The organism is Nocardia sp. NPDC051463, assembly GCF_040681975.1.
GTDB lineage: Bacteria > Actinomycetota > Actinomycetes > Mycobacteriales > Mycobacteriaceae > Nocardia.
The window spans coordinates 56,368-112,123 of the sequence record NZ_JBFBAB010000021.1; the positions used below are offsets into that span (position 1 = coordinate 56,368).

Annotated in this window: 58 protein-coding genes (2 of these 58 running past the window's edge); 29 read left to right on the forward strand and 29 right to left on the reverse strand. The window is 66.7% G+C overall.

Translation table 11 applies throughout. The features are described from left to right. A protein-coding gene (locus AB0M74_RS24580; protein WP_366528692.1) for a GTP-binding protein crosses the window boundary here: on the reverse strand, positions 1-598 show its 5' portion. 710 nt of this gene lie to the left of the window's left edge; only the first 598 of its 1,308 coding nucleotides appear in the window; it begins with the start codon at positions 596-598; its stop codon lies off the left edge, out of view. A gap of 104 nt (positions 599-702) precedes the next feature. Between AB0M74_RS24580 and rpmB the strand changes: the two genes are divergently transcribed. From rpmB to rpsR, 4 genes are read left to right on the forward strand one after another with little or no spacing between them, the layout of a single operon-like run. Further along, positions 703-939 (forward strand): 50S ribosomal protein L28, encoded by a 237-nt coding sequence (gene rpmB, locus AB0M74_RS24585; protein WP_227996914.1) that lies wholly within the window; start codon positions 703-705, stop codon positions 937-939. Between the two features lie 11 nt (positions 940-950). Continuing rightward, positions 951-1,121 carry a 50S ribosomal protein L33 gene (gene rpmG, locus AB0M74_RS24590; RefSeq protein WP_366528632.1) on the forward strand — a complete coding sequence of 57 codons (171 nt, stop codon included), beginning with the start codon at positions 951-953 and terminating at the stop codon, positions 1,119-1,121. Continuing rightward, positions 1,121-1,426 carry a 30S ribosomal protein S14 gene (gene rpsN, locus AB0M74_RS24595; protein WP_366528633.1) on the forward strand — a complete coding sequence of 102 codons (306 nt, stop codon included), beginning with the start codon at positions 1,121-1,123 and terminating at the stop codon, positions 1,424-1,426. The genes rpmG and rpsN overlap by 1 nt, the downstream gene beginning before the upstream one ends. A 35-nt stretch (positions 1,427-1,461) precedes the next feature. Continuing rightward, positions 1,462-1,716: a 30S ribosomal protein S18 gene (rpsR, locus tag AB0M74_RS24600; protein ID WP_366528634.1), complete on the forward strand. Its 255-nt coding sequence runs from the start codon at positions 1,462-1,464 to the stop codon at positions 1,714-1,716. A 271-nt stretch (positions 1,717-1,987) separates the two neighbouring features. Here the strand turns inward: rpsR and AB0M74_RS24605 are convergent, their stop codons facing one another. Continuing rightward, a complete protein-coding gene (locus AB0M74_RS24605) occupies positions 1,988-2,554 on the reverse strand; it encodes a LysM peptidoglycan-binding domain-containing protein (protein WP_366528635.1) in 567 nt (188 codons plus the stop codon). Positions 2,555-2,965: 411 nt separating this feature from the next. Between AB0M74_RS24605 and AB0M74_RS24610 the strand changes: the two genes are divergently transcribed. Then, positions 2,966-3,418 (forward strand): hypothetical protein, encoded by a 453-nt coding sequence (locus AB0M74_RS24610; RefSeq protein ID WP_366528693.1) that lies wholly within the window; start codon positions 2,966-2,968, stop codon positions 3,416-3,418. Between the two features lie 140 nt (positions 3,419-3,558). Here AB0M74_RS24610 and AB0M74_RS24615 read toward each other — a convergent pair whose 3' ends face one another. From AB0M74_RS24615 to sucC, 8 genes are all read right to left on the reverse strand, one after another. Next, complete coding sequence (locus AB0M74_RS24615; RefSeq protein ID WP_366528636.1) at positions 3,559-3,897, reverse strand: hypothetical protein; 339 nt, start codon at positions 3,895-3,897, stop codon at positions 3,559-3,561. Between the two features lie 129 nt (positions 3,898-4,026). Then, a complete protein-coding gene (gene purH / locus AB0M74_RS24620) occupies positions 4,027-5,628 on the reverse strand; it encodes a bifunctional phosphoribosylaminoimidazolecarboxamide formyltransferase/IMP cyclohydrolase (protein WP_366528694.1) in 1,602 nt (533 codons plus the stop codon). 20 nt (positions 5,629-5,648) lie between these two features. Then, positions 5,649-6,281 carry a phosphoribosylglycinamide formyltransferase gene (gene purN / locus AB0M74_RS24625; RefSeq protein WP_366528637.1) on the reverse strand — a complete coding sequence of 211 codons (633 nt, stop codon included), beginning with the start codon at positions 6,279-6,281 and terminating at the stop codon, positions 5,649-5,651. A 99-nt stretch (positions 6,282-6,380) separates the two neighbouring features. Continuing rightward, on the reverse strand, positions 6,381-7,961 hold the full coding sequence (locus AB0M74_RS24630; protein ID WP_366528638.1) for a DUF6350 family protein: 1,581 nt from the start codon (positions 7,959-7,961) through the stop codon (positions 6,381-6,383). Positions 7,962-8,052: 91 nt separating this feature from the next. Further along, complete coding sequence (locus tag AB0M74_RS24635) at positions 8,053-9,156, reverse strand: DUF5336 domain-containing protein (RefSeq protein ID WP_366528639.1); 1,104 nt, start codon at positions 9,154-9,156, stop codon at positions 8,053-8,055. A 246-nt stretch (positions 9,157-9,402) separates the two neighbouring features. Next, positions 9,403-9,594 (reverse strand): hypothetical protein, encoded by a 192-nt coding sequence (locus AB0M74_RS24640; protein ID WP_366528640.1) that lies wholly within the window; start codon positions 9,592-9,594, stop codon positions 9,403-9,405. A 207-nt stretch (positions 9,595-9,801) separates the two neighbouring features. Next, positions 9,802-10,716, reverse strand: coding sequence for a succinate--CoA ligase subunit alpha (sucD, locus tag AB0M74_RS24645; protein ID WP_366528641.1), 915 nt, complete (start codon positions 10,714-10,716; stop codon positions 9,802-9,804). A gap of 29 nt (positions 10,717-10,745) precedes the next feature. Next, on the reverse strand, positions 10,746-11,909 hold the full coding sequence (sucC, locus tag AB0M74_RS24650) for an ADP-forming succinate--CoA ligase subunit beta (RefSeq protein ID WP_366528642.1): 1,164 nt from the start codon (positions 11,907-11,909) through the stop codon (positions 10,746-10,748). Between the two features lie 545 nt (positions 11,910-12,454). Between sucC and AB0M74_RS24655 the strand changes: the two genes are divergently transcribed. After that, entirely contained in the window at positions 12,455-13,723 is a 1,269-nt protein-coding gene (locus AB0M74_RS24655) for a M23 family metallopeptidase (protein ID WP_366528643.1), read from the forward strand. A gap of 310 nt (positions 13,724-14,033) precedes the next feature. Here the strand turns inward: AB0M74_RS24655 and AB0M74_RS24660 are convergent, their stop codons facing one another. After that, on the reverse strand, positions 14,034-14,912 hold the full coding sequence (locus AB0M74_RS24660; protein WP_366528644.1) for a hypothetical protein: 879 nt from the start codon (positions 14,910-14,912) through the stop codon (positions 14,034-14,036). A gap of 793 nt (positions 14,913-15,705) precedes the next feature. Further along, on the reverse strand, positions 15,706-18,273 hold the full coding sequence (gene pcrA, locus AB0M74_RS24665; RefSeq protein WP_366528645.1) for a DNA helicase PcrA: 2,568 nt from the start codon (positions 18,271-18,273) through the stop codon (positions 15,706-15,708). A gap of 382 nt (positions 18,274-18,655) precedes the next feature. Here pcrA and AB0M74_RS24670 point away from each other — a divergent pair, with 382 nt between their 5' ends. Then, a complete protein-coding gene (locus tag AB0M74_RS24670) occupies positions 18,656-18,949 on the forward strand; it encodes a chorismate mutase (RefSeq protein WP_328413435.1) in 294 nt (97 codons plus the stop codon). A gap of 140 nt (positions 18,950-19,089) precedes the next feature. On the opposite strand, the gene AB0M74_RS24675 is transcribed toward AB0M74_RS24670, so the two are convergent. Next, positions 19,090-20,544 carry an NAD-dependent succinate-semialdehyde dehydrogenase gene (locus AB0M74_RS24675; RefSeq protein ID WP_366528646.1) on the reverse strand — a complete coding sequence of 485 codons (1,455 nt, stop codon included), beginning with the start codon at positions 20,542-20,544 and terminating at the stop codon, positions 19,090-19,092. 158 nt (positions 20,545-20,702) lie between these two features. Between AB0M74_RS24675 and pgi the strand changes: the two genes are divergently transcribed. Then, positions 20,703-22,352, forward strand: coding sequence for a glucose-6-phosphate isomerase (pgi, locus tag AB0M74_RS24680; RefSeq protein WP_366528647.1), 1,650 nt, complete (start codon positions 20,703-20,705; stop codon positions 22,350-22,352). A gap of 76 nt (positions 22,353-22,428) precedes the next feature. Here pgi and AB0M74_RS24685 read toward each other — a convergent pair whose 3' ends face one another. Both AB0M74_RS24685 and AB0M74_RS24690 read right to left on the reverse strand, forming a co-directional pair. After that, positions 22,429-23,118 (reverse strand): nucleoside/nucleotide kinase family protein, encoded by a 690-nt coding sequence (locus AB0M74_RS24685; RefSeq protein WP_366528648.1) that lies wholly within the window; start codon positions 23,116-23,118, stop codon positions 22,429-22,431. A 65-nt stretch (positions 23,119-23,183) separates the two neighbouring features. Next, positions 23,184-24,098, reverse strand: coding sequence for a LysR family transcriptional regulator (locus tag AB0M74_RS24690; protein ID WP_366528649.1), 915 nt, complete (start codon positions 24,096-24,098; stop codon positions 23,184-23,186). A gap of 38 nt (positions 24,099-24,136) precedes the next feature. Between AB0M74_RS24690 and AB0M74_RS24695 the strand changes: the two genes are divergently transcribed. After that, positions 24,137-24,661, forward strand: coding sequence for a nuclear transport factor 2 family protein (locus AB0M74_RS24695; RefSeq protein WP_366528650.1), 525 nt, complete (start codon positions 24,137-24,139; stop codon positions 24,659-24,661). A 325-nt stretch (positions 24,662-24,986) separates the two neighbouring features. Here AB0M74_RS24695 and AB0M74_RS24700 read toward each other — a convergent pair whose 3' ends face one another. The 4 genes from AB0M74_RS24700 to AB0M74_RS24715 are packed head-to-tail and all read right to left on the reverse strand — an operon-like array spanning position 24,987 to position 26,983. Continuing rightward, the gene (locus AB0M74_RS24700) at positions 24,987-25,358 is read right to left on the reverse strand and encodes a hypothetical protein (RefSeq protein WP_366528651.1); all 372 of its coding nucleotides are present in this window, start codon (positions 25,356-25,358) and stop codon (positions 24,987-24,989) included. 35 nt (positions 25,359-25,393) lie between these two features. Beyond that, positions 25,394-25,837 carry a roadblock/LC7 domain-containing protein gene (locus tag AB0M74_RS24705; RefSeq protein ID WP_366528652.1) on the reverse strand — a complete coding sequence of 148 codons (444 nt, stop codon included), beginning with the start codon at positions 25,835-25,837 and terminating at the stop codon, positions 25,394-25,396. Then, complete coding sequence (locus AB0M74_RS24710; RefSeq protein ID WP_366528653.1) at positions 25,834-26,634, reverse strand: hypothetical protein; 801 nt, start codon at positions 26,632-26,634, stop codon at positions 25,834-25,836. The genes AB0M74_RS24705 and AB0M74_RS24710 overlap by 4 nt, the downstream gene beginning before the upstream one ends. Beyond that, the gene (locus tag AB0M74_RS24715; protein ID WP_366528654.1) at positions 26,624-26,983 is read right to left on the reverse strand and encodes a hypothetical protein; all 360 of its coding nucleotides are present in this window, start codon (positions 26,981-26,983) and stop codon (positions 26,624-26,626) included. Before AB0M74_RS24715 ends, AB0M74_RS24710 begins: the two co-directional genes overlap by 11 nt. Positions 26,984-26,989: 6 nt before the next feature. On the opposite strand from AB0M74_RS24715, the gene AB0M74_RS24720 reads away from it, so the two are divergent. The 3 genes from AB0M74_RS24720 to AB0M74_RS24730 all read left to right on the forward strand — a co-directional run bounded on the left by AB0M74_RS24720 (position 26,990) and on the right by AB0M74_RS24730 (position 29,882). Further along, positions 26,990-27,268, forward strand: coding sequence for a hypothetical protein (locus AB0M74_RS24720; protein WP_366528655.1), 279 nt, complete (start codon positions 26,990-26,992; stop codon positions 27,266-27,268). A 625-nt stretch (positions 27,269-27,893) separates the two neighbouring features. Continuing rightward, a complete protein-coding gene (locus AB0M74_RS24725) occupies positions 27,894-28,757 on the forward strand; it encodes a hypothetical protein (protein ID WP_366528656.1) in 864 nt (287 codons plus the stop codon). 117 nt (positions 28,758-28,874) lie between these two features. Further along, complete coding sequence (locus tag AB0M74_RS24730; protein ID WP_366528657.1) at positions 28,875-29,882, forward strand: hypothetical protein; 1,008 nt, start codon at positions 28,875-28,877, stop codon at positions 29,880-29,882. A 106-nt stretch (positions 29,883-29,988) separates the two neighbouring features. Here AB0M74_RS24730 and AB0M74_RS24735 read toward each other — a convergent pair whose 3' ends face one another. Both AB0M74_RS24735 and AB0M74_RS24740 read right to left on the reverse strand, forming a co-directional pair. Further along, a complete protein-coding gene (locus AB0M74_RS24735; protein ID WP_366528658.1) occupies positions 29,989-31,608 on the reverse strand; it encodes an acyl-CoA dehydrogenase family protein in 1,620 nt (539 codons plus the stop codon). 16 nt (positions 31,609-31,624) lie between these two features. Then, the gene (locus tag AB0M74_RS24740) at positions 31,625-32,269 is read right to left on the reverse strand and encodes a TetR/AcrR family transcriptional regulator (protein ID WP_366528659.1); all 645 of its coding nucleotides are present in this window, start codon (positions 32,267-32,269) and stop codon (positions 31,625-31,627) included. A 76-nt stretch (positions 32,270-32,345) separates the two neighbouring features. Here AB0M74_RS24740 and AB0M74_RS24745 point away from each other — a divergent pair, with 76 nt between their 5' ends. After that, positions 32,346-33,128, forward strand: a complete 783-nt coding sequence (locus AB0M74_RS24745; protein ID WP_366528660.1) for a crotonase/enoyl-CoA hydratase family protein — start codon at positions 32,346-32,348, stop codon at positions 33,126-33,128. Positions 33,129-33,133: 5 nt separating this feature from the next. Further along, positions 33,134-34,807 carry a hypothetical protein gene (locus AB0M74_RS24750; protein ID WP_366528661.1) on the forward strand — a complete coding sequence of 558 codons (1,674 nt, stop codon included), beginning with the start codon at positions 33,134-33,136 and terminating at the stop codon, positions 34,805-34,807. Between the two features lie 155 nt (positions 34,808-34,962). On the opposite strand, the gene AB0M74_RS24755 is transcribed toward AB0M74_RS24750, so the two are convergent. Continuing rightward, positions 34,963-35,850 carry an alpha/beta fold hydrolase gene (locus AB0M74_RS24755; protein ID WP_366528662.1) on the reverse strand — a complete coding sequence of 296 codons (888 nt, stop codon included), beginning with the start codon at positions 35,848-35,850 and terminating at the stop codon, positions 34,963-34,965. A 78-nt stretch (positions 35,851-35,928) separates the two neighbouring features. Between AB0M74_RS24755 and AB0M74_RS24760 the strand changes: the two genes are divergently transcribed. After that, the gene (locus tag AB0M74_RS24760) at positions 35,929-36,564 is read left to right on the forward strand and encodes a TetR/AcrR family transcriptional regulator C-terminal domain-containing protein (protein ID WP_366528663.1); all 636 of its coding nucleotides are present in this window, start codon (positions 35,929-35,931) and stop codon (positions 36,562-36,564) included. Between the two features lie 28 nt (positions 36,565-36,592). Here the strand turns inward: AB0M74_RS24760 and AB0M74_RS24765 are convergent, their stop codons facing one another. Continuing rightward, complete coding sequence (locus tag AB0M74_RS24765) at positions 36,593-37,276, reverse strand: pyridoxamine 5'-phosphate oxidase family protein (protein ID WP_366528664.1); 684 nt, start codon at positions 37,274-37,276, stop codon at positions 36,593-36,595. 81 nt (positions 37,277-37,357) lie between these two features. On the opposite strand from AB0M74_RS24765, the gene AB0M74_RS24770 reads away from it, so the two are divergent. The 4 genes from AB0M74_RS24770 to AB0M74_RS24785 are packed head-to-tail and all read left to right on the forward strand — an operon-like array spanning position 37,358 to position 41,948. After that, on the forward strand, positions 37,358-38,725 hold the full coding sequence (locus AB0M74_RS24770; RefSeq protein WP_366528665.1) for a PLP-dependent aminotransferase family protein: 1,368 nt from the start codon (positions 37,358-37,360) through the stop codon (positions 38,723-38,725). A gap of 10 nt (positions 38,726-38,735) precedes the next feature. After that, positions 38,736-38,981: a DUF2630 family protein gene (locus AB0M74_RS24775; RefSeq protein ID WP_366528666.1), complete on the forward strand. Its 246-nt coding sequence runs from the start codon at positions 38,736-38,738 to the stop codon at positions 38,979-38,981. Next, on the forward strand, positions 38,978-40,432 hold the full coding sequence (locus AB0M74_RS24780; protein ID WP_366528667.1) for an NAD(P)/FAD-dependent oxidoreductase: 1,455 nt from the start codon (positions 38,978-38,980) through the stop codon (positions 40,430-40,432). Before AB0M74_RS24775 ends, AB0M74_RS24780 begins: the two co-directional genes overlap by 4 nt. Positions 40,433-40,445: 13 nt before the next feature. Next, positions 40,446-41,948 carry a carboxylesterase/lipase family protein gene (locus AB0M74_RS24785; RefSeq protein ID WP_366528668.1) on the forward strand — a complete coding sequence of 501 codons (1,503 nt, stop codon included), beginning with the start codon at positions 40,446-40,448 and terminating at the stop codon, positions 41,946-41,948. 165 nt (positions 41,949-42,113) lie between these two features. On the opposite strand, the gene AB0M74_RS24790 is transcribed toward AB0M74_RS24785, so the two are convergent. Together AB0M74_RS24790 and cobF are read right to left on the reverse strand one after the other, a co-directional pair. After that, positions 42,114-42,980: a DNA-formamidopyrimidine glycosylase family protein gene (locus AB0M74_RS24790; protein WP_366528669.1), complete on the reverse strand. Its 867-nt coding sequence runs from the start codon at positions 42,978-42,980 to the stop codon at positions 42,114-42,116. Positions 42,981-43,115: 135 nt separating this feature from the next. Then, a complete protein-coding gene (cobF, locus tag AB0M74_RS24795; protein WP_366528670.1) occupies positions 43,116-43,889 on the reverse strand; it encodes a precorrin-6A synthase (deacetylating) in 774 nt (257 codons plus the stop codon). A 39-nt stretch (positions 43,890-43,928) separates the two neighbouring features. On the opposite strand from cobF, the gene AB0M74_RS24800 reads away from it, so the two are divergent. The 7 genes from AB0M74_RS24800 to AB0M74_RS24830 all read left to right on the forward strand — a co-directional run bounded on the left by AB0M74_RS24800 (position 43,929) and on the right by AB0M74_RS24830 (position 50,139). Further along, positions 43,929-44,738: a thymidylate synthase gene (locus tag AB0M74_RS24800; protein ID WP_366528671.1), complete on the forward strand. Its 810-nt coding sequence runs from the start codon at positions 43,929-43,931 to the stop codon at positions 44,736-44,738. Then, positions 44,735-45,244 (forward strand): dihydrofolate reductase, encoded by a 510-nt coding sequence (locus tag AB0M74_RS24805; protein ID WP_366528672.1) that lies wholly within the window; start codon positions 44,735-44,737, stop codon positions 45,242-45,244. The genes AB0M74_RS24800 and AB0M74_RS24805 overlap by 4 nt, the downstream gene beginning before the upstream one ends. Positions 45,245-45,470: 226 nt before the next feature. Beyond that, positions 45,471-45,797, forward strand: a complete 327-nt coding sequence (locus tag AB0M74_RS24810; protein WP_328406414.1) for a cupin domain-containing protein — start codon at positions 45,471-45,473, stop codon at positions 45,795-45,797. 48 nt (positions 45,798-45,845) lie between these two features. Further along, positions 45,846-46,883: a Dyp-type peroxidase gene (locus AB0M74_RS24815; RefSeq protein ID WP_366528673.1), complete on the forward strand. Its 1,038-nt coding sequence runs from the start codon at positions 45,846-45,848 to the stop codon at positions 46,881-46,883. Continuing rightward, positions 46,880-47,680 carry a family 1 encapsulin nanocompartment shell protein gene (locus AB0M74_RS24820; protein WP_366528674.1) on the forward strand — a complete coding sequence of 267 codons (801 nt, stop codon included), beginning with the start codon at positions 46,880-46,882 and terminating at the stop codon, positions 47,678-47,680. The genes AB0M74_RS24815 and AB0M74_RS24820 overlap by 4 nt, the downstream gene beginning before the upstream one ends. A gap of 464 nt (positions 47,681-48,144) precedes the next feature. Continuing rightward, a complete protein-coding gene (locus AB0M74_RS24825) occupies positions 48,145-48,687 on the forward strand; it encodes a hypothetical protein (protein WP_366528675.1) in 543 nt (180 codons plus the stop codon). A gap of 39 nt (positions 48,688-48,726) precedes the next feature. Further along, on the forward strand, positions 48,727-50,139 hold the full coding sequence (locus tag AB0M74_RS24830; protein ID WP_366528695.1) for a TerD family protein: 1,413 nt from the start codon (positions 48,727-48,729) through the stop codon (positions 50,137-50,139). 13 nt (positions 50,140-50,152) lie between these two features. On the opposite strand, the gene AB0M74_RS24835 is transcribed toward AB0M74_RS24830, so the two are convergent. Next, positions 50,153-50,821: a helix-turn-helix domain-containing protein gene (locus tag AB0M74_RS24835; protein ID WP_366528676.1), complete on the reverse strand. Its 669-nt coding sequence runs from the start codon at positions 50,819-50,821 to the stop codon at positions 50,153-50,155. A 448-nt stretch (positions 50,822-51,269) separates the two neighbouring features. After that, entirely contained in the window at positions 51,270-51,422 is a 153-nt protein-coding gene (locus AB0M74_RS24840) for a hypothetical protein (protein WP_366528677.1), read from the reverse strand. A gap of 244 nt (positions 51,423-51,666) precedes the next feature. Between AB0M74_RS24840 and AB0M74_RS24845 the strand changes: the two genes are divergently transcribed. Next, complete coding sequence (locus AB0M74_RS24845) at positions 51,667-52,632, forward strand: YafY family protein (RefSeq protein ID WP_366528678.1); 966 nt, start codon at positions 51,667-51,669, stop codon at positions 52,630-52,632. A 65-nt stretch (positions 52,633-52,697) separates the two neighbouring features. Here the strand turns inward: AB0M74_RS24845 and AB0M74_RS24850 are convergent, their stop codons facing one another. Then, positions 52,698-53,012: a hypothetical protein gene (locus AB0M74_RS24850; protein WP_366528679.1), complete on the reverse strand. Its 315-nt coding sequence runs from the start codon at positions 53,010-53,012 to the stop codon at positions 52,698-52,700. A 98-nt stretch (positions 53,013-53,110) separates the two neighbouring features. After that, entirely contained in the window at positions 53,111-54,175 is a 1,065-nt protein-coding gene (locus AB0M74_RS24855; RefSeq protein WP_366528680.1) for an NAD(P)-dependent alcohol dehydrogenase, read from the reverse strand. 97 nt (positions 54,176-54,272) lie between these two features. On the opposite strand from AB0M74_RS24855, the gene AB0M74_RS24860 reads away from it, so the two are divergent. Continuing rightward, on the forward strand, positions 54,273-54,941 hold the full coding sequence (locus tag AB0M74_RS24860; protein WP_366528681.1) for a TetR/AcrR family transcriptional regulator C-terminal domain-containing protein: 669 nt from the start codon (positions 54,273-54,275) through the stop codon (positions 54,939-54,941). Positions 54,942-55,381: 440 nt separating this feature from the next. Beyond that, a protein-coding gene (locus AB0M74_RS24865; protein ID WP_366528682.1) for a hypothetical protein crosses the window boundary here: on the forward strand, positions 55,382-55,756 show its 5' portion. The gene runs 237 nt beyond the window's last position; 375 of the gene's 612 nt are visible here — the first part of the coding sequence; the start codon lies at positions 55,382-55,384; its stop codon lies beyond the right edge, outside the window.

Here is a 55,756-nt window from a genome sequence, read left to right on the forward strand (position 1 = left end):
GCAGCCGCTCCAGCGGCTCGCCCGAATCACCGAGCGCCACAACGGCATCGGCGAAATCGACCTGGCCGACCGCGAGCTGCGCGACGGTCCGTTCGTCGTCGGCGGTGGCGAGGCCGCGCTCGGCGAGGGTCTCCTCGCCGGTCGCATCGGTGAGCCACCGATCGGACTCGAGGCACGTCACCACGGCCTCGACGCGCACGTCGCGACCTGCAGGCCCGTCCACCCTGCCGACAATGCCGGTGACGACGACGTTCTCGATCGCCTGGCAGACCCCTTCGGCTTCGAACGCCGGATCGAGCGCGAGCACAATGCGATACACCGAGTCGCGTGCGGCCAACGCGCACAGTAGGGGCAATAGATCCATGCGCAGCGTGCATGAGACGCAGCCGTGCGCGAGCTCGAGCACCGCCGAAGTCTCGTGCTCGCCGGTGCGCACCGTCCGATGCACGATGCCCTCGCGCAATCCACTCAGGTCGTGCCGAATGGTCACAGTGCCTGGCGTCGCGCGCAGCGCATCGGCCGTGCGGTCCACACCCGCCGTCGCGCGTCCGGACGATCCGGCGATCACCACGACGGACGTTCTCCGGTCGGACTCGATCACCAGAACCCCTTTCGATAACGATTTTCATTTGCCGTAGACCGACGGTACATTGTCGAGCAGCCGTTGTCGAAAATGATTTTCATCTACTGGAGGGAGTCCGCATGTCGGCCCACTGCCAGGTCACCGGGCGCAAGCCGGGGTTCGGCAAGTCCGTGTCGCACTCGCACAAGCGGACGAGCCGTCGCTGGAACCCCAATATCCAGCGCAAGACCTACTACCTACCCAGCGAGGATCGGCGCATCACGCTGACCGTCTCCACCAAAGGCATCAAGACCATCGACCGAGACGGAATCGAAGCCGTTGTGGCCCGGATCCGGGCTCGCGGCGACAAGATCTGAGAGGGACACCGATGGCATCCAAGTCGACCGAGATCCGACCGATCGTCAAGCTGAAATCCACTGCGGGAAGCGGATATACGTACGTCACCCGAAAGAATCGACGCAACGATCCGGACCGGATGGTCCTGCGCAAATACGACCCCGTTGTCCGCAAGCACGTCGATTTCCGCGAGGAACGCTGATGGCCAAGAAATCGAAGATCGCACGCAACGAACAGCGCAAGCAGGTCGTCGCGCGCTATGCCACCCGGCGCGCCGAGCTCGGGGAGCTGATCCGAAATCCGGCCACCTCCGACGCCGACCGGGCCGTCGCGCAGTCGGCGCTACAGCGGCTGCCCCGAGATGCGAGTCCGGTACGATTACGCAATCGGGACGCCGCGGACGGACGACCGCGCGGTTATCTCCGGAAGTTCGGACTCTCCCGTGTGCGAGTGCGCGAAATGGCCCATCGGGGCGAACTGCCTGGTGTGCACAAATCGAGCTGGTAGACAACCACTGTTCTCGTGAGAAGGAACCCCGTCATATGGCAGTCAAGCGAGCACCCTCGAAGAAGGTTCGCGCCGAACAGAACCGGCGGCCCAAGAAGAACCCCCTCATCGCCGCGGGCATCGAAATCGTCGACTACAAAGACGTCAATCTGCTGCGCACTTTCATCTCCGATCGCGGCAAGATCCGTAGCCGCCGGGTCACCGGACTCACCCCCCAGCAGCAGCGCCAGGTCGCCGTCGCGGTGAAGAACGCCCGCGAGATGGCACTGTTGCCATTCACCAGTCGGTAAGTCCCGACTCCGACCGACGACCGAGGCCCCCCGGAGCAATGCTGCGGGGGGCCTCGATTCGTTCACAACGCGATTGTTCACCGGCTGATCGGTCAGCACCGCGGTCATTCGGTTGCGCGAATCGCCACCGACACAACCACCACCGAGCGAGTCCGACGAGCGACCCGTTCGCGGCCCGTCTCGGGTCCGAGTCGGCGAAGCACACGCACCGCGGGCGCGAGCCTCGCCGGCCCGGACGCTGGAGCGCGCGGGCCGCGCCCGTGCGGCCGAATTACGGGATGGTCAGCACCTGGCCGACGTTGATCGCATCCGGGTTGTCGATGCCGCTGGCGTTGGCGATCTCCTGGTAACGGTTGCCGTCGCCGTAGAAACGCTCGGCGATCGCCCACAGAGTGTCGCCCGGTTCGACCGTGTAGGTCTGCGCAGCCGGCGGCGGGGGCGGAACCTCCTCGGCAGCCGGAGCGGCCGGGGCCTCGGCGGCCGGTTCGGGAGCCGACAGCGGATTGTCGGTGTGGGTCTGCGACGACCACAGGGCGCTGCCGTCGGTGCCGTACAGCACCACATTGCGGTCGGCCTGCACCGTCAGCCGGTCCGCGCTCCTGCCGTTGGTCTCGGTGGACCAGGCGGCACCCTCGCCCTTGTAGAGCACAAAGTTGCCGTCCTCCTGCAGGACGGCGCGCTCGACACCCTGATCGTGAGTCTGGGTGGCCCACACGACATTTCCATCCGGCTCCGACAACACCAGGTTGCCATCCGGCTGCAGGGTCAGGGTGTACGCACCGCCCACCAGAGACTGGCCGAGCCCGAGTTCTTCACCTACGCGCAGCGTGTCGCCCACGTCGTTCCTTTCGAAGAGTTACTGTGCCAAGCATCCGACATCGACGCACGCCGCGACACCGCTTGCGACTGCCCGCGGGTCACCCGAACCAACACCGCTCACGACTGCTTGCAGGTCACTCGAAACCACACCGCTTGCGACTGCTCCCATGTCACCACAACACCACCGGCGATGTGCTTGCAGATCGCTCGAAACAAGATCATGGCGTACGTCGGAGCTGAATCTACTGCCCTTCCAGGCCGCGTGGAGGATTACGCGCTCGGTTCGCCGAAAGTTCACTGTGTGGCGTTGGTCGCTGTGTTGGATTGTCGCACAGTGCAGCAGGACGGATACAGCGATAGCTGGAACCCGGTGAATGCGATCTTCGCCGGTCACGGAGCGCGGTCAACTAGTGTGGTGTCCATGTCTCGGATGTCGGGCGCGCGCCCCGTTGCTGCTGCCGCAGTTCTGCTCGCCGTCCTCGCTGTCGCAGGCTGCGGCGGCTCCGACGACGAGAGCGCACAACAGAAATCGACGACCGCGACGACCTCGGCGCCGACGACGCCCACCGAGGCGGCGAGCGGCAATTCCGGCAACCCCTTCGTCGCCGATCCGACCATCGTCGGAGCCCATCCGATTCCGTTCACCTCGTGGACCCGGGTCGCCGACGATCGAATAGCGGTGAACTTCCAGACCGGCGCACCCGAATGCTACGGCGTGGACGCGACCGCGACGGAGACCGATTCGACGGTCACCATCGAACTACGGTCCGGCACACGCGCCGATGCGGTCGGGCGGATGTGCACGATGATCGCGGTGTTCGGCACCCTAGAGGTGCCGCTGAAGGCTCCGCTCGGGAACCGCCAGGTCCTCAGCGCGGCCTAACCCACCGGCTAGGTCGCAGCCCTACAGCGGCGGAAACACATTTCGATCACCGATGCCGTAAGTCCGCACCGCACCGCACCGCACCGCACCGCACCGCACCGCACCGCACCGAAAAGCATTACGCACCAGTACAACTCGAATCAGAGCAAGGTGGCGTGCTGATCACCGGCGAGCGCATCGCACCACGAGGTCGCCCGAACCGTCCACCGAACCCGCCTGCGCCACAACGTCATCGCCGATGACGGCACTGGGTCCTTCGGCAAGGTCGGTGGCGCTGTCGCGCACCGCATCCTGCGCGTACAACACCCGTGCGTGTGCACCGAGCGCAAACGAGGACCCCCTGGCACCCAACCCTTCAGCGACGGAACGGCCTGCGGTACGAGCCGCTCCGCACCGGCCTGCCCGTGCGCACCGAACGCCACGGTGACCACCGCGAGCATCATGACCACACCGGAGGCCACTGCCGCACGAGTCGACATGCGCCTAACGGCAGGAAGCCCGGTTCGATATCCGCCGAAGGTTGACAACCTAGGTCGTCCGTGGATGCGAAGAGGGCGGACCCGATGGGTCCGCCCTCTCGCTCGGCTGAGTGCGCGAAGTGGTGTTGCTCAGTGCGCGAAGTGGCGAGAACCCGTGAGGTACAGGGTGACTCCGGCCTCGCGGGCCAGATCCACGGTGTCCTGATCGCGGACCGAGCCGCCCGGCTGCACAATCGCCCGGATGCCCGCCTGGATGAGCTGCTGCGGACCATCCGAGAAGGGGAAGAACGCGTCCGAAGCGGCGACCGAGCCCTTGGCGCGGTCGCCGGCGCGCTGCACAGCGAGGCCGACCGCATCCACCCGGTTCACCTGCCCCATGCCGACGCCGACCGAGGCGCCGTCGTGGGCGAGCAGGATCGCGTTCGACTTCACGGCACGGCATGCGCGCCAAGCGAATTCGAGATCCGCGAGAGTCTCGGGGTCGGCGGCCTCCCCGGCCACCAGTGTCCAGTTCTCCGGGTCATCGCCTGCCGCGTCCAGAATGTCGCGCTGTTGCAACAACGCGCCACCGCTGATCGGACGCAGCTCTCCGCCGGCCCGCTGCGGCGCCGCCGCGACCAGGATGCGCACATTCTTCTTGCGCTGCAACACTTCCACGGCACCGTCGGCGTAGGACGGAGCAACGATCACTTCGGTGAAGATCTCGGCGACCTGCTCGGCCATCTCGACGGTCACCTCACGGTTTGCCGCGATCACACCACCGTAGGCGCTGACCGGATCACACGCGTGCGCCTTGCGGTGCGCCTCGGCGATATCGGCACCGATCGCAATGCCACAGGGGTTGGCGTGCTTGATGATCGCCACCGCGGGAGCGGTGTGGTCATATGCGGCGCGCCACGCGGCATCGGCATCGGTGTAGTTGTTGTACGACATTTCCTTGCCGTGCAACTGCTGTGCCTGCGCGAGCCCGACGCCGCCGCCGTTGTCGACGTAGAGCGCTGCGGCCTGGTGCGGGTTCTCGCCGTAGCGCAGTACCGCGGCCTGCGCCCAGGTGCCGCCCAACCAACCGGGGAATTGCACGCCGGCGGGCTCGGCCGACTCGGCCTTCCCCGGCACCAGCACGTTGGTCATCCAGCTCGCCACTGCGACGTCATAGCTCGCGGTGTGCTGGAAAGCCTTGGCCGCCAACGCGGTCCGCTCGGCCAGCGTGAAACCGCCGACCTGCACCGCGCTGAGCACATCGCCGTAGTCGCCGCTGTCGACGACCACTGCGACCGAAGGGTGGTTCTTGGCGGCGGCGCGCACCATGGACGGCCCGCCGATATCGATCTGCTCGACGCACTCGTCCGGAGTCGCCCCGCTGGCCACGGTCGCGGTGAACGGATACAGATTCACCACCACCAGCTGGAATGCCTCGACACCCAACTCCACCAGCTGGTCGACGTGCTCGGCCTTGCGGGTGTCGGCGAGGATTCCCGCGTGCACCCGCGGGTGCAGCGTCTTGACCCGGCCGTCCAGGGTCTCCGGGAACCCGGTCAGGTCCTCGACCTTGGTCACCGGGATACCCGCGTCGGCGATCTTGCCTGCGGTCGACCCGGTCGACACGAGCTCGATGCCCGCGGCGTGCAGCCCAGTGGCGAGCTCGATGAGCCCGGTCTTGTCGTACACACTGACAAGGGCCCTGCTGATGGACTTCCGCGCCGTTCCTTCGCTGCGCTCAGCCGGGTCCACCGTTCCTTCGCTGCGCTCACTCACCGAAGAACTCGCTCATCTGGGATAACTGCCTTTCGTCCGTCGGAGACAATGCCTCTGGTGGCGACGGCGGCGACAACTTCCGCCAGCAACCGTCGCTCGACAACCTTGATGCGCTCGTGCAGCGTGGCCTCGTCGTCGTCATCGAGCACCGGCACCGCTTCCTGCGCGAGGATCGGTCCGGTGTCGACACCGGAATCGACCAGGTGCACAGTGGAGCCGGTGACGCGGACGCCGTAGGCCAGCGCGTCACGCACCCCGTGCGCGCCAGGGAAGGCGGGCAGCAGCGCGGGGTGGGTATTGATGATCCGGCCGCTGAATCGGGCCATGAACGCCGGACCGAGGAGCTTCATGAAGCCGGCCGAAACGACGAGATCGGGGTGGTACGCGGCGACCGCCTCGGTGAGCGCGGCATCCCACGCGGCGCGGTCGGGGAATTCTTTGAGCGCCACCCGGAAATCCGGGATACCCGCGGCGGCCGCGTGCTCGGTGGCGGCACAGTTCCGGTCGACACCGACGGCGACGATTTTCGCGGGATAGTCGGATGCGGACGCGGCATCGATGAGGGCGCGCAGCAGCGACCCGGTGCCCGAGGCCAACACGACAACGGTGGCCGGGGCCGTGGTGGGCACCCACTGAGCATGCGGGGACGTCAGCGCTCTACTCCTGCGTATCGATCGAAAGGCGGGGCTGTTCCTAGTGCGGGCGATGCGAGACCGCCGCCGTAGAGCCTAACGACCGTCCACCGGGTCACTTTCCGGCAGGTCCGCCTCGACCACTTCGGCGTCGACGATGTCGGGGATGGCGTCGATGCCCGGGGCCGAACCGCGCGCGGCGAGGGCGGGTTGCTCCTCGACGAGCTCGCCGTCGACTTCCACCTCGAGGTCGGGCCCGTCGTAGTGCTGGTATTCGTCGTCGAAATAGTCGTCGTCGGCCGCGTACTCGTCGTAGTCGTCATCGTGATAGTCGGTGTGGTGATCGTCGGCGTACTCGTCGTCCGTGTAATAGGCGCCGTACTCGTCCTCCACGTAATAGTCGTCGTCCTCGTCGTATCGGGTGCTCTGAGCACCGACCGGGACGACGAAGAAGCGCCCGAACACCAGCCCGGCATAACCCGTGACGGCCAGCCAGGCGAAGCTCACCACCACGAAGATCGGCAGATCGAGACCGACTCGGCCGAACGTGCCGAGCGCACCACCCGCGACCACGCCGAGCGATGCCAACACCACGGTCGCCAGACCGGCCGAGGTCAGCGTCGCCCAGGGTGCGGCGATCCGGTCGGTGGAGGTCCGCGCGCTGTCCAGCCCGCCGAGGACACCGACCGCCGCCGGGATGAGCAGCACCACCAGCCACCATCCCGCCGCGGGCCCGGTCGGCACCGCCGCGAGCACCGGCACCGCCGGAATCGGACCGCCGATCACCGAGAACACACCGACCGACGCGTCGCCGAACTGGGCGGATGCGCCCATCAGCACGCTGACCGCAGCGACGACCACATTCGGCAGATAGGCGAGCGAGAGCAGGGTCAGTCCGAGAACCCCGACGGCATTGCCTGCCGATTGGTAGGTGTCACCGATTCTCGACACATGCGCGAAGAATGACACGACGGTGACCGCGGTGGCACAAGCGAGTAGGCGCAGCACGGTCCGGCCCGCACCGAACATGCCCGCGACAGCCCAGTCCGGCAGCTGTAACAGGGTGAAAACCCGGCGCCGATTGCGGGAGGCGATCCCACCCGCCGCCGCGAGCAGATGCACGCCACCGACCCAGCCGAACGCAGCGAGGGTGTTCGGTGGTTGCAGCGCGACGACGCCGGAGGCATCCTCGGCGACCGCCAGACAGACCGCCGTGACAAGCAACGGCCCGCCGAGCGCCGCACCGAGAATCCAACCGAGATCCGCGCGAGTGCTGTTCGGCTCGACCGCGCGGACACATTCACGTCCGGAAAGCCAGACCAGCAGACCGGTCGGCAGCAGCGGCAGCAGGCCGAGCGATGTCTTGCCGATCACCAGCGGAACCTGGTGCGCCGCAAGCCAACCCGCGGCAATCGCGCCGGAGGTTCCGGCCATGCTGCTGCCCGAGGTCAACAACGTGGCCAGCACGAGGACGACGACGGCGGTGAGAGTGAGAGCCGACGGGCGGGCGGCGACGAGCACCAGCACGCGGGCGCGTTCCGGAGTCAGTGAGAGGAACCCGTGTTCGTCGCCGTCGCCGGGCGCCGGAGCGCCGCGACGCGACCTGCGCACCGCGGAATCCGGCGCGCTACGGGACCCGGTGGTCCGGCGAACAAGAGGGGATCTCGGGGAGCTCATAGAAATTCAGCGTGGCAGCTCCCCCGGCGCGAACGGGTCAGGCGCGCCGCGCCCACCCGCGATGAGCGCGGCGCCGGGAGAGCGACCGAAACTACTTGTTGTCGTCCGACGGACGGAACGCCTGGGTGGCGTCGGAGGCCGGGTCCGACCCCTGCTCGCTACCGAAAGGCTGGCCTTGCTGACCCGACTGGCCCTGCTGACCCGACTGGCCCTGCGGTGGCTGGCCCTGGCCGTAGCCGGGCGCACCGTACTGCTGCTGACCTGGCTGCGGTGCGCCGAAATGCTGGGTGGCGCTTTCGTCCGGGCGCGGCCCGGGCGCCGTCGCACCGTAGGGCGAACCCTGCTGTGCCGCACCGTATCCGGGCTGCTGACCGTAGGACGGCTGCTGACCGTAGCTCTGGCCGGGCTGGCTCTGGCCGTACGCGGGCTGGCTCTGGCCATAGGTGGGCTGACTCGGCTGGCTGGGTTGGGCCTGACCGTAGGAGGGTTGGCCCTGCCCGTAGGACGGCTGCTGGCCGTAGGTCTGGCCCGGCTGGCTCTGGCCGTAGCCGGACTGGCTCGGACTCTGACCGAACGCCGACGGCTGACCGAACGCCGAGGGCTGCTGACCGTAGCCGCCCTGACCGAAACCGCTCGGCGGGGCCTGCGGCGTAGCGGGCTTGGGCGCGGGCGGTGTCAGGATGCCCGCCTCGAACAGCACCGCGCCGACTGCGACACCGGCTTGCACGAGAGCGAGGAAGAGCACAACCCATGCGCCCCACTTCAACTCGACACCGTCGGACAGGTTGAACGACTGGAACACCAGCCCGAGGAAGCCGGCGAGCGAAGCGGCGGCCGCCGCACCGGTCCAGTTCTGCTTCGGCAGCAACGACAGTCCGGCGAGCAGGCCGCCGAGCAGCAGCAGCGCGAGCAGTGCCGTCAGCGGGACGTCGAAGGAGTTGGCACTCTCGCTGGCGATCTTGGCGCCGTTCAACGGGTTGACCGCCTCGCGGCCCGCATAGGGCAGGAACCCGAGCAGGAAGTTCAGCACGCCGAGGCCGGCGACACCGGCTGTGAGGAAGAACGGCAGCCCCTTGGCATCGGATCCGGGAGTGCTCGCACTTGTGCCGGTACTACCCGCCGACTGGCCGAGGCTGGAAGGAACGGAGGGCGTCGCGGGTGTGTTGTACCCGGAGCCCCCGGTCGGGTAGGACATGTCGTCGTCTCCTAGGTCGAGTCGTACGTTGCTAGACGGCTGGATTCACCTGACGCTACTGCACCGGCCGGTCCCGGTCATCCTTGACAAACCGGCCGGGCGACCAGATAAAGCCTTCCGTGCCTGGTGCCGCATGACGGTCCCGACTCCATAACAATTCGCGCCCGGGGTGCAGCGCGGCCGAGTCGTCGTGGACACTCCGGGCGCGAAACCCCTCGCGTCGATGCGCGGCACCTCCGAACGACGTCAGTAGCGCGGCACCAGATAGTGGGCGCCATAGCTGCCCGCGCAGTCGTAGTCCTGACATTCGCCGTTCTCCAACCCCCGGCTGCCGCGGGCCTCACCCTGGCGTAGGTACTCGAACGGGCCGAGATTGCCGGGGACAACGGATCCGGATGCCGACCGGCTCGAGGCATATCGCACAGGCGCGTAGGCCACACCTGGTGAAACGCTGGTGAATTCGCGCTGAGACGGCCGCGCTGAAACTCTGGTCTACGCACTCACCGCAACGACGAAGGTCCTACCCATTACGCGGGCACCGGATTCGGGTGCGCGACAGCTACGGCGCGACGCCTGATCAGACCACCCGGAATCCGAAAAGGCCGCCGCCCGACTGCGGGCGGCGGCCTTTTCGACTATCGCGAATCAGGCGGTGATGCTTGCCTTCTCCAGGATTTCGCGTGCGAGCGCGGCGGTCTCGGACGGCGTCTTGCCGACCTTCACGCCCGCGGCCTCGAGTGCGTCCTTCTTGGCCTGGGCGGTGCCCGCCGAGCCGGAGACGATGGCGCCCGCGTGGCCCATGGTCTTGCCCTCGGGGGCGGTGAAGCCCGCGACGTAGCCGACGACCGGCTTGGTGACATTGGCCTTGATGTAGGCCGCGGCCCGCTCCTCGGCGTCGCCGCCGATCTCGCCGATCATCACGATCAGCTTGGTCTCCGGGTCCTTCTCGAACGCCTCGATGGCGTCGATGTGGGTGGTTCCGATGACCGGGTCGCCGCCGATGCCGATGGCGGTCGAGAAGCCGAAGTCACGCAACTCGAACATCATCTGGTAGGTCAGGGTGCCGGACTTCGACACCAGACCGACCGGACCCTTGCCGGTGATGTTGGCCGGGGTGATGCCGACCAGCGACTCGCCAGGGGTGATGATGCCGGGGCAGTTCGGGCCGATGATCCGGGTCTTGTTGCCCTTCTCGACGTTGTAGGCCCACGCGTACGCGGTGTCCTGCACCGGGATGCCCTCGGTGATGACCACGAGCAGCGGGATCTCCGCGTCGATGGCCTCGATGATCGCGTCCTTGGCGAACTTCGGCGGCACGAACGCGATGGAGACATCCGCGCCGGTTTCCTTGATGGCCTCGGCGACGGTGCCGAACACCGGCAGTTCGACCGAGGCGCCATCCTTATCGGTGTGCGCGACGGTGGTGCCCGCCTTGCGCGCGTTGACGCCACCGACGACCTGGGTGCCGGCCTTGAGCATCAGTGCGGTGTGCTTGGTGCCCTCGCCGCCGGTGATGCCCTGGACGATGACCTTCGAGTCCTTGTTCAGGAAGATAGACATTTCAGGTTATTCCTTACTTGGCTCGTCGATTACCGGGAAGCCAGTTCGGCGGCCTTGTCGGCGCCTTCGTCCATTGTCTGCGCAAGTGTGATCAGCGGATGCGCGGCATCGACCAGGATCTTGCGGCCCTCGTCGACCTTGTTGCCGTCGAGACGGACGACCAGCGGCTTGTTCGCCTCGGAGCCGAGGATTTCCAGCGCCTTCACGATGCCGTTGGCGACCGCGTCACACGCGGTGATGCCACCGAAGACGTTCACGAACACGCTCTTGACCTGCGCGTCGTTCAGAATGACATCCAGGCCGGCGGCCATGACCTCGGCCGAGGCGCCACCGCCGATGTCGAGGAAGTTGGCGGGCTTGACGCCGCCGTGGTTCTCGCCCGCGTAGGCGACCACGTCGAGCGTGGACATGACCAGACCGGCACCATTGCCGATGATGCCGACCTCACCGTCGAGCTTGACGTAGTTGAGGTCGTTTTCCTTGGCCTTGAGCTCGAGCGGGTCGGTCGCATCCTTGTCCGCGAACGCCTCGTGGTCCGGGTGCCGGAACGCGGCGTTCTCGTCGAGGGTGACCTTGCCGTCGAGGGCCAGGATCTGGTTGTCGGGGGTGCGAACCAGCGGGTTGACCTCCACCAGGGTGGCGTCTTCGCCGACGAACACCTCCCACAGCTTCTGGATGGTCACGGCCGCCGCGTCCAGCACGTCGGCGGGCAGGTGGCCCTGCTCGGCGATCGAGCGGGCGAACGCGAGATCGACACCCTTGACGGCGTCGACCGGGACCTTGGCCAGCCGCTCCGGCTTGGTGGCGGCGACCTCTTCGATCTCCATGCCGCCTTCGACCGAGCACATGGCCAGGTAGGTGCGGTTGGAACGATCCAGCAGGAAGGAGATGTAGTACTCCTCCGCGATGTCCTTGGCCTCGGCGACCAGGAGCTTCTTCACGATGTGGCCCTTGATATCCAGGCCGAGGATGTTCTGCGCATGAGTAAGCGCGTCGTCCGGGGTGGCGGCGTACTTGACGCCACCCGCCTTGCCGCGGCCGCCCACCTTGACCTGCGCCTTGATCATTACCGGCTTGCCGATTTCCTCCGCGATGGCGCGGGCTTCCTCGACCGTGTCCGTCACGCGGCCCTCGGACGAAGGCACTCCGTGCTTAACGAAGAGCTCCTTCGCCTGGTATTCGAAGAGATCCATGTACTCACCGTCTCGTCTGCGTTGCTATGACAACGTCTTTGTTGGCGGCCCGACGTCGGAAGCGGGTCGGGTCGGACTCTAACCAGTCACATGGACGGCCAAACGGCCACATTCATCGTAAGTGGCGCAGGTCACGGGCCAGTGCCCAGGCCGGAAAAACCGCTGGCCAACACTACTCGTGAGTAGCTTTTTGGCGGTGCGCCAGGTAGACCAGCCGAACACCGAAATGGGAGCCGTCTACTACAGGTTGTCGTCGAATGACCTCACCCGAGTGCCCACCCCCCGGTGCGATATTCCGTAGTGTTACCGTGATCAATCTCACATGTTTGAATTGATCGCTCGCAGCGCTTGCGGACCCCGCAATCGTTTCGTTACCGTCAATGCGGTCGATGTCACAACACGGTCACGACTAGGAGGACGGCAAGCTTGACGCAGCACAGCACTCCGCACACGGAGAGCCGTTCCGCAGATAACCCGTCAACGCCCCATCGGGGTAGGGATCTCGACACCGCGAACATCTCCAGCTTCATGATGTGGCACAGCCGATGAATCATCGCTCGACCCTCCCTTCTTCCCATCGAGTTCGCTCCGGCCATCGTTACCGGCCCGATGACGAACCGTTCGACGGTTACGCCGATCAGAGCAGACGCGACGCCCCGGCAGCCGACGCCAGGTACGCGGCCCCCGCCGCCGGAGCGCATGCTGGATACGAGTTCCAGCCCGCCGGCGACCACCGCGACGACTCCTGGTCCGCGAACGATGCATGGTCGCAACAGGAATGGTCGCAACAGGATTCGTGGTCCGACGGCGGCGCGTGGTCGGCCGAGGAAGCGTGGGCGCCCGCCGCCGACAACTCCTGGACGCCCGAGACCCATAACACTTGGACGCCCGAGACCAACAACACTTGGACGCCCGAAACCGGCGACGCCTGGACACCCCCCGCCGACGACTCGTGGACACCCGATACGGGTGATTCCTGGGCCGCCGATGCGGACGACTCGTGGGAACACGAGCACGAGGCGGAGGCCGTCGAATCTCGCGCCGTTCCCACTGTCATCCCCGGGCGCCGTTCGCAGCGCCGCGGCGGCGCACATCGAGTGCCCGCGCCGCCGACCGCGCTCAAAGGACGTGCCGCGGTCGTCGCTGTCGCGGCCGGCGCGGTCGTCGCCGCAGGCCAGGCCGCGTTCGCCGCACCCGAACAGCCTTCGGCGACTGTCGACTACGAGGCCGCCGGTCAGATTCACGAGATCGCCGCGCAGTCGATGAGCGTGACCGACCCCACTGCCGCACCGGATTCGCCTCAGGTGCTCAACGTCTCGGCCCCGAGCAACCTGGGCCAGTTCAACGACATCCTGCAAAAGGGGCAGAAGTACGCCGAGGACCTCGCCGCTGAAGAAGCCGCCAAACTGCGCCCGCTGTTCACAAAGTTCGCGGCGGGCAATTTCACCTCCGGCTACGGTGCCCGCTGGGGCGTCCAGCACCTCGGCATCGATATCGCGGGTCCGATCGGAACCCCGATCGTCGCGGTCGCCGACGGCACGGTCATCGAGGCGGGCCCGGCCAGCGGATTCGGCATGTGGGTACGGCTGCTGCACGATGACGGCACCGTCACCATCTACGGCCACATCGACACCGCAACAGTGTCACAGGGCCAGCGAGTCCTGGCGGGCGATCAGATTGCCACCATCGGTAACCGCGGCTTTTCCACCGGCCCGCATTGCCACTTCGAGGTATGGCTCAACGGCCATGACAAGATCGACCCGCTGCCCTGGCTCGCCACCCGCGGCATCAGCCTCGGCCAACAGCGCGACTGACTCGGCGGCCGCTCGCCCCTGTACGCGGCCGCTCACCGGCGGGTTAACGCCGCACTCGGACCGGCATCGTGAAAGACGGTGGTGAACACACGGCCCTCCGGACCCAAGAAACCCCGGCGCGTGGCCGGGGTTCACCAGGTGGGTCACATACAGGCAAAAGAGCTCCAATCCCGTTGGGTCGGAGGTCAGGACAAATTCATTCCCTCGGACGGATAGTATTACAAGGGATTCGGGTGGCTGGTGCCGCGATTATGCGGGTGCTCATTGCTGGACTTTCGTAACGCGGGCGGATCGCGGGCTACCCTGAGCCCTACTTGAAGGGATCAGGGGCCGGTGTCCCCGTGAGATCCTTCCAGGCCTGGTCCAGGCCTTTTCCGTAATAGTCGCGATATCCGCCGGGATTATCACGCAGATGGTCGGCGAGCAGGCCGACGGCAGCCTGTCTGGTCAGATCACCGGCGGCGTAACCGGCGTAGGAAGCCTTGGTGACATCGTCGGCGTTGCCGATATCCGGCCCGCCGTTGTCGAGGATTTCCCGCCGCGCCCGGGCGGTCGCAAATCCCGCATTGGACTCACCCAAATACGCCTTGTACATATATTTTGCGTGCCACTCCCAATACTGTTCGCCGGGGAGGGGCGCATCGACCGAATAGCTGTATTCGGAGCCGGCGGTGGCGTGGCCGGTCTCATGCGCCAATCGCGCTGTGGTCAGCAGCGGATCGTTCTTTCCATCCACGTTGAGGAGGATCTTCTTCTCGCCTCCGAAGGTATAACCACCGGCGTCGATCGAGCTGTAGCCTATCGTCCAGCCCGCAGCCCGAAGTTCCCGCAGATCCTTCGACAAGGCCGGCGACATCGCGACCAGCCGGTCCACCTCCGGTCCCAGCTGCGCCGAGTCGTCACCCGGTACGCGGTCATCACCCGGTACGCGGTCGTCGATGAGTGCGTCCGCGAGTTCGTTGCCGAGCTCGGGCCCGATGTCGAGACCGATACCTACACCCACGCCCAAGGCGGCAGCTTTCACCAGAATCTGTAGTCGGGCGTCGGCGTCGGCCAGGCTTGCGCCGCCGGAGCGCAGGCCGGAATCGGTCGCACGGTAGCGCGTCGAGAGCGCCGTAGCGGCGTCGCGGAACGCGGAGGCCAGGGCCCGTGTGGCAGCCTGAACGCTCTCGGCGATCGATGTCCTCATCCTGCGTTGGCCGCCGACACTCGAGAGGCGCCGCCTGCACGGTTGTGTTCGGTCGTGACCGCGGCGTCCATGGGTGAGCCGATCATCATCAGGATCGGCTCCTCGCGGAGCTGTTCTGCTCGGCGTATGTCGTAGGCGATTTCGGCGTCGGGGGTGAGGGCTTCAGTTCGGTCATGGTGACCGCTCCTTCTGGTCGGTTGTTCGTACAGACGAACCGGGGCATCGAAATTCGTCGGCCCTGTCCGCAGCGACTGAAGGAACCCCCTGGCAAGGGCGCGACGGCCTCGATCCGTGATTTTTTGACGATCCTGGCGATCTGCCTGTGCTGACTGTTCGGCCGCTCTCACCGATGACGAACTTCAGCCACCGGCACTCCATGTTTCGGTGATCATGGCTTCACGTCGCAGACTGCTCGCCATCGGCCGCGCCGCCCTTGGACTCGACCCGGAGGTCAGGTTGCCGAATGTAATCCTGGTGGCCGCCACGACTTCCCGGTCCGTAACCGCGAACTGATGACGGCGCTGCGCGAGTCCGGGTTTCCGCTTCCAATACCCAAAGGCTGGAAAAACACTCGGCGATCCGCTGCCCCGCTGATCAAGATGGACAGCCAGATCGCAGAAAGCTGCCGCTCGACCAACAACGACCCCCACGACAGCGAAGTGGCACTGCCAGCGCTGTCAGAGTGCTCGCACAGCCACAGCTCGACAGTCTCGACGCACCGAACGGACACGTCGAATCACCTCGGGGCGACTACTTGTCACCCTTCGACCAGCAGAGCGGTTGGCAGCCGCTCTCAGAGCTTGACCAGAGTCCGGCTGTATTGCGGGATCAGGCGGATCTTTCCGGCGGTGCCGAAATCGATGGTCACGGTGGCCAACGGCCCGAAGCCCTCGGCCGCGACAACTCGGCCGAGGCCGTATTTGTCGTCGGTCACTCGATCACCAACGGCAAGTACGAGATTGGTGTTGTTTCGGGTGGCGCCGCCGGGTGCGGGGCGACGGGGGCCGCGGTCACCGCGCACACCCGGGCGCTGCTCGTTCCAGCCGTCGCCTCGGGTCCAGTCCCGTTCCACGCTGTCGTCGTCCCCGCGACGCCGGATGCTGCGGGTCAGCGGTGAGCCGCTCGGCTCCAGCCGCTTCCAGTCGATGAGGTGGCTCGGAATCTCTTGCAGGAAGCGAGATTCCGGGTTAGAGACGGGTTGTCCCCAGCCGGAACGGACCACCGCGCGCGACAGGTACAACCGTTGCCTGGCCCTGGTGATGCCGACGTAGGCGAGGCGGCGTTCCTCGGCGAGCTCGGTGGGATCGCCGAGCGCCCGCATGTGCGGGAACTGGCCGTCCTCCCAACCCGTCACGAACACAACGGGGAACTCCAGCCCCTTGGCGGTATGCAGAGTCATCATCGTGACCACGCCAGCGCCCTCGTCGGGAATCTGATCGGTATCGGCCACCAGGGAGACCCGCTCCAGGAAGGCCGCGAGCGAACCGGGATCCGGCTCACCGTCGGCCGCCTCCGGCACCAGGCCCTCCGCGCGGGCCGCGGCGGCGTTGTTGTAGGCCTCTGAGCTGAATTCCCTTGCGACGCTGACCAATTCGTTCAGGTTGTCCAGTCGAGCACCGTCCTGCGGGTCGTCGGACGCCGCCAGCTCGGCGCGATAGCCGGTGCGCTCCAGCACCGCGTCGACCACATTCCCGACATCCGGGAAGTCGAGCTCGGCCTGCTCCCCCGCCGCCCGAATCTGCTCGAGCAGCTCGAGGAATCCGGCGATCGCACGCTGGGCGCGGGTGTTCAGCAGTGCGACCTTGCCCTCGGCGGCATCGCGCAGCGCTGCGGCAAAACCGATGTCGCGCTGTTCGGCGTGCACGGCCACGCACGCCTCGGCGCGGTCACCGATGCCCCGGCGTGGGGTGTTGAGAATCCGGCGCAGGCTCACCGCGTCGTCAGGGTTCTCCAGCACACGCAGGTAGGCGACGATGTCGCGCACCTCTTTGCGCTCGTAGAAGCGGACGCCGCCGACCACCTTGTACGGCAGGCCCATTCGAATGAAGATTTCTTCCAGCGCACGCGAGTTGTTGTTGGTGCGATAGAAGACCGCGACGTCGCCGTAGGTGGCTTCCTCGGCGTCCACCAGCCGGTCGATCTCGCGGGCGACGAAGGAGGCCTCGTCGTGCTCGTTGTCGGCGACGTAGCCGGTGATCAGATCACCTTCGCCGGAATCGGTCCACAGCCGCTTGTCGCGACGGTTCTCGTTGCGCGAGATCACCGCGTTCGCGGCCGAAAGGATGTGCTGGGTGGACCGGTAATTCTGTTCCAGCAGAATAGTTTCGGCATCGGGGAAGTCACGTTCGAATTCCTCGATATTGCGGATGGTCGCGCCGCGGAAGGCGTAGATGGACTGGTCCGCGTCACCGACCACGCACAGTTCGCTCGGCGCCGCCGCGTCCGGTGCCTCGCCGTCGCCGGATTCCGCTGCCTCGGTGTGGTGTCCTACCAGCTCACGTACCAGGATGTACTGCGCGTGGTTGGTGTCCTGATACTCGTCGACGAGTACGTGCCGGAAGCGGCGCCGGTAATACTCCGCGACCTGAGGGTGGTTTTGCAGCAGCGCCACCGTCTCGCCGATCAGGTCGTCGAAATCCATTGCGTTCGCCGCGCGCAGTCGGCGCTGATATTCGGTGTAGACCCTGGCGACGAGACCCGGCAATTCGGTCTCGTCGGATTCGGCGTCCGTCGTTGCCCGCGCGGGCCCGATGAGCTCGTTCTTCAGATTCGAGATGGCGGTCGAGAGTAGCCGCGCCGAGTATTTCTTCACATCGATGTCGAAGTCGCGGCTGATCATCGTGAGCAGTCGCCGCGAATCGTCGGCATCGTAGATGGAGAAATTCGAATTCAGACCGGGCAGCAGGGCCGACTGCATGCGCAGTATGCGCACACAGCTGGAGTGGAAGGTGGAAACCCACATATTGTTGGCGCGTGGGCCGACCAGCCCGATGACGCGTTCCCGCATCTCCGCAGCAGCCTTGTTGGTGAAGGTGATGGCCAGGATCTGGCCGGGCGTCGCGCCGCGCGCGGCCAGCAGGTAGGCGATGCGCCTGGTCAGCACGGCGGTCTTGCCCGAGCCCGCGCCCGCGACGATCAGCAGCGGCGCGCCGGTGTGCACGACCGCGGCGCGCTGTTGCGGGTTGAGGCCCTCGAGCAGCCGCTCGGCCTCCTCGGCCTTGCGTTGCTCCCTTTCGAGGCGGCGCTGTTCGGGGGACTGCGCCGAATCCACGGCACGACCATCGTCGACCTGCGGTTCCTTGGCTGAGTCCTGGTGCCGAGTCTGCCCGGCCTGCATCTGGGGAGCCACCGTGATGTCCATCGTCCATCAACGCTACCGGCGGCTACCGACAGAGATGAAGTCCCCGTTCCCGTCGATGTCCGTTCACGGCGTGTCGGCGAACGATGAGTGAACAGCCGCAGCGTGTCCCGGGTGGCAAATCTGTGTCGGCACTCTCGGCAGATTCCCAAAATGAAGTGTTTTGCATTGCTTCGGACCCATGGCAGACTGGCGACATGATCTGCGCTCGAGGGATGTATCCGATACGGTTAACAGCCGGATATCGTGATGGCGGACCCCACGCCTGAGCGCCCGTCCGGGGGGACAATGCGACACCCATCAGGTCTGTTGCACGGTGAAAGAACCGATCGGTAACGAGCCTGGCTCACCCGCCGATCCATGTTCTGACACGAGGAGATGAATGATGAGCACGCCTGCCACGACGACCGGGTCCGACTCGGCTCTCCCGCACTCCGAGGCGGAGATCGAGAAGCTCCGCAAGGAGATCGACCAGCTCGACGCGGAAATCCTCGCCGCCATAAAGCGCCGAACCGAGATCTCCAGGATCATCGGACGCACGCGCATGGCTTCCGGCGGAACCCGCCTCGTGCACAGCCGTGAGATGAAGGTGCTCGAGCGCTTCAGTGAACTCGGCCAGGAGGGCCACACCCTCGCGATGCTGCTGCTGCGGCTCGGCCGCGGCCGCCTCGGCCACTGATCGCCTGCCCGCCGGGCTACCGACTGCCCGCCGCGCACGCGGCCCCAACACTCATGCGGCGATCGTAAGACCTCCGCATTCCCAAAGACCGCCCCGGGTGTTCACCCCCGGGGCGGTCGTTTCGCGTCCTGGACCGGCGCTCAGGTGAGCGCGATGTACTTGGTGGACAAGTACTCTTCGATGCCCTCGATACCGCCCTCTCGGCCGAAGCCAGAGGCCTTCACACCACCGAAGGGCGCGGCGGGGTCGGAGATCACGCCACGATTGACCCCGACCATGCCACTCTCCAAGCCCTCGGCGACGCGCAGCGCGCGATCGAGGTCGCGGGTGTAGACGTAGCTGACCAAACCGAATTCGGTGTCGTTGGCGGCAGCGAGTCCCTCGGCCTCGGTCTCGAATCCGACGATCGGGGCGACCGGCCCGAAAACCTCCTCGCGCAGGATTCTGGCGTGCGGTGGCACTTCGGTCAGGACAGTCGCGGGATAGAACCAGCCGGGACCGCCCGGCGCCTTGCCACCCAGCTGCACCTGCGCGCCCCCCGATACCGCGTCCTCGACGAGTTCGCTCACGATGTTCAGCTGATCCTCGCTGATCAGCGGGCCGAGTGTGGTGCCGGGGTCGGTGCCGGGACCGAGCGTGACGGTGCTCGACATGGTCTCGACGAACTTGGTGGTGAACTCCTCGAGCACGCCGCTCTGCACATGGAACCGGTTGGCCGCAGTGCATGCCTCGCCGCCGTTGCGCAGCTTGGCGAGCATCGCGCCCTGCACGGCCGCATCGATATCCGCATCGTCGAACACCACGAACGGCGCGTTGCCGCCGAGTTCCATCGAGGTACGCAACAGTCCGTGGGCCGACATCGCGACGAGCTTCTTACCGACCTCGGTCGATCCGGTGAAGGTGAGCTTGCGCAGGCGCGGATCGTCGAGCAGCGGCTGCGTGACGGCGCCGGAACGGCTGGTGGTGATCACCGAGAGCACACCGTGCGGCAGACCGGCCTCGCTGCACAGCTGCGCAAGCAGCAGCATGGTCAGCGGGGTGGCCGAAGCGGGCTTGACGATCATCGTGCAGCCTGCGGCGAGTGCGGGACCGATCTTGCGAGTCCCCATGGCCAGCGGGAAGTTCCACGGCGTGATCGCCAGACACGGCCCGACCGGCTGCTTGTGCACCATGATCCGGCCGGTGCCGGACGGCGCGTGCAGATAGCGCCCGTGCACACGCACGGCCTCTTCGCTGAACCAGCGGAAGAACTCGGCGCCATAGCGCACCTCGTTGCGACTCTCCGGCAGCGCCTTGCCCATTTCCAAGGTCATCAACAGTGCGAACTCCTCGGCGCGGGCGGTGATCGCCTCGAACACCGCACGCAGGATCTCGCCACGCTCCCGCGCCGAGGTCGCGGCCCAATCCGCCTGTGCCACGGCAGCCGCGTCGAGCGCGCGCACCGCGTCCGCCGGCGTCGCGTCCGCGACGTGCGTCAACACCTCCCCGGTGGCCGGATTGTGCACCTCGAAAGTGCCGCCCCCGGTGGCATCGACCGGCCCGCCGATCCACAACTGCGTCGGTACTGACTGAAGAAGTTCGCGTTCGGACACCATCTCGCCAGCCTATGCCGACCGATCGACCGATCGCCGGAGAAATCTCCCGCCGCCGAGCGGCTGCGCGGACCCAGACCCGGTGGCCGAGCGCCCAACACCCGCCCAAGTTTCCGTACCTTCCCTGCGCGGCGGATCGCGGGCTTGTACCCTCGGCGAACGTGAGCAGCGACATCACCGCATCGGCGGCATGGGGGAAACTGCACGATCACCACGGCGCGATCGCCGAGCGACACCTGCGCGAGTTCTTCGCCGAGGATCCGGCACGTGGCCGTGAGCTGACCGTTCAGGTTGCCGACCTGCACATCGACTACAGCAAGCACCGCGTCACGCGGGAAACCCTGGATCTGCTGGTTGAATTGGCGCGCGAGGCAGGCGTCGTCGAGCGCCGGGACGCGATGTTGCGCGGCGCGCATATCAACACCTCGGAGAACCGGGCGGTCGAGCACATCGCGCTGCGCCTGCCCGCCGGTGAATCACTGATCGTGGACGGCGCCGACGCGGTCGCCGAGGTGCACGAGGTGCTGCGGCGGATGGGCGAATTCACCGACTCGCTGCGCTCGGGCGAATGGCGCGGCGCGACCGGCGAACCGATCACTACGGTGGTCAATATCGGGATCGGCGGGTCGGATCTCGGACCCGAGATGGTCCATCGCGCACTACGCCACTACGCCGACGCCGGGATCGGCGCACGCTTCGTGTCGAATGTCGACCCCGCGGATCTGGTCGCGAAACTCGACGGCCTCGATCCGGCCACCACGCTGTTCATCGTTGCGTCCAAGACGTTCTCGACACTGGAGACCTTGACCAATGCCACCGCCGCGCGACGCTGGCTGGTGGCGGCACTCGGCGAGGACGCCGTCGCCAAGCACTTCGTCGCGGTGTCGACGAATGCCGAGCGGGTCACCGAATTCGGCATCGACACCGCGAACATGTTCGGGTTCTGGGACTGGGTCGGCGGCCGCTACTCGGTGGATTCCGCGATCGGCCTTTCGGTGATGGCGACGATCGGCAAGGAACGTTTCGGCGAGTTCCTCGCCGGCATGCATGCCGTCGACCAGCATTTCGCGACCGCTCCGCTCGCGGCGAACGGTCCGGTGCTGCTCGGCCTGCTCGGGGTCTGGTACTCGAACTTCTTCGGCGCGGAATCCCGTGCGGTGCTGCCCTATTCGAACGACCTCGCGCGCTTTCCCGCCTACTTGCAGCAGTTGACCATGGAGTCCAACGGAAAGTCGGTGCGCGCCGACGGCACGCCGGTGACCACCTCGACCGGGGAAATCTTCTGGGGCGAACCGGGCACCAACGGCCAGCATGCCTTCTACCAGCTGCTGCACCAGGGCACCCGTCTGATCCCCGCGGATTTCATCGGATTCGCCCGTCCCACCGATGATCTGCCCACTCGTGACGGCACCGGCAGCATGCACGACATCTTGATGAGCAACCTGTTCGCCCAGACCAAGGTGCTCGCGTTCGGCAAGACCGCCGAGGAGATCGCCGCCGAAGGCACCGACCCGAAGGTGGTGCCGCACAAGGTGATGCCGGGCAACCGGCCGAGCACCAGCATCCTTGCCCCGCAACTGACTCCGTCGGTGGTCGGCCAACTGATCGCCCTGTACGAACATCAGGTCTTCGTCGAGGGCACCATCTGGGGCATCGACAGCTTCGACCAGTGGGGCGTCGAGCTGGGCAAACAGCAGGCCCTCGCGGTGGCGCCGCTGCTCACGTCCCCGGAAGAGCCCGAGCCCCAAGGGGATTCCTCCACCGACGCGCTGATCGGCTGGTATCGCGCCAACCGCTTCATCGGTCCATGATCGGCCCGAGTTCGCCGTCGAGCCGCAGTACTCGCCGAGGCGTTTCGACCCGGGCGAATGTCCGGGTATCGAGCCCTCAGGCGTCTGCGGTGTAGTAGCGACCCTCGCGCTGACAAAGCACGAGATCGGCGCGCGGCCTCGTGCCCGCGATCAGGTCGGCATTCGGCAGATCGCTGTCGCGCACCTTGAGCCGGGCGGCATCGGCGCTGCGCCCACCGCGAATATGGCGGCGTATCAGGCGCTGTGCGATCACGTCCCGATCGACGTCGAGGTACCACACTTCGTCGAGCAGCGGGCGCACCCGGCACCACGAGCTGGATTCGCGATCGTTCAGGAGCAGATAGTTGCCTTCGGTGATCGTGATCTGGTGCCCGTCGAAGACGACACCGGCCTGCGTCGGTTCCTCGATAGCGCGGTCGAAAGTCGGCCATGGCACCGCCTCGCCGATCGGGGTATCGCGCAGGCGGCGCAGCGTGTCGAGGTAGCCGTCGACGTCGAAGGTATGCGGTTCGCCCTTGCGCTCGATATCACCCGTCGCGCGCAACGCCGCGTTCGGCAAGTGGAAGCCGTCCATCGGTGCGATCTCGGCGATCAGCACGCCCGCTCGAATATTCAGCTCGTCCCGGATGGACTTCGACAGGGTGGACTTGCCCGCCCCCGGCGGCCCCGCGATACCGAGCACATACCGACGGGCGCACCCCGCCGCCCGTATCCGCAGGTGCTCCACGAGCGAGCGCACAGGCATTTCGACGGTAGTCCGCGTCATCGGAGCCACAGTACTCAGCCTGCGCACCGCTGCCCCGAATTTGCCCCCGTGGCCGGTGAAGTCGGCTATCGAAGTCGCTGCCGCACCTCGGCGGACAGCTCGGCCGCACCATCGCGCAGCGCCTCGGTGAAGATGCGCCGTGGCTCGGCGACACCGGCACCGGGTCGGTAGACGACGGCCGTGCCGCGCACCGCCGCGGGATGGTCGATGCGGACGAGCGCGATCGTCGGCGGCAGCACCGGCACCGCGATGCCGGGCACCACGGTGACGCCCAGACCCGCGGCGACCAGACCGAGCTTGGCAAACCAATCGCGTGCGACGAAGGCGATATCGGGCTCCCAGGTGGCGTCACCGAACGCACCGAGCAGTGTGCTGTTCGACTCGGTGCTGCCCGCGATCCAACGCTCGTTGCGCAACAACTCCGCGGGCGTAACGCTGACACGGTGCGCTAAAGCGTGGCCCGGCCCGACCGCGATGAGTAGCGGATCGTCGAGCAGCGATTCGAGCGCGAGGTCGCCGGGCAGGTTCGGTGTCGCGGTCACCACGGCCAGGTCCAGCCGACCCCGGGCGAGGGCGGCGAGCAGCCGCGGGCTTGTCCCCTCACGCAGCGGCACCCGGGCCAGCCGGTCGGATGTGGTGGCAATGGCCCTTGGTACCAGCGCCGCCATTGCGGTCGAGAACGCACCGACACGAAGCAGCGCAGGCGGACGCGCGACGAGGTCGTCGAGGTCGTGCCGCGCCGCGCCCACCCCGGCGAGCACCGTTTCCGCGTGCCGAAGGATGATCCGCCCCGCATCCGTGGGTCGGACCCCGCGGGCGTGTCGTTCGAACAACGTCCTGCCCGCAGCCTGCTCCATCAGGGCTATCTGTCTGGAAACGGCCGACTGCGTGTAGCCCAGATTCTCGGCCGCGGTCGAGAACGATCCACATCGGCCGGCTTCACGAACCACACGCAAGCCGATAATCGTGAATTCACCCATGCGGTCTACTCATACCAAATATGCGAGACTCTCGCTTGTTGCATGCCGAGGCCCTGCATACCGTCGAATCCATGAGTGCAACCGAAAACAAGAAACTGATCGAGCACATCTTCGACCAGATGGCACAGGGCAACACACGGGCATTGAGTGACGCAATGGCCGACGACTTCCGCTGGACTTTTCCGGGGAACTGGTCGTGGTCCGGCAGCTGGGAGCCGAAAACCATGGTGCTGAAGGAACTTCTGCGCCCGCTCATGGCGCAGTTCACCGAATACCGGAGCACAGCGGACTTCATCATTGCCGAAGACGACCGCGTCGTGGCACAGGTGCGCGGCCACGCGATAACAATTGGCGGCGAGCCGTACGAACAGACCTATTGCATGATTTTCCGACTCGCGGATGGTCAGCTCACCGAGCTGATCGAGCACTGCGACACCGCATTGGTCGAACGTGTACTCGAACTTCCGGTTCCCCGTGCCAGCATGTCAATTCCGGCGCCGGACCCAGGCTCTGCATCGGCGATGCCCTCGCCATGGCCTGAAGGCAGTTCGCGGTCACGATGATTCCGCGACGCTACCGGATTGTGTCGATTTCCCAGGCGACGATCGAGCCACGACCGCTGCTGCCCCTCAGCGCTGCGCGGCCGCTGGTCGTCGAGCTCGAACCCGCCGAGCGATAGCGCCGGGCTTTGCCGACACCTCCGCGGCGCCGACGACCCAGGCGAGCCGGATCGGGTTGTTCGGCACGACAAGCGCCGTGATGAACGTTCCACCAGGTAGGCGGTAACCGCTACCGCCGTGAGCGCAATATCCGTGGCGAGGCTGCCGACCGTCGGGACGAGCCGAGACGGCGAGACGCCCGACGGTCAGCACTCCGCGAGCGAGCGGATCACACCTCCATGTCCGCCTCGATGCCCTTGAGACGGTGCCGGGCCAGCGCAAGGTTCGCCCGGCCCCGGTCCAGGGCGAGGTAGAGGAACAGGCCCTGGGACTTACGGCCGGTCATCGGTCGGATGATGTGGTACTGGCCCGACAACGTGATGAGGATGTCCTCGATGGCCTCGTTGAGCCCCAGCTGCTCCATGGTGCGCAGCTTGGCGCGCACCACCTCGGTGTTGCCCGCGGCGGCGATCTGGAGGTCCAGGCCCTTGGAGCTGCCGAGCATCCCCAGCGCCATGCCACTGTCGTAGTCGACGACGGCAGCTCCGATCGCGCCGTCGATCACCATCATGTCTTTGAGCGCCAGATCCATATCGGACATGTTTGTTCCTTTCGATCGGTGTTCGTTGTCTAGCCTTATCCGGGGGCCGTCAGTTGGTCGGCGATCCTGCGCGCCACCGGGCGCGACTCCAGATGGAGCCGACCGACATTCACCTCAGGACCCGCCAGCACGGTCAGCGAGGCCCAGCTCGCCGCGTAGACCACCACGTACCCGCCGGTGCCGTGCACCACGACGTCATGGAACCCGCCATCGTGCGCGGTGGCGACCAGCCGATGCGACAGCGCCAGCTGCGAAGCCGCTAGCGCGGCAATCCCGGAGGGTTCGATGCGCGAGGGCAGATCGTGGGCGATGAGCAGCCCGTCACTGGACGCCACCAGCGTGCCGGTCAGCTGCGGGACGCGATCTCGCAGTGCCTTCAGCTCCGCCAGCACCACTGCGTTCGGTTCGGGTCCGGACATCGCCACCTTGGTCAACCTTCCCTTCAGTGCGTGACCGAGCAGTTTCCTTCGCGCGGTCACTCGAGCTCCTCCAAAGCTGCTCGCAGACGGACGAGCAGGGCCTTGTCGACCTGCTCCCATTCCGGTTCGGAAACCGGCCCGGCCCGCCGCGCCCGGCGTCGAGGTAGCGGCTCGGACTCGTCGACTTCACGGACGGCCGACACCGGCTCGGTGGCCTCGACCGGAGCGGGTGCCGCGACCGCAGGCTCGATCAGCCCCGCCACCGTCAGGTCCCGCACCGCCTTCAGGCAGCCATAGGTGGTGCGGCCGAGGTCGCGTGCGATCCCGGTGACGCTGCGCCGGGTGTCGGCGGCGGCCAGCACCTCAGCCTGGCCGCCGGTGAGCACCACGCGCCGCCGCCGCACACGGTGGACAGGCACGACGGGGGCGCGGTCGACCAACGTCGCAGGCCACGGCCCAGACTCCGGATCCCCACGCCGCGCGCACTCGTGAACGAGCGCGCGCGGAGTGATCTGGCAGACCGGCGCGAGCCAGTGGGGCGGCGCGGGCTGAAATTCGGGGACGGTGGGCGAGGCCAGCAGAAAATAGGCGGCGTCGAATACCGACAGCAACACCAGAGTTTCCAGCCGTGGCCGTCCCAACACATGGGTGGGATCCCCGTCCGCGGCTCGCCACCAGTCCTCCGTGGTTGCCACGCCCGCCTCCACGACAAGCCGGTCCAGCCCAGTGGTACGGCGGCAGTCGACGGATGCGATCGCGCCCTCGGCCAGATGAAACGCGCCGTCGCCCGCGCGCAACATGCCGGTACGCCTTTCCTTTTCGAGCCGTTGCAGTTCGCCCACGAGCTCAACGCTCATGATCATCCTCGGTCAATTCACGCAGAATTCCGCGGAGCTGGAACCGCGCCATCGCAAGATTCCCGGTGTCGTCGTCGAGCACAACGTGCAGGAAAAGCCGGCCGTCGAAGTCGCCGTTCACCAGATTCAACAGGTGATATGCGCGGGTTCCGCAGACGATGATCTCGGTGACGTCGTCACCGTCGCGGCCGGTCGCCAACGCTGTGCAGTCGAGCACCGCGCGGACCACATCGGTGGTGGTGGCGGCGGCCTCGTGCTGGTCCACCAGATCGTGCCGACCTGCCGCGGCGATCGCCAGACCACTCGCTCCGTCGACCAACGTCACGTTGCGAGCACCGGGAATGTCCATGACACGTTGCAGACAGCGGTCGATACCGATCACCGTGTTCTGGCCTGCCTTGTCGTGGTTTGGATTTCAGCAAACCAGACGCTACACACTGCGCCGACCGATGTACAGAAAAAACCGGAAAACCGTACTAAAAAACGTATATCCCCTGGAAACAGGCAGAGACTGGCGGCCGGAGCCGCCGGACATGAACTGCTGGAGGTCGAACAGACCGGCGATACGACGCCGGATGCGATGCAGCACTTGATGACGCGGGCACGGCAGCGCCCTCACACGGATCATCCCTGACCGATGCGGAGTCGGCTTTGCGGTGGCTCAATCGCTGCCGGGGTTCACCGCCGAAGCTCGTTGGCTGCGGTGCGCCCGTGAGCATCTGGTCGGCCAGGTTCCATATTCGCCCCATCAGTCCGTTACCACCAGCGCCGGCGGGGGCCGCGCTGGGACCGGCCTAGCGGGTGATCCGATGCCCGCCAGGTCCGGCGATTTTGGTCGACCCGAAAATCGTTGAGCGAAAGTCACTTCAAGACACTTCAAGGTCGATCCGGAGTGGCCGCCGGGCAACACGGCATCCCGCTGATTTGCGATAAGGGTTTCGCGGGAAGCGATTTCGAGACACTGGTGGGCGAGTACGGGATCACCATGGCCACTCCTGGGTGAACAAATAACTGATCCCGATGGCGACACTGCGGTGGATACCGATGGATTCTCAGGAACTCCAGGTTCGGACGATCGGCAGACGACCAACGAAAGCCGATGCCTGATTGCAAGAGCCACACTTGCGGCTTCACTATGCCGCGGGGGCGAAGGAGGACTCGACCCCCGCGCGGCCGGAGGTCGCTCATTAGCGTGAACTTCCCATCGGAGGCAAGAGTGAACCCCTCGCAGATCGATCACTTTTCCTAAACTCTGGTGGATGACACAGCCAACTCCCTGGCAGACCGGCAAAAATCCACCCGGGCAAGTCGACCCGCCCCAACCAACCGCACGCGGCGCACCACACCGTCGAGTCGAACTCCAGAACGCGATGACCGCACTCCGCCCACATCTGGCCCCGCTCCGCGGAAATTGGGGCTACGTGGTCGCCGCAGTTGGCAGCGTCATTACTTTCTTCGCACTGTTCCAACCGTGGGTAAACGCCACCGCGCTCGATGGCAGAATCAAAGCCACTCCCTTCGGGAAATTCGAAATATCCAGCTCCCTCGTTGCCCTGTGGTCGGGAGCGCCACCGCAACAAGCCAAAGTCAACGGCACGTGGGCCGTCCTGGCCTGTGTCGCCATCGCCGTCACCTTGTTCGCCGTGGCTATTAATCTTCGGGCACGCACCACGGCCCTATCACATGTGGCCGCAGGCTCCTCGGTGGCCATGGCGCTATTCATTGCCTTCGCTCTTGTCCATATGAACGGCAAAGCACCCGAATTGCGGGCCATGCTCGGATACGGACGGCCGACGGATCTGGGCAGCCAAATCGGCCTGCTGATGCGCTGGGCCTCCGGCAACGGCAAGTACCCGATGCCCGGCATCCGCCAGGTTTCGATCACCACCGCCAGCCTCACCGCGTGGGCATGGTTCGCCGCGGCCACCGCAGTGGTTTCGGCTGTCGCGGCCATCGCCCAGTGGGTCCGCAACCGCCCTGCCGGACCCATCCAGATACCGTTGCAGATTCCGCTGCGCATGCCGATCGTCATTACGCGGCCGGCTCCGGCAGCTGCGCCTGCCCCCACTCCCGACTCCGCACCCGACCCCACTGCAGCGCCCCCGCCCGACCCACCCACGTGACAGGAGAATCTCCCGCGCGGTGACCCCACCGGATGGACGCGCCCACCGATCCGAGCTTCCCACCGGCGGTGAGTTCGACCCGAACCACAACGTGGGATGACTTCTAGACTTGGACCGATGGTGCAGCCGACGCCCTGGCAAGCGGGCAAAACTCCACAGGCGCAGGCTGTTTCGCCCAGCCGAGCAGCAGGCGGTGCGCCACGACGTCAGGTCGACGTCGCGAACGCGCTTGCCACGGTCCGCCCGCTACTTGTCGCGCTCCGACCGGTACTCGTCCTGTGCCGGGGCAGTTGGGGCTACCTGATCGCCGCGATCGGAAGCATCATCACGCTGTATTCGCTGTTCCAGCCGTGGGTCAACGCTTCCTCGACCGACGGCAAGATCAAAGCCACCCCGTTCGGCAAGTTCGAGATATCCAGCTCCCTTGTGGCCCTGTGGTCGGGATCGCCACCGCCTGCCGCGAAGATCAACGGCACCTGGGCTGTTCTCGCGTGCATCACCATCGCTGTCATCTGCGTCGCCGCAGTAGTGAATCTGAGGGCGCGCACTCAGGCGCTTTCGACCTTGGTGATGGGTGCCTCGATAGCCCTGTCGCTTTTCGTCGTCTTCGCCTTGGTCCACATGAACGGCAAAGCTCCCGACGTACGGAACATGGTCGGAAACGGCCCCGCACGGGATCTGGGCAGCCAGGTCGGCATGATAGTGCGCTGGGCCTCCGGCAACAGCGGCTACGCGCTACCCGGCGTCCGCAGATACACCTGGACTACCGCCGGTCTTACCTCTTGGGCATGGTTCGCCGGTGCGATGGCGGTGGTTTCGGCCGTGGCCGCAATCGCCCAGTGGGTACGCAATCGCCCGTCCGGACCCATCCAGATACCGCTGCGCATGCCCATCGTCATTACGCGACCATCGTCTGGTGCCACCCCCGCGGAGCCGGCTCCTGCGCCGCAACAGCCGTCGACTTCCCCGCAGCCTGCTCCCGAGCCTCAGCAGACATCGCCGGCCCCTCAGCAGGCGTCTACCGAAGCCGCCACGCAGCAGGCACCCGCCGGGTCTGCGCCCCAGCCGGCGGCCCCCGATCCTGCCACCAAACGGCCATCTCCCGACCCCGATCAAACCAACTGACCCACTCGAGCTTTCGACCACGCCCCGGCACACTTCTCTGCGCATGAGCAAACGACGTGATCGCGGGGACGCTGGTCGAGCAGTTACTCGACCAGCGCGCTGACGATCAGACGAAGGCGCGTTCGATGATTGCGCCGGTGTCGACGCCCGTCGGCAGAGTGCCGAAAGCGATGCCCCAGTCCTCGCCCAGCCGGGTGGCGCAGAAGGCATCCGCGACGGCAGGGTGGCCGTGGCGGACCAGTTGCGCGCCCTGTAGGACGAGAGCCATCAGTTCGATGATGCGGCGTGCGCGGTATTCGATGTCGCTGAGATCGGAGAGTTCCTTGCCGACGCGAATGATGGCGTCGTCGAGCCGGGGGTTCGCACCGCGGGCCAGCGAGACCTCGTTGAAGTACGCCTCGACGGTCTCGGGCTGACGGCCCATGGCGCGCAACGCGTCCAGGGCGGCGACATTGCCGGAGCCCTCCCAGATCGACATCAGTGGAGCCTCACGGTAGAGGCGCGGCATCCCCGATTCTTCGGCATAGCCATTGCCGCCGAAGCATTCCAATGCCTCCGCCGCGTGCGAAGGCGCCCGCTTGCACACCCAGTACTTGGTGACCGCCAACGCGATTCGGCGCAGCGCCGCCTCGGCCGGATCCTGTCCCGCCCGATCGGTGGCGCCCGCGAGGCGCATCATCACGGTGGTCGCGGCGTCGGACTCGATCACCAGGTCGGCGAGTACATTGCGCATCGCGGGCTGATCGATCAGCTTCTTGCCGAAGACATCCCGGTGCCGTGCGTGGTGCACCGCGTACACCGCGCCGACGCGCATTCCGGTCGACGAGCCGATCACGCAGTCGAGGCGGGTCATATTGACCATCTCGATGATGGTCTTGACCCCCGCCCCCTCCGCGCCGACCAGCCAGCCGGTGGCGTTCTCGTATTCGATCTCCGAGGAAGCGTTGGACTTGTTGCCGAGCTTGTCCTTGAGCCGTTGGATCCGAATCGGATTGCGGGTGTCGTCGGGCAGCACCCTGGGCAGCAGGAAGCAGGACAGGCCGCCGGGCGCCTGTGCCAGCGTCAGGAACATGTCCGACATGGGCGCGGAGGTGAACCATTTGTGTCCGACGATCCGATAGCTGCCATCAGGTTGCGGAGTCGCGGTCGTGGTGTTGGCGCGGACATCGGAGCCGCCCTGCTTTTCGGTCATCGACATGCCCGCGATGAGCCCGGCCTTGGTCGACGGCTCACGAAGGCCGAAGTCGTAGGTCCTGGAACCGAGCAGCGGTTCGTACTTCGCCGCGAGCTCCGCGTTGTGGCGCAGCGCGGGCACCACCGCGTAGGTCATCGAGATCGGGCACATGTGGCCCGCGTCAGCGACACCCCAGGTGTAGAACTTGGCCGCACGGGCGGTATGGGCGCCCGGACGGTCGTCGAGCCAGGGCGAGCCGTGCAGTCCGTGCGCGACTGCGACATTCATCAGGTCGTGCCAGTGCGGGTGGAATTCGACCTCGTCGATGCGATTGCCGTAGCGGTCGTGGGTGTGCAGCACCGGCGGATACTCGTTGGCCAGCCTGCCCCACTCCTGCGCCGCGGAACCGCCCGCGAGCCTGCCGAGTTCACGCACCTCCTGCTCGGCCCAGCCCGCGCCCTCACGGTGCAGGCCCTCCAGCAGCGCCGGGTTCCGCGAGACGTCGAAAGGCACGATGTTCGGAACCTGGTTGAAGACTTCATGCGTCGGCATCGGACAACTCCTGTTTCTATCGAGCGCCCGGGGCGCTCTGATCATCGCGCACGCCGAGCGCGCGCATCGCGAAGGCAACAAGTTCGGGGACAACGGATTCGCCGTGTGGTGCGTGGGCCAGCGGACCGACGAGCACTTCACCGATCGCACCGACCAATGCGGCGGCGCTGGTTCGCGCGTCCTGTGCGGGCAGTTCCCCGCGCGCGACACCCTCGGCGATCGCCGATTCGAACGCCTCGGCGAAAGCACGCCGGAAATGCAGGCGCTCGGTGTCGACAGCCGCATCGACCGGTTCGACGAGCAGCACGTAGGCGAGCTTCGGATTCTTCAGCGCACGCCCCGCGAAGGTTTCCACCGCGGCGGTGACGCGTTCGACCGCGGAGGCCGCGGTGTCGGCGGCCGCGATCCGTTCCGCGGCCGCCGCGGTGACAGCGGCGACCTCACGGGCGACCGCCTTCCGGAAGACCGCACTCACCAATTCGGACTTGCCTTCGAAGTGCTTGTACACCGTTCCGGTCGCCACCGCGGCCTCGTTCGCGACCGCCGCCATGGACAGCCCGGCAAAACCCTCCCTGGAGAGGACCTTCGTCGCGGCCTGCACGATCAACGCGGCCTGCGCATCGAGGCGGGCCTGCACGGCAGGGGTTCTGCGGTACACCACGCAAGAAGTGAACCACAGATTCATTTCTTGACGCAAGGGCTGTTTCCAGCCTGTCGCACGTCGTAGGGTCGTGTACGTGACTGACCAAGCCAGCGGTCCCGCCGTCCGTGTCGAACACTCCGGACCGGTGACCACCGTCATCCTGCATCGCCCCGCCGCGCGCAATGCCGTCGACGGCCCGACCGCCGCCGCGCTCGCCGACGCGTTCCGTGCCTTCGACGCCGATCCCGACGCGTCGGTCGCGGTGCTATGGGGTGAGGGCGGCACCTTCTGCGCGGGCGCGGACCTCAAGGCCCTCGGCACCGAGAATTCCAACCGGCCGGTCGAAGACGGCGACGGCCCCATGGGCCCGACCCGCATGAAACTGTCCAAGCCCGTGATCGCCGCCGTTTCCGGTTACGCGGTGGCGGGCGGGCTCGAGCTCGCGCTCTGGTGCGATCTGCGAGTCGCCGAGCAGGACAGCACCTTCGGCGTGTTCTGCCGCCGCTGGGGCGTACCGCTGATCGACGGCGGCACCGTGCGGCTGCCGCGCATCATCGGGACAGGGCGCGCGATGGACCTGGTGCTCACCGGCCGCGCGGTGGGCGCACCCGAGGCCTTGCAGATGGGCCTGGTGAATCGCGTGGTGCCGACCGGTGATGCGCGCCGGGCCGCCGAGGAGGTCGCCGCCCAATTGGCCGCGCTGCCCCAGACCTGCCTGCGCTCCGATCGGATGTCGATGCTCGAACAGGACGGCCTCGACGAGGAAGCCGCGATCCGCAACGAGTTTCGACACGGCATGACCGCTCTTGCCGACGGAGCCCTGGAGGGCGCCAAGCGATTCGCCGCGGGCGCAGGCCGACACGGCGCACGCGCCTGACCCGAATGGGCCGACCCAGCGCACAGAATCGACGCGACGACGGCAATCGCCCCGGCGGCACCGACCGCCACGACGACACCAACCAACTCGACCACACCAACCGATTCGAACCCACGGATCGGCTCGGCAGCAGCCGTCGACTGAGCGTCGTCGACGAAATCTTCCTGCGCACCCATCGCGGCCTCGGCACTCCGGTCGCCCTACAGGGCCTCTGGCGCACAGCAGACGCCATCGACCCACGGCTGCTCCAGGAGGTCCACACCGCCTTGCGCACAGGGCCGTTGGGCCGCCGCGTGATCCGCCCGCGGGTACCCGGCGCCCGACGATCCTGGCGACCCAGCACCAGGGCCCACCCGTTCGACAGCACCACCGAGCCGATCCCCACCGAAACCCTGCTCGACTGGGCCGACGGCCGAGGCGCCGACCTCGACCCCGAGTTCGGCCCCGGGTGGCGACTGTCGGCCGTGGCACTCGACGACGGCGGCACCCTTGTCTGTCTGACCTGTTCACACGCCATCGCCGACGGCCGTGCACTCGTCCTCGCCGTCGACGAAGCTCTACGCAGCCGAGCCGCCATCGCTCGGCCCGCCGGTGACGAACACGTGCCGCCGCAACTGCATCAGCCCGACTCCACGCCCACCGCCGACCACTCGACGACTGGTCCGGAAACATCGCGGTCCGAGGGGGGCCGGCGGCGAAGCCGATCGAACACCACGAGTCCAGCGAACCTTGTCACCTCGTCGATGCAGCTGCCCTCATCGACCTCCGATTCGATAGCGAACTCGACAGCACCGCAAGCGCATCGGGCCGAGGCCCGCGGGGGCGCCGACTCGACGCCGGGCAGATCGGACTCCGACGGTTCGGCGGATATCACCGGCCACCCGGCGAATTCCATTTCCGCACAATCAGACTGGGCCGATGCGTTTCGGCAGTGGTCGATCGTTCTTCGCGGCACCGCACGCGCCTTTCGGCACGGCGTTCCGCCGCGACCGATGACAGCGGCAGCCGACCGTCACCGCACAGGTTCCGACGCCACACCGACCCACAGTGCGATCCTGCAGTGCGCGGCGTCCGATTGGGACCGCGCCGCCCTCGCACAAGGCGGATCCGCGAACAGCCTGTTCATCTGGGTGGTCGCGAACATACTGTGGGCCACCGGATTTCCGCGTCCGGCGATCGATGCCAGCCTCCCCGTCGACACCCGTGACGAACCCCGTGTCGACAACGATCTCGCGATGACGGAGATCAGCATCGACCGCGCCGACACCCCGGCAACGATTCGCGAGAAGTCCCGGATCGCCTACGAGCGTCGCATGTCCAGCCCGGGTGGACTGCCCGAGGAGCTGCTACAGGTGATCCCCGACCGCTGGGCACACGCACTGTCCAAGGGCGCCGGCGAACGAGACATCCTGTGCTCCAACATCGGAACTCTGCCCACATCACTACGCACCCTCGGCCCACACCACTGCATCGGCGTCGCCGCCCGCGCCATCCACCCCGGCCTCACCACCGACAGACTCCCCCGCACCCGCTTGTCCGGCTACCTGTGCCGCAGCGCGGACGACTTCGTCCTGTCCCTCGTCAGCCTCGACACCACCGCCGTCGAATCCTCCACAGCGCTGCGAGATCTCGCCCGCGAGACAGCAGAAGCTCGGCACCTCCCCCTCACTGCCTGGTGACGGCCTCGAAAATCCTGAGACTTCGGGAGTGCACAGTGGTTCGGAGGCACGCTGATTTGCCTGCTGATCAGTGCCGCGGTTGCCGGTGGAGTCTTCGGCCGCGGACCACACGCCTCAGGGGCGGCCGCCGCAGCTGGAGACTTCGAGCGGAGTGGCTACGCGTTCGGGGTGAGGTGCGTGGTCAAGAAGTCGATCTGGTCGGCGACGATCTGCTCGACCGCCGGCGGGTGGTAGACAGTGAAGTGGTCGGCATCGTAGTGCTTCAGGACCGCCCCCGGCACGGTGGAGGCCACCCGTCCGGCGATGGCGGAGTCGATGAGGTTCTCATGCTCGCAGGCGCACACCAGCAGGGGGCAACGCACGCGTGGCGCGGCGGATGCGGCGTTGTAGAACAGCATGCCGAGGCCGGAGGCCGCCGTGATCCGATTATCGAAGCGGTACCCGGGGGGCATCACCGACTGCCATCCTTCGAGAGCGCCGGGCTGGTTCACGAACGCTGGTTCGCCGGGTTTTCCGACCAACGGGACATAGCGGCGGGGCCGTCGGAGTGCGGCGCGTATCAGGTCGGCGGCAATCGGGGCTGTGAATCGGAGTAGATGCCGTACTCCCGCTCGGGACACGACGGCACGTCCACTGAAGACCGGGCACTGGACGACCGCGGCACGCAGATCGTGGTGGCGGGCAGCTGCGGCCAGGACGTGGCTGGCACCGAAGGACGTGCCCCAGAGAGCGATCCGGTGCGAGTCCAGTTCAGGCCTGGAGCGGGCAAAGGCCAGTGCGGCGTCGACGTCTTCGGCGTAGCGGCGCTGGCTTACCAGCTGGCGCGGTTGACCGCCCGATTCGCCGAGATGACGAAAGTCGAAGGCCACCACGGCGAATCCGGCCTGTGAGAACCACTTCTCGTACTGCGCGAGCATCATCTCGTGGGTGGCGCCGCCGCCGTGGACGAGAACGACGGCCGGGTGCGGGCCGGGGCGTTCGGGCAGCGTCAGCCATGCTGCGCATTCGTCTGCTCCGGACGGGAATGTGGTGCGTATCGTCATGCGACCCTCCGATTAGGTACGTTGTACGTGAACGATGGTCAGTCAATCACGTACAACGTACTTAAACAAGGGAGGGTCATGCCGGCACCCAGAAAGTTCAGCCGGGAACAACTGCAGACGGCCGCGCTGACGCTGGTGGACGAGCATGGACTCGCCGGCCTCACCATGCGCAACCTCGCCGCCGAACTAGGGACAGGGGCGATGACGATCTACAACTACGTCGACGGTCGCGATGGGCTCGAAGAATTGGTCACCGAGGCCGTGATGACCGAAACACAGTGGACCGACGAGGGCGGCGAATGGGAGACGCGCGTTTTCACGATCGCCGAGGCCACGTGGCGGGCAGTGCGCGCACACCCGCACGCCATCCCACTGATCTTGACCCGGCGCAGCTTCGACATCCCCACCCTCGCACCCGCCGAAGCGCTGCTGCAGGCCCTCGCCGACTCCGGAAGATCGGGGCTCGATCTACTGGTCGCCTTCCGAGCGGTATCCGGCTTCGTGACCGGCTTCGCCCAAGCCGAACTCACCAACCCCCTCTCGGCACCCGCCGACGGGGACCGTGCCGCTGCCGCCACTCGCGTCGCGCAACTACCCGCCGACCGATTCCCCAGACTGATCGAGATCGCCCACGCGGCCGCCGCCGGAGATCCGGACATCGAATTCCGTGACGGACTGAAAATCGTCCTGGCCGGCCTCCGAGCCAAGCACTGACTCGGAGTGCCGTACAACGTTGCTGCGCTCAGGTGGTGACCGCGTCGCAGCGGTCGAGTACGTGCTGGGGCACTTCGAGGCCGGGCTCGAGGTCTGCCGAGGGCACCGGAGCATCCCACACCTGGCGTATGGGCAGTACGCCTGCCCATACGCCACCTGCCTCGATGTCCTCGGGATCGTCATTCGGGCCACCGGTCCTGACCTTCACCGACGCTTCGGTGAGGTCGAGCGCGAGCACCTTTGTCGCAGCCAGCTCCTTCTTGTTGGGCCTGCGGACCCGATCCCATGCTCCGGGTGCGGAGTGCTCGATCACTACGCGCAGCGCGTGCATCCGTTCATCGGGGTCGGTCACTTCCACCGCGCGGCCGCGCACCACGGCCGAACGGTAGTTCATCGAGAAGTGCATGGCCGAGCGGGCGTAGATGAGGCCGTCGACGAGGGTGACCGCGATGGAGATATCGCCGTCGACGGCGGCCCGCAGGTTGCCCGCACCGGTCGAGCCGTGCAGGTAGAGCGTGTCGCCGTCACGCCCGTAGACGGTGGGGATCACCACGGGAGAGCCACCGAGGACCACACCCAGGTGGCAGACAAGTCCCGCGTCGAGGACCGCGTCCAGGGCGGCCCTTTCGGACCTGGCTCGCTCCTTTGCGCGGGTCGGCGTGCTGCGCGGGGTCGGCGAGAGCGGCGGCCGAGACGTGAGCGACGTGGTCATAGCACTTATCCTGAAGCCGAAAGTGGCATTCTGAAATAGCCAATTCAAGGAAAAAGTAACAGTCCACTGCTGGAGGCGCCCGTGCTCGACGAGCTCCCGCTCGTGCTCGATCGCGATGCGGCGCAGCCGCTGTCCGCGCAGGTCGCGGCAGGTTTGCGGACCGCGGCAAGCACCGGCGTGCTGCGGACCGACGACCGGCTGCCTTCCTCGCGGTCGCTGGCGCAGCGGCTCGGGGTGAGCCGCACCGTCGTCGCAGCGGCCTACGACCAGCTACACGCCGAGGGCTGGATCGCAGGCAAACGCGGATCGGGCACCTACCTGACCACCGCCCCCGTCGCGGGTCCTACCCGGCCGAGCGCCGCATCCGGATCGGCGGACAACCCGGAGCTTCTCGACCTCGGTCCCGGCGCACCCTGCGTCGAAGCCATCGACCAGCGGGCCTGGCGACGGGCTTGGCGGGCCGCCGCCGACATCGCCCCGATGGTCCGCAAGGACCGCGGCGGTGAGCCGGAGTTCCGGTCGACGATCGCCGAACACCTGCTGCGGCACCGCGGTCTCGGCGCGAACAGCGACACCGTCGTGCTCGCCACCGCCGGAACCAGTTCGGCGGTCAGCGAACTCGCCGCCGCGCTGCTGCGCCCCGGCGATGCGATCGCGATGGAGGACCCCGGCTATCAACGCGCCGCGGGCGCATTCCTGGCCGCGGGGATCACGGTGCTGCCCGTCCCCGTCGATGCCGAAGGACTGCGGGTCGAGCTGCTGCCGCCGGGCATCAAGGCGGTGTATTGCACACCGGCACACCAGTTTCCGATCGGCGCGCGCATGCCCGCGGCGCGCCGGGTTCAGCTCGTCGAATTCGCCCGACAGACAGGTGTGCCCATCATCGAGGACGACTACGACGGCGAGCTGCGCTATGACACAGCGCCTTTGCCGTTGCTCGCGGCGATGGCGCCGGACGTGGTCGTGCACCTGGGCACCACGAGCAAGATCTTGTCACCGAGCCTCGGAACCGGCTGGTTGGTCGCGATGCCGGAGATCGCCGACGCGGTACTCGCGCACCGGGAGCTGACCGGCACCGGGCCGAGTCCAGCGGGCCAGCGGGTGCTCGTCGAATTCGCCGGACACGGTGACCTGGCGCGACATCTGCGCAGGCTGCGTCGTGCCTTGCCGCCGCGCCGGGCGTTCGTGGTCGAGGAGCTGCGCGGGCAGGGTCTCGAGGTAGTCGGCGACGACGCAGGTTCGCATGTCGTGGTGCCACTGGCCTCGGCGGCAGCCGAACAAAAGGCCATCGCCGAGGGCCGGACGCGCGGCATCGCCCTCGACGGATTGGCCCGCCATCACCTCGGCCCGCAACGGTCCTTCGGCGTCGCGCTCGGCTACACCGCGCTCAGCTGGGCAGAACTCGAGATCGCCGTTCCGTTGGCCGGAGAATGTCTGACCCGGCCGTAGCATGGTCTGCATGACCGAACAGGACATCCTGGCGCGTATCAAGAATTTGGTGGACCGCGAGCACGATCTGCGGTCGAGGGCGACGGCCGGCGAGGTCGATCCGGTAACCGAGCGGCAGCAACTCGCGGAGCTCGAAGTCATGCTCGATCAGGCCTGGGATCTGCTGCGGCACCGACGGGCGCGCCTCGATCAGGGTGGCTCGCCCGACGATGCACAGGTCAATTCGGCCCGTCAGGTCGAGGGCTATCTGCAGTGACCTCGGGGCCGGAGACCACCGAGTACGACGTCATCGTGATCGGTGGTGGGCCCGCCGGGGAGAACGCGGCCGCCTACGCCATCGCGGGGAGCGCGCGCACCGCAGCCATCGTGGAGCGCGAACTGGTCGGTGGCGAATGTTCGTACTGGGCCTGTATGCCGAGCAAGGCGCTGTTACGACCCGTGCATCTGTTGACGAGCGCGCAGGCAATGGCAGGAATCTCCGCGACCGGTCTCGACGTCGAAGCGGTGTTGCGCAGACGAGACAGTTTCACCCACAACCACGATGACAGCTCGCAGGTGCAGTGGGCCACCGACAACCGGATCGACGTGATCCGCGGCAACGGCCGCCTGGCCGGTGCACGGCTCGTCGAGGTCGAGGGCCGCACGTTGCGCGCCAGACACGCGGTGGTGCTGGCCACCGGAACCACCGCCAGCGTTCCGGAGATTCCCGGCCTGCGCGAGGCACTCCCCTGGACCTCGCGGGATGCCACCAACCTGCACGAAGTCCCCCGGCGGGTAGTAATCGTCGGCGGCGGTGTCGTCGCCTGTGAGGCCGCGACCTGGCTGGCCGGTGTCGGTGCCGAGGAGGTCACGCTGTTGGTGCGTGGGAATGCGCTACTCGGTAATGCCGAACCGTTCGCCCGGGAGCGCGTGGCCGCCGGATTGGCCGACGCGGGTGTCCGGGTCCGCTTCGGGACCCAGCCCGCACAGGTGGAGCGCCCGGACGCGAAGGATACCGGCGAGGGGCGCATCCACGGCGGCCCGGTGACCGTAGTGTTGCGCGGCGACAACATCGATCCGGATAGTGCGCGGATCGAGGCCGACGAAATCATCGTGGCCGCCGGGCGCAGACCTGCCACCGAAGCACTCGGCCTGGCTGCGGTCGGATTGCCCGCGGGCCCTGTCGATGTGGACGACCGGCTGACCGCGCGTGGTGTCGAAGGCGACTGGCTGTACGCGGTGGGCGATGCGAACGGGCGCGTCGCGTTGACCCACATGGGCAAATACCAGGCCCGAGTGTGTGGGGATGTCATCGCCGCACGGGCGGAGGGCAGGCAGCTGTCCGACGCGCGGTTCGCCGCGACCGCCGATCACCAGCAGGTTCCGCAGGTCGTGTTCACCGCACCCGAGGTCGCCTCGGTCGGGCTCACCGAGGCGGCGGCGCGCAGCGCCGGGTATTCGGTGGAGACCGTGGAGATCGACATCGCCGTCGCCGGTTCGTCATTGGCGCGCGATGACTATTCCGGGCGCGCGAAGCTGGTGATCGACGCCGCCGCCGACACCGTGCTCGGTGCGACCTTCGTCGGCCCCGAGGTCGGCGAGCTCATCCACGCGGCGACCATTGCCGTGGTCGGCAAGGTACCGCTGGCAACACTGTGGCACGCAGTGCCTTCCTACCCGACGGTAAACGAGCTCTGGTTACGCCTATTGGAAGCACGTCGGACGTAGCTACCATCGGTAGATGGCAGATATCACGACCGCCGACGGAGTTGTCCGCGGTCACCGCGGCCGTCGCGTGGTGCGCTGGCGATCCCTTCCATACGCGGCGGCTCCGGTGGGAGACCTGCGCTTTCGTGCACCGCAACCGGTAGTCCCCTGGACCGGCGTCCGGGTGGCGACACGATTCGGCTCGGCCGCGATGCAGCACAGATCCGGTGCCAGGATCGGGCCGCGCCGCTACCAGCCGACCAGCGAAGATTCGTTGACACTCAATGTCGTCGCACCGGCAGAGTACTCGTCGACACCGCGTCCGGTGCTGGTGTTCATCCACGGCGGCGGCTATGTGATCGGCACGTCGGCACTGAGCCTGTATTCGGGCGCACGGCTGGCGGTGCGTGGTGATGTCGTCGTGGTGTCGCTGAACTACCGACTCGGCGCGTTCGGCTATGTCGACTTCGGCGAATTCGGCTCGCCGGAGCGGCCTTTCGATGCCAACCTCGGGTTGCGCGATCAAGTCGCCGCATTGGCTTGGGTGCAGCGCAACATCGCGGCATTCGGGGGCGATCCCGGCAATGTCACCCTCTTCGGTGAATCCGCGGGCGCGCACGCGGTGCTCTCGCTGCTGGCCACTCCCGCGGCCGAGGGGTTGTTCCACCGTGGCATCGCACAGAGCCCGCCCGCCGACTGGGCAATGAGCCCCGAGGATGCCCGCGCCTTCGCCCGCCGCTGCGTCCAAGCGCTCGGCGCCACTGCGGAAAACGCGGCCGACGCGCTGATCGCGGCCGACGCGAACGACATTCGTCGCGCGGTCGACCGGAGCAGCGGACGGGTGTTGCGGGAACACCCCGGCCTGTTCCCCATCGCACCGACAGTCGACGGCACCTATCTGCCGAAGGCCCCGATCGAGGCGATCACCGAGGGCACCGCACACCGGGTGCCACTCATCATCGGCACCAATCGCGAGGAAGGCACGCTGTTCGCGAGGTTCGCCGATGAACTGCCCACCGACCCCGGCCGGCTGCACCGGTTGCTCGCACGGGCGGGCGACGAAGCAGAATCCCGGGTCACCACCGCATATTCCGGCTATCCCGCGCCGAAGGTCGCGGTACGGATGGGTGGGGACTACGTCTTCTGGCGGCCCTCGGTCACCGCGATGGAAGGCCACAGCCGCCATGCGCCCACCTACGCCTACCGCTACGATTTCGCCCCGCGCGCATTCCATCTCGCGGGCGTCGGCGCAACCCACGCGACCGACCTGATCCCGGTGTTCGGCGCGGTCGACTCCCCCTTCGGGCGGGCCATCACCGCGGCGGGCGGACGCCGTGGCCTGCGTGCCGTCACCCGCCAGTTCCAGGACAACTGGCTGTCCTTCGCCCGCGACGGCGTACCGCTGCCGTCGTGGCCCGCCTACACCGAGGACCGCCGCACCACCTTGATCATCGATGATCCGACCCGGCTGGAAAACGATCCGGACTCAGCGAAACGCATTGCCTGGCAGGGCATCGGGGTGCCGACACTGACGTGAGGTCCGCGGCGGGCAGGTCGTGAGCGGATACCCATGGAAACGGCGCCGCCCGGCTGGCCCGTGCTGCCGAGGCTTGGTCAACTGAGCAGAACCGGCTGGTGACCGCGGAGGGGTTCCGCGCACCCGGCATCCGGTTTCACACGGGTGTGCCGGCCGAATCGGTCGCTACTTCAACAGCCGAGACATCCGTCTATCGGCCAGCACTTTGCCGCCGGTCTGGCAGGTCGCGCAGTACTGGAACGAGCGCTCGGCGTAGGAGACCTCACGGACGGTGTCGCCACAGATCGGACACGGCAGCCCGGTGCGCGCGTGTACCCGCATGCCGGAACGCTTTTCGCCCTTGAGGCGGGCCGCGGCCTGGCCGACCGATCGTCGCACCGCGTCGGTGAGCTCGGCCCGCATGGCCGCGTACAGTGTCGAGATCGTTTCCGCCGACATGGTTTTGGTGTTGGCGAAAGGGGAGATCCGCGCAGTGTGCAGGATCTCGTCGGAGTAGGCGTTGCCGACCCCGGCGATCAGCGTCTGGTCGACGATCGCGGTCTTGATGCGCTGGGAGGTGCCCTGCAGGATTTCGGCGAACTGCGCCTCGGTGACATCGAGCGCGTCGGGACCGAGGCGGGCGATGCCGGGCACCACCTTCGGGTCGTCGACGATATAGACGGCCAGCCGCTTCTTGGTGCCCGCCTCTGTCAGATCGAAGGCGGGCGTCGCCCCTTCCGGCGTGAAGAAGTGCACACGCAATGCCAACGGTCCCTTGCCCGGTTTCGGCGGTGTCGCACTCGGCTCATCGATCCAACGCAGCCAGCCGCCCCGCGACAGATGCGTGATCAGCCACAGCCCACTGCACTCGAGCCCGAGAAATTTGCCGAACCGGCCCGCCCCGGTCACATCCCGTCCGGACAGCGCCGTCACCGGCGGGTCGAACGTCTTCACCGCACTCAGCGCGGCCACATCGACACGCCCCACGACAGCGCCGACAGCATGTTCCCGGAGGAACTGCGCCAACGCCTCCACCTCGGGTAGCTCGGGCACGAATCCCAGGCTACCCGGGAGCACCGACAAAACAGCTGGATGCGCAGTGCAACACCCCCTGCCACGTCGAGCAACGAGGGACAAGCGGGGCGTAGTGAAACGGTGGCCCCGCGGCCCTACACAACCGCCGTTCCGCTACCGCCGATTATCGCTTTCGTACGCACGCTCTGGGTCGACGCGGAGAAGGTAGATGTCCATGATCCAGCCTTTTTCGGCGCGCAATTCGGTACGGCGTCGGATGATCTCGCCCTCGACCGCACGCAGGGGGCCTTCGATGAGGATCTCATCGGGCATGCCGAGGTAGGCGCCCCACCAGATGGACACGTTGTCGCCGGGGACTTCGGTGAAAGCGCAGTCGCCGTCCAGCATCACCAGGGTGGAGCCGGGGCCGAGACCGTCGGTGCGCAGACGCCTGCCCGTGGTGATGTGCACCGGTTCGCCGATACGGTGCAGCACCATCCGGTGCCGGGCGGCCAGCGCCTGGGCGCTGGTGACGCCGGGGATCACCTCGTAGTCGAAGCTGTGCACACCACGGTCGAGTACCCGTTCGATAATCCGCAAGGTGCTGTCGTAGAGCGAAGGATCACCCCACACGAGAATCCCGCCGACTCCGTCGACCTGTGCGAAAGCTTCCTCCAACAGTGCCGAGCGGCGGTCGTGCCAGTTCTCGACGACACCCCGGTAGTCCGCGGGCAAGCGGTCGCGCGGCGGGTCGGGGATCTCCACGATCCGGTAGTCGCCCTCGAGGTGTTCGGTCAGGATGGCCGTCCGCACGTCGAGGAGCTCCTGCTTCTCGACGCCCTTGCCGATGACGAAGAACACCTCGACCTGCCGCATGGCCTTGATGGCCTGCACCGTTACCTGGTCGGGGTCGCCGGCGCCGATGCCGATCACGTAGAGCTTGCGCATGTGCGGAGAGCTTGCCAGGCATCAGTAAACTCGCGAGGCGTGGCCACCAATGCTCGCGATACCCAGTACGAGGACCTGCTGCGTCTGGTCCTGGAGTCCGGGACGGCGAAAGCGGACCGGACCGGAACCGGCACCCGCAGTATCTTCGGCCACCAACTGCGCTACGACCTCGCGGCGGGCTTCCCGCTGATCACCACCAAAAAGGTGCATCTGAAGTCGATCGTCTACGAGCTGCTGTGGTTCCTACGCGGCGATTCCAATGTCTCCTGGCTGCAGGAGCACGGCGTGTCCATCTGGGACGAATGGGCGGACGCCGATGGCGAACTCGGCCCGGTCTACGGCGTGCAGTGGCGATCGTGGCCGACGCCGGACGGCGCCCACATCGACCAGATCTCCGACGTGCTGCAGACCCTGCGCAACAATCCGGATTCGCGCCGCATGATCGTCTCGGCCTGGAATGTGGCCGAGCTGGACCGGATGGCGCTGGCCCCGTGCCATGCGTTCTTCCAGTTCTATGTGGCCGATGGCAAGCTGTCCTGCCAGCTGTATCAGCGCAGCGCCGACCTGTTCCTCGGCGTCCCGTTCAATATCGCCAGCTATGCGCTGCTCACCCACATGGTGGCCCAGCAGACCGGGCTGGAGCCCGGCGAGTTCATCTGGACCGGCGGTGACTGCCACATCTACGACAACCACGTCGAGCAGGTGGCCGAGCAGCTCACCCGCGACCCGTACCCGTTCCCGGCGCTGCGGCTGCGCCAGGCACCGACGCTGTTCGACTACACCTACGCCGACGTCGACATCGTCGACTACCAGCACCACCCGGCCATCAAGGCCCCGGTGGCGGTGTGAGCGGACCGGACCGGACGATCGGGCTCATCTGGGCGCAAACCCCTGACGGGGTAATCGGTTTCGAGAACACCATCCCCTGGCGAGTGCCCGAAGACATGGCGAATTTCAAGGCCGTCACCATGGGTCATCCCGTGGTGATGGGCAGGCGCACCTGGGACTCGCTGCCACCGCGATTCCGCCCGCTCGACGGCCGCCGCAACATCGTGGTGACCAGGCAACCCGACTGGTCCGCCGCGGGCGCCGAACGCGCGGCATCACTGCACGAGGCGATGGCCATGAGCACTCCGGGCACCGTGTGGATCGCGGGCGGCGGCGAGATCTACCGCGCCGCTATGGCTTTCGCGACGGACCTGCTCGTCACCGAGGTCGACACCATAGTGGAGGGCGACGCGTACGCACCTCTCATCGGCCCCGAATGGCGTGACGTCGAACCGGCGCAGTGGCGCGAGTCGACGACCGGGCTGCGCTTCCGTATCCGGCACTACATCCGCCACCGATCCGACTAGTCGGCAAACCTCCGGCGTCGGTCAGCCGCAGCAGCACAACACCGTTCGACCCGTGGGGACGGTGGTGAACACGCCGCAGGGAGGGCAGGCGATCAAACCTGGCCCGCCACGCGCAGACGTCGGGCATACTCCTGATAGGCGGTGGTCGGACATTTATCCATCCGCCGCCCACCAGCCCGAATCACCAGCCCTGATCCGGGTGTATGTGATCTGCGAAAGGCGGTCCATGGACAAGAAATCGCTGACAGCGGTCGCTCGCCAACAGCTCAAGTTGGCCGCTACCGCCACGAGCGGGCGCAGTTCGCAAACCATTTACGGCGGACACGCCAATTCGCTGCGCCAGACCGTTGTCGGTCTCAGCGCGGGCCAGAGTCTGGCCGAGCACGACAATGCGGGCGAGTCGACACTGCTGGTGCTCAGCGGCACGCTGACGCTGATCAGCGGCACCAACGAATGGAAGGGCTCGGCCGGTGACCTGCTGGTTGTGCCGAAAGCGCGACACAGCGTCAAGGCCGTGGACGACGTCGCCTTCCTGCTGACAGTCGCCAAGTAACCCCACCGCTCGATCGGTGTGTCGGCGCAGGCCACTACGCTGTTGATCATGGGTGAGCCGCAGCCGATCCTCGAACCGCTCACACCGGCCGCGATCTTCCTCGTCGCCACCATCGACGAGGGCGGAGAGCGGACGGTGCGCGAGGTACTCGCCGATCTGTCCGGATTGCGCCGTTCGGTCGGGTTCCGGTTGCCGGGATCCGGACTGACCTGTGTGACGTCGATCGGCTCGGCCGCGTGGGATCGGCTGTTCACCGGACCGCGGCCCGCCGAGCTACACGAATTCCCGGGTTACGACGGCGCACACCACAAGGCCCCCGCCACACCGGGCGACCTGCTGTTCCACATCAAAGCCGAAGTGCAGGACGCCTGTTTCGAGTTGGCGATGCTGCTCAGCGACCGACTCGACGGCGCGGTGACCATCGTCGACGAGACCGTCGGTTTCCGCTACTTCGAGCAGCGCGATCTGCTCGGCTTCGTGGACGGCACCGAGAATCCCGAAGGCGCATCGCCGACCTCGGACGCGGGACGGGTGGCACTGATCGGCGACGAGGACCCCGACTTCGCGGGCGGCAGCTACGTGATCGTGCAGAAATACCTGCACGCCATGACGGACTGGCGCACACTACCGGTCCCCGAGCAGGAGCGGGTGATCGGCCGGACCAAGCTGGACGACATCGAGTTCTCCGACGCGGACAAGCCCCTGAATTCCCATGTCGCCGTGAACACCATCATCGATGCCGAGGGAACCCAACGTCAGATCCTGCGCGCCAATATGCCGTTCGGCAGCATTCGCGACGACGAATTCGGCACGTACTACATCGCTTACGCCGCCACGCCCAGCGTCACCGAAGCCATGCTCACGCGAATGTTCCTCGGTTCGGACGAAGCCGAATACGACCGCATCCTGGACTTCTCCACCGCGGTCACCGGCACGTTGTTCTTCACACCGCCCCAGGACTTCCTCGACGCCGCACCGGACGCTCCCGAAGTCGAGGAATCTTCCGGCGCCGAGGGCGTTGACAAGTCGGAGACCGGAGATGGATCACTCGGTATCGGCACGTTGAAAAGGAGCCCGCAGCAATGAACAACCTCCATCGCGACCTTGCGCCGATCACCTCCGAGGCGTGGACGGCAATCGAGGAAGAGGCGAGGCGAACCTTCAAGCGGCACATCGCCGGACGTCGCGTCGTCGATCTGTCCGGCCCGCACGGCACCGATTACTCCGCCGTCGGCCTCGGCCGCACCACCGCGATCGCCGCGCCCGACGACGGTGTGCAAGCCCGTCAGCGCGTTGTCGCGCCGCTGGTCGAACTGCGGGTCCCGTTCACACTGTCGCGCGATGAGCTCGACGATGTCGAGCGTGGCGCCAAGGACACGGATCTGGATCCGGTGAAGGAGGCCGCGCGACGCATCGCGTTCGCCGAGGACCGTGCCATCTTCGAGGGCTACCCGGCCGCGAATATCACCGGTATCCGGGCAAGTTCGTCCAACGAGGCGATCAGCGTACCGAGCGACCCGCGGCTGGTCCCGGAGGCCGTCACCCAGGCACTCAGCGCACTGCGGCTGGCGGGCGTCGACGGTCCGTACTCGGTGCTGCTGAGTGCGGACCTGTACACGGCAGTCAGCGAAACCTCCGACCACGGTCACCCGATCCGCACCCATATCGAACGCCTGATCCCCGACGGCGAGATCATCTGGGCCCCCGCCATCGACGGCGCGTTCGTGCTGACCACCCGAGGCGGCGACTTCGACCTGCAACTCGGCCAAGACCTCTCGATCGGCTACCTGTCGCACGACGCCGAGTCGGTGCAGCTGTACTTCCAGCAGAGCCTGACCTTCTTGGTGTACACGGGCGAAGCCGCGGTCGCTTTGGAGCCCTGAGTTCGAGAGTTCTCCCGTAGCGGTGGGTGTGGTTTCGGTTGTGGCGTCTGCCGGGTTCGAGCCGAGCACGGTCCGTGTGCAAAAACACTGGCGCATCGAACACGACTACCGCGGCTCGCAGACGCGCCCTCGGCCTCGACCACTTCGAAGTCCGCTCCTGACTCGGCCTGCACCGCGCGCCACCCTCGTCAGGTTCGGCACCACCCTGCGACCACCCACCCAAAAGTGCTCGTCGATCGTAGTCGTATGGCGGTCGAATTCGCCTGGCAACCACCATTCGACTACGTTCGGCGGACTCCCAGACCCAGCGTTCGATACGACAGGAGCTATCGGGGCTCGGCACCAGTCATTTGGATCGACGCCTGCCCACTCTGCCACCACACATTCCCGACCTGGCAAGCGCTACCAGGGCTCGATGGCGGGTCGGCCCGGTACGGTGGGATTCGCAGTCGGCAGGAGGCGAGATGACGATGGTGCGCGCTGGCGTGGTTCCCACTCGACGAGCGCTGCTCTACGGCGCACTCGGCATCGGGGTGACCGCATTGGTCTGTGGTGCGATCGTCACGGGGTTCGGCCCGAACCGGGTGTTCACCGGGCTACTCGCCGGTGTGGTCGCGGGTATCGCTATCCTGGCCGCGCTGTTCGGACGCGACGTCGTCGTACTGACCGACGGCGGGATCTACCGGCGCACCCCGTGGCGGGAATCCAGCATCGACTGGAATCGGGTGGTTGCCGGGCGGTTCGCCCTCGACGAGCAGGCCAGATGGTCGCTCGCCCTCGACCTCTCCGGTGGCGACGAACGCCACGGTGAGCTGGTGTTGCTGTCCATTCCGCCGGTGGTTCGTCCGGTGTCTGGTGCCTACGACATGCGTAAACGCGAGCAGGTGCAGGAAATTCGAGAGATGCTGCGCCGCAAACGCGTACCGGTGACCGTGCTCCCGGAAATTGCGGGCGGACTGCATCGACATTGGCAGATCGCGCCGCCGACCCGCGGCGCCCAGCCCTGACGTAGCAGGCCCGTTTCCGATACGTTGGCAGCTGTGTCGATGATGAAGGGCGCCAACGTTGCGGTGCCGATGTCCGCGGTCCGCATCGAACTGGGGTGGCAGTCGGGACCCGGGGTTCCCGATGCGGATGCCTCCGCACTGTTGCTCGTCTCGGGCAAGGTGCGATCCGACAGCGACTTCGTCTTCTACAACCAGCCCGCGCATGCGTCCGGCGCGGTCCGGTACGAGGGCAAACAGCAGGGTCCGGTCGTGCTGGACACGTTGTCGGTGAATCTGGCTCAGGTCGAGTCGCAGATCGACGCCATCGTGATCGCGGCCTCCTCGGACGGCGGCACCTTCGGGCAGTTCAACGGCCTCTATGTGCGGGTGATCGACGCGTCGAACGGCACCGAGGTCGCCCGCTTCGACAGCGTCGGTGCGGCCACCGAGACCGCGTTCGTGCTCGGCGAGCTGTATCGCAGGCAGGGCGCGTGGAAGTTCCGTGCCGTCGGACAGGGATACGCCTCGGGGCTGGCCGGTCTTGCCACCGACTTCGGGATCTCCGTCGATGACGCACCGGCTCCCGCCGCATCGCCCGCGCCACCACAGCAGTTCACCCCACCGCAGCCGCCACCCGCACCGCAGCAGCAGTTCGCACCGCCACCGGCGCCACCACAGCAATTCGTACCGCCCGCACCACAGTTCGCACCGCCGCCGACCTACAGTGCGCCCACGCCACCGCCTTACCCACCGCAGGCTCCCGACAGCGCGCCGACACCGCCCCACTCCCCGCAGCAGCCTCCGGCAGCCGGCCCGTCGGGTGCGCCGATCAACATGAGCAAAATCGCGCTGACCAAAGAGTCGCCATCGATCTCGCTGACCAAGCAGGGCGCGATCGCGGGCACTATGCGCGTCAACCTGAACTGGACGATCTCGGCCGCTCCGAGCGGTGGCGGACTGTTCGGCAGGAACCGCGGCGGCGGTACCCTCGATCTCGACCTCTCCTGCTTCTTCGAGCTGGCCGACGGCCGCATCGGTTCCGTTCGCGCACTGGATCGTTCGTTCGGCGCGCTGGACCGCCCGCCGTTCATCCGGCTCGACCAGGACGACAGGACCGGCACCAGCAGCACCGGCGAGAATCTCGACATCAACCTCGATTTCACCGCGCAGTTCCGCCGCATCCTGGTATTCGCGTCCATCTACGAGGGCGCGACCGATTTCCGTGGTGTGCAGGCCACCGCCACCCTGTACCCGGTCAACTCGGCGCCGATCGAGATGACCATGGATGGCTGCACGGACAACTCACGCGACGTCGTCCTCGCCCACATCGAGAATCTCAACGGCGAGTTCGTCGTTCGCCGCGACGGTACCTTCGTCCGCCCACCCGGGGGCCGTCCAGGCAGCGGCATCCGGGAGATCGCCCAGATGTACGGCTGGGGCTTCCAGTTCCAGGCATCCAGCGGCAAGGGCTGACCAACTGAAGGTCTCAGGCGGCCTGCAATCGCTGTAGCAGCGTGTCCGCCACCGTACGCAACTCGTCGAGGTCGCCCGGCCAGCTGAGCATCCGCAGCACCGCGTCGGGGATCGTGCGTTCGGCGTAAGCAGGCGCGCTGCCTGCGTCGGAGCGGATGCCGATCACCGTCTCGACGAGGCGGAACGGGAGCGCCTCCAGCCCGGCGATGCTCGCATCGGCCGTCTCGGCGAGCACGCTCGCGGCCAATACCTCGTAGTGCCTGCGTAATTCGTCGCGTCGCAAGCGGAAGGCGGCGAAGCGTTCGGTGCGCAGCTCTGGAAGCAGGTATAGCGCACCGAGATTCCAGCGGGCGGCGCACAGCTGGCGGACATCGAACCAGGCCAGTGCGTAGAGTCGCGCGGCTACCGATTCCGGTACTTCGCGTAGCCGTTCGGCGAGTTCCAAGGTCGCGGCGACAGTTTCGCCGAGCAGCGCGTCGAGGATGTCGTCCTTGGCCGCGAAGTGGTGGTAGATCGAGGCCTGCCGGATTCCGACCGCATCGGCGACGACCCGCGTCGAGGTGTTGGCGTACCCGTTAGTGGTGAACAGTTCCCCGGCGGCGTCGAGGATCTCGGCGCGCGGTGTCTGCCCGCGACGCGGTCGCTGTTCCAGTCGAGGGCGGCCGGGGCCGAGGTTTGCCACCTGCCCATTCTGGCATCGCATTTCAGGGTTTTCATCGGCGCATCGGCGTTCATGCGACCGGGCGTGGCCGAGCGGAGGGATACGGAAGTTACCGGGTTCCCGCAAGCGATACACACCGGACACCGAAAGCGCGATCGCGAACGCAAAACTTCCTCTGATAGATATTGGCCGCTTGCCGAAGCCGAACACACCATCCCGTCCGCCGATCAGCTCATCGTGCCGAGCCGTCGACGCCGGAGAACTGCTCGACCTACGCGCGGATTTCGCTGCGGGCAACGTCGGGTGAAAGCCGAAGAGGGCGACTTCCGACTGGCCGACTACCGACAGTTCCTCGCCGACAACGCCGAATCCATCGAGGAATTCCGGGCAAGGCAAGCCGAGGCATTCGCCGCGGAGCGCAACTCATGGCAGCGCCGGCGAACTCACCGCGCGACCACGCACGGCCGGGTCACCAACCGAACAATGCCGCCATGTCGATCGACTCGTCGTCCCAGCGGTTTTCGATGATCAGGCGATCCAATTCGGGCAGGGTCGGCGACCAGCCGCAGCGCCGCCAGAAATCTTCCCGCTGTTCCTGGGTAAGCCAACGCTGCTCGCTCATGACGGTCACTCCTGTACATCCGATCGTGGTCTTGCTCCGGCGACGAACTGCCGACACGAGCACCACAGGCTTCGGTTTTAGCACAAGTCGTGGCAGAACGCGCGGGTGACGGCAACCAGCAGCGGCGGCTCCGCCATTGCCACGACGTGCTCGCCGCGATCGATATCGACCCAGCGGTCAAAACATCGACGTGCTGACCCACCTAGGACTTCTATCGCCCTAGGCGCGGGGCAGACTGCGTTTCATGTTGGAAACCTCCGCCCGCCTGCTGCGTCTGCTGTCGCTGTTGCAGACGCCTCGCGACTGGACCGGCGCCGAACTGGCCGAACGTCTCGAGGTCGACGCACGCACAGTCCGCCGCGATATCGACAAGCTGCGTACCCTCGGCTATCCCGTCGACGCCACGCCGGGCGTCGCGGGCTACCGGCTCGGCGCGGGCGCAAAACTCCCGCCACTACTGCTCGACGACGACGAGGCCGTCGCGGTCGCCATCGGCCTGCGCACGGCGGCGGGCGGCACTATCGCGGGCATCGAGGACAGCTCGCTGCGCGCACTGACCAAGCTCGAGCAGGTACTCCCCTCGCGGCTGCGCCACCGCGTCAATCTGGTGCACTCGACCACCGTCGCCGTCCCCGCCGCGGCGGCGACCGTCGATCCCGGTGTCCTCACCGCGCTCGCCGCCGCCATCGGTGACCACCACCGCTTGCGCTTCGACTACCGAAGCCACAGCGGTACAACATCATTGCGCACCACCGAACCCCACCGCCTCGCCCACACCGGCCGGCACTGGTACCTCATCGCCTGGGACCTCGACCGCGCAGACTGGCGCACCTACCGCGTCGACCGCATCAACCCCCGCATCCCCACCGGCCCCCGCTTCACCCCGCGCGAAGCCCCCGACATCGACCTCGCGGGCTACATCTCCCGCGGCGTCACCACCTACCCCTACCGCTACTGCGCCCGCATCACCCTGTACGTCCCTGCCGAGGTGGCCGCCGACCGCATCGCCCCCACCGTCGGCGTCATCGAACCACTCGACCACCAATCCTGCCTACTCCGAACAGGTTCCAACTCGCTGGACGAACTGGCCATCTATGTGGCCGGCTTCGGCTTTCCGTTCCGCATCCACGAACCTCCCGAACTGATCACCCATATCCGCACCCTCACCGCCCGCCTCACCGCCGCCGTCGACGAGTCGAGTGGCACATGAGCGAGAGGCTTCTCGACCTCGGCCGCACCTGGTGTGCCACTCGACCACAACTGCGTAAGGGCGGCTTATACGCCGAGCGCCGCGATCACCAGCCGGGCCGCCGCGACACCGGAGTACTGCTGCTGGCCGGTGATCAGGTTGCCGTCGCGGACCGCATGCGGCACGAAGCGACCCGCGACGATGAAGTTCGTGCCGTCGAGTTTGCGGGCCTCGTCTTCGATTCGGAACGGCTGGATGGCCTGGTCCGCGACGCGGGACGCCACCAAGTCATGAATGCGCGGCTCATCGACAAAGGTGTACATCGGAGCCTGCCCGCCGACGAGAAACACCGCGTCGTAGTCGTCCGGATTCACCGCGTCCAATGCCAGCGAATTTTCCACCAAAGCAGCATGTTTCGGTGACGAGCTGAACCCGCCCCGCTTCCGCGCACGAGTTCACTCAGAGCCGAATTCGCCTTCTAATCAACAACTTTGACCACTCACGAACATGCGAGGATCACCGTCTTGCCCTGCGCGTGACCGTCGGCGATATGAGCGAACGCAGCTGCCGTTTCGGCGAGTGGATAGCGCCGTTCGATCAGCGGACGCAGGGTGGCGTTCTCGGCGAGGCCGGTCAGGAATTCCAGGTCGGCCCGGGTCGGACGCATGAGCAGCGGCGCGAAGGTCTGGCTTGCGAACAGGTTGGCCAACACGACTTTTCCGATCCACAGGACAGGGCTGAGCCAGTTGCCACCGGGCGAGCCCGCCGAGGAAACGAAGACGCCTCCGGGTGTGAGTACGCGACGGCACTCGCGCAACGACCGGTTGCCGACCAGGTCGAAGATGATGTCGTATTCACCGTCGACTTCGGTGAAATCTTCTGCGGTGTAGTCGATTACGTGATCGGCTCCCAGATCGCGGACCGCGGCGAGGTGGCGCGTACTGCAGACGGCGGTCACCTCGCCACCGAGCGCCTTCGCAATCTGGACAGCGAAGGTGCCGACACCGCCGGAAGCACCGTTGACGAGGACGGACCCACCGGGGCGGAGTCCTCCGACCTCACGCAAGCCCTGCAACGCGGTCATACCCGAATCCGGTACGGCGGCAGCCTGTTCGAAGGTGAGCGTGGCCGGTTTCGGCGCGAGAGTGCGCGCCGACACACAGACGTATTCGGCGAATCCGCCTCCGGAGGTCTTGCCGTACACCTCGTCACCGATCCGGAAGCCGGTGACCTTGTCGCCGACCGCGACCACCACACCGGCCACGTCCTGCCCCGGAATTCGATATTTGGGCCTGCGCAACCCGAATCCGAGTCTGATCAGGTACGGCTTGCCGGTAAGCAGGTGCACGTCGCCCGAGCAGACCGAGGCCGCACGGACCCGGATCAGCACCTCGCCGTCGCCCACCACAGGGCGGTCGACCACCTCGTGGCGGAGCACCTCACTCGACCCGTACGACGGGCCGACAATCGCAGACATCGTGGCGCCGGCGGTACCGGCGGACACCCCGGCCCGGTCCGGCGGCAGGGCGTTCGTCCCGACCTGCTGCCCCTTCGGTTCAACCATGGAACTCGTCCTCACCCGCGATTCGAGGTACTTACACCGTAAGTCGTTCCCTTGAAACGGTACGCTTACGGCGTAAGTACGTCAAGGAAGAAGGGCCATGCCCAAGACCCCCGCGGGCCCGGCCCGCACCCCACTCAGCCGCGGCCGGGTGCTGCGCACCGCAGTCCGGCTCGCCGACGAGAACGGGCTGGAGTCACTGTCCATGCGCAAGCTCGCACAGGCGCTCGGCGTCGAGGCGATGTCGCTCTACAACCACGTCGCCAACAAGGACGATCTCCTCGACGGCATCGTCGACCTCGTGGTCGCCGAGATCGAGGTACCGGAGATCGGCGGCGACTGGAAGACGGCCATGCGCAGGCGGGCCACCTCCGCGCACGAAACACTGCGCCGCCACCCGTGGGCCACCGGGCTCATCGGGTCGAGGATCAACGTCGGCCCCGCCATGCTGCGCTATATCGATGCGACCATTGGCTGCCTGTACACCGCGGGCTTCAGCCTCCAGCAGGCCGACCGCGCCTGGAATGCCATGGACAGCCACATCTATGGATTCACCCTGCAGGAACTCAATTTTCCACTCGTACCCGACGAATACGCTTCGGCCGCAGCGCAATTCCTGCCACTGATCCCCGCCGAAAGTCACCCCCACATGAATGCGCTGGCCCAACTGGTCAGCTCCGGCGCGCACAACGGCGTCGCCGACTTCGATTTCGGGCTCGACCTCATCCTCGACGGGCTGGAACGGCTGCCGCGGACTCGGCCCGAGTAGTTAGGTCGCGTCTCCCACTGCTCGAGTTGCCGCTGCCGAAATCGCAAGGGCACGTGGGTCGCAACTTCACCAACAATCGGCTGATCGCGGAGGGAATGTTGTATCGGCTATTGTCGGTCGTGTAGTGGGCGGGAACCTTTGAGGCCGTGGATGGTCCGCTGCTACCGCCACAGCGTCACCCACCCAGCTGGCGATTCCGACCATCCTTCTGATTCGGCATCCAGGTCGGCCCGCGGCAGAACGGTGAATATGGCCAAATTCGCTGCGCCAGAGCGTACTTGCGGGATACGGGTTCGATAGCGCCGACCGGCTGGCGTGGCGACGGCCTGCGAGGGAGTAAGGGCGTGTGCGAGACTCGTTGCGCAGCAAGCGATATCGGATAGAACGCGAGGAGTCGGGTGTCCTTCGAACAGTGGTGCGCGCGTTGGGAATCAGTACCGTTGGCCGAGGCGGCAGAGCCGTATGACATCTGCAAAGCCAGCGACAACCAGGTGGAGGACCTGGAAGACGTCTTCGGGGAGGAACCTGAGGGCTTCTTCGTCCACCGGGGTGATCTCACCATTGACGGGCCGTTGTCGATAGGGAACGACCCCGGTCTGGCGCCGGACACCGTTTACGTCATCGACGGCGACCTGACGATCAATGGGCCGATGCGCTTTCTGAACGCAGAGGTCTACACACCGCTCTATGTCACCGGCTCGGTCACCGCGCAGCACCTGATGTGCCTCATGGACAGCAATCTGTTCATCGGCGGCTCACTCACTGTGGGGGGCCTGCTGATGACGGAACTCTCCGACATGGGAATGCTCGTCGTA

Excerpts from the sequence above, each read along its gene's own strand:
- rpmB (WP_227996914.1), top strand. The coding sequence starts at position 703 with ATGTCGGCCCACTGCCAGGTCACCGGGCGCAAGCCGGGGTTCGGCAAG.
- rpmG (WP_366528632.1), top strand. The coding sequence starts at position 951 with ATGGCATCCAAGTCGACCGAGATCCGACCGATCGTCAAGCTGAAATCC.
- rpsN (WP_366528633.1), top strand. The coding sequence starts at position 1,121 with ATGGCCAAGAAATCGAAGATCGCACGCAACGAACAGCGCAAGCAGGTC.
- rpsR (WP_366528634.1), top strand. The coding sequence starts at position 1,462 with ATGGCAGTCAAGCGAGCACCCTCGAAGAAGGTTCGCGCCGAACAGAAC.
- AB0M74_RS24610 (WP_366528693.1), top strand. The coding sequence starts at position 2,966 with ATGTCGGGCGCGCGCCCCGTTGCTGCTGCCGCAGTTCTGCTCGCCGTC.
- AB0M74_RS24615 (WP_366528636.1), bottom strand. The coding sequence starts at position 3,897 with ATGTCGACTCGTGCGGCAGTGGCCTCCGGTGTGGTCATGATGCTCGCG.
- AB0M74_RS24630 (WP_366528638.1), bottom strand. The coding sequence starts at position 7,961 with ATGAGCTCCCCGAGATCCCCTCTTGTTCGCCGGACCACCGGGTCCCGT.
- AB0M74_RS24635 (WP_366528639.1), bottom strand. The coding sequence starts at position 9,156 with ATGTCCTACCCGACCGGGGGCTCCGGGTACAACACACCCGCGACGCCC.
- sucD (WP_366528641.1), bottom strand. The coding sequence starts at position 10,716 with ATGTCTATCTTCCTGAACAAGGACTCGAAGGTCATCGTCCAGGGCATC.
- sucC (WP_366528642.1), bottom strand. The coding sequence starts at position 11,909 with ATGGATCTCTTCGAATACCAGGCGAAGGAGCTCTTCGTTAAGCACGGA.
- AB0M74_RS24655 (WP_366528643.1), top strand. The coding sequence starts at position 12,455 with ATGAATCATCGCTCGACCCTCCCTTCTTCCCATCGAGTTCGCTCCGGC.
- AB0M74_RS24660 (WP_366528644.1), bottom strand. The coding sequence starts at position 14,912 with ATGAGGACATCGATCGCCGAGAGCGTTCAGGCTGCCACACGGGCCCTG.
- pcrA (WP_366528645.1), bottom strand. The coding sequence starts at position 18,273 with ATGGACATCACGGTGGCTCCCCAGATGCAGGCCGGGCAGACTCGGCAC.
- AB0M74_RS24670 (WP_328413435.1), top strand. The coding sequence starts at position 18,656 with ATGAGCACGCCTGCCACGACGACCGGGTCCGACTCGGCTCTCCCGCAC.
- AB0M74_RS24675 (WP_366528646.1), bottom strand. The coding sequence starts at position 20,544 with ATGGTGTCCGAACGCGAACTTCTTCAGTCAGTACCGACGCAGTTGTGG.
- AB0M74_RS24685 (WP_366528648.1), bottom strand. The coding sequence starts at position 23,118 with ATGACGCGGACTACCGTCGAAATGCCTGTGCGCTCGCTCGTGGAGCAC.
- AB0M74_RS24690 (WP_366528649.1), bottom strand. The coding sequence starts at position 24,098 with ATGGGTGAATTCACGATTATCGGCTTGCGTGTGGTTCGTGAAGCCGGC.
- AB0M74_RS24700 (WP_366528651.1), bottom strand. The coding sequence starts at position 25,358 with ATGTCCGATATGGATCTGGCGCTCAAAGACATGATGGTGATCGACGGC.
- AB0M74_RS24710 (WP_366528653.1), bottom strand. The coding sequence starts at position 26,634 with ATGAGCGTTGAGCTCGTGGGCGAACTGCAACGGCTCGAAAAGGAAAGG.
- AB0M74_RS24715 (WP_366528654.1), bottom strand. The coding sequence starts at position 26,983 with ATGGACATTCCCGGTGCTCGCAACGTGACGTTGGTCGACGGAGCGAGT.
- AB0M74_RS24725 (WP_366528656.1), top strand. The coding sequence starts at position 27,894 with ATGACACAGCCAACTCCCTGGCAGACCGGCAAAAATCCACCCGGGCAA.
- AB0M74_RS24730 (WP_366528657.1), top strand. The coding sequence starts at position 28,875 with ATGGTGCAGCCGACGCCCTGGCAAGCGGGCAAAACTCCACAGGCGCAG.
- AB0M74_RS24735 (WP_366528658.1), bottom strand. The coding sequence starts at position 31,608 with ATGCCGACGCATGAAGTCTTCAACCAGGTTCCGAACATCGTGCCTTTC.
- AB0M74_RS24750 (WP_366528661.1), top strand. The coding sequence starts at position 33,134 with ATGGGCCGACCCAGCGCACAGAATCGACGCGACGACGGCAATCGCCCC.
- AB0M74_RS24755 (WP_366528662.1), bottom strand. The coding sequence starts at position 35,850 with ATGACGATACGCACCACATTCCCGTCCGGAGCAGACGAATGCGCAGCA.
- AB0M74_RS24760 (WP_366528663.1), top strand. The coding sequence starts at position 35,929 with ATGCCGGCACCCAGAAAGTTCAGCCGGGAACAACTGCAGACGGCCGCG.
- AB0M74_RS24765 (WP_366528664.1), bottom strand. The coding sequence starts at position 37,276 with ATGACCACGTCGCTCACGTCTCGGCCGCCGCTCTCGCCGACCCCGCGC.
- AB0M74_RS24775 (WP_366528666.1), top strand. The coding sequence starts at position 38,736 with ATGACCGAACAGGACATCCTGGCGCGTATCAAGAATTTGGTGGACCGC.
- AB0M74_RS24785 (WP_366528668.1), top strand. The coding sequence starts at position 40,446 with ATGGCAGATATCACGACCGCCGACGGAGTTGTCCGCGGTCACCGCGGC.
- cobF (WP_366528670.1), bottom strand. The coding sequence starts at position 43,889 with ATGCGCAAGCTCTACGTGATCGGCATCGGCGCCGGCGACCCCGACCAG.
- AB0M74_RS24810 (WP_328406414.1), top strand. The coding sequence starts at position 45,471 with ATGGACAAGAAATCGCTGACAGCGGTCGCTCGCCAACAGCTCAAGTTG.
- AB0M74_RS24815 (WP_366528673.1), top strand. The coding sequence starts at position 45,846 with ATGGGTGAGCCGCAGCCGATCCTCGAACCGCTCACACCGGCCGCGATC.
- AB0M74_RS24820 (WP_366528674.1), top strand. The coding sequence starts at position 46,880 with ATGAACAACCTCCATCGCGACCTTGCGCCGATCACCTCCGAGGCGTGG.
- AB0M74_RS24825 (WP_366528675.1), top strand. The coding sequence starts at position 48,145 with ATGACGATGGTGCGCGCTGGCGTGGTTCCCACTCGACGAGCGCTGCTC.
- AB0M74_RS24830 (WP_366528695.1), top strand. The coding sequence starts at position 48,727 with ATGATGAAGGGCGCCAACGTTGCGGTGCCGATGTCCGCGGTCCGCATC.
- AB0M74_RS24840 (WP_366528677.1), bottom strand. The coding sequence starts at position 51,422 with ATGAGCGAGCAGCGTTGGCTTACCCAGGAACAGCGGGAAGATTTCTGG.
- AB0M74_RS24845 (WP_366528678.1), top strand. The coding sequence starts at position 51,667 with ATGTTGGAAACCTCCGCCCGCCTGCTGCGTCTGCTGTCGCTGTTGCAG.
- AB0M74_RS24855 (WP_366528680.1), bottom strand. The coding sequence starts at position 54,175 with ATGGTTGAACCGAAGGGGCAGCAGGTCGGGACGAACGCCCTGCCGCCG.
- AB0M74_RS24860 (WP_366528681.1), top strand. The coding sequence starts at position 54,273 with ATGCCCAAGACCCCCGCGGGCCCGGCCCGCACCCCACTCAGCCGCGGC.